Origin of the sequence: Azonexus sp. R2A61, assembly GCF_021401135.1 — a bacterium.
Lineage (GTDB): Bacteria > Pseudomonadota > Gammaproteobacteria > Burkholderiales > Rhodocyclaceae > Azonexus.
Map to the genome: position 1 here is coordinate 561,451 of NZ_JACBFO010000001.1, position 56,061 is coordinate 617,511.

The following is a 56,061-nucleotide window of genomic DNA, read 5'->3' on the forward strand; positions in this document are numbered from 1 at the left end:
GGATTCGAGCGGGTCGACCGCAGCGACGCGGCATTTCCCGCCGGGCTGTGCGCGCTGCTGCTGACCGACGATCCGCAACGCAACCTGGAAGTACTCGACGCCTGCGTGATCCTGCCCGAAGCCCTCAAGGCGCTGGGCGACGGCGTTGCCCGCCGGGTCGCCGGGCCGGACGTCGCACCGGCGCTGATGCAGGCTTACGGCGTGGCGCGTGCTCCGGCCGTCGTCTTCCTGCGCGACGGCGCCTTCCAGGGGGTCTTGCCCGGCATCCGCGACTGGGCCGAATACCGTACCGAAGTCGAACGCCTGCTTGCCGGGCCGGCCCAACCCCGGCCGATCGCCATTCCGGTGGTCGCCGCCAGCACCCCAGGAGCCTGTGCATGAACTACGCTTCGCTGCCCCCCTTCCCGATCCCCGTCGTCGCCATGGGCCCCGGCTCGCAAGGCGAGGAAGCGCCGGATTACCTGCCGATGCCGCAGGGCATGCAGACCTTTGCTGCGCCGCGCCTGCCGGACGATGCCACGCCGGAAAGCCTGGCCGCTGCCGCCGACCTGCTGGCGGCCTTCGTCGATGCCGCCGAAAACGCCGGCCTGCGCGGCGATGCCGGCCTCGACCTGGCGCCCCTGGCGCCGGCCGTGCGCGACGTGCTCAACCAGTCGCTGGGTTTCGGCGAAGTCAGCGCATTCACGGTTGCGCCGGCCCACTGGCGCGTGCAGGAAACCGCCTTCGCCGGCATCTGGCGCGTGCTGCAGCTGGCCGACGACGGCGCGATGATCTCCGACCGGCTGTGCACCGGCGAGATTCCGGCGGTGCTGCCCGAGGCCATGCGGCAGACCGCCAGCGCGACGCTGCCGGCGCCCGATTACCCGGCCGCTTGCATGAACGCCCAGGCGCTGGTCGAGGAAATCCGCCTGCAGGCGACGGCCTGGCAGCCCGGCCAGCCGGCGCACGTGATCAACCTCAGCCTGCTGCCGGTCAGCGACCCCGACCTCGACACGCTGTATGGCTGGCTCGGCCATCGCGAGGTGTCGATCCTGTCGCGCGGTTACGGCAATTGCCGGATCACCAGCACACGCCTGCGCAATGTCTGGTGGGTCCAGTACTTCAACAGCATGGATGCGCTGATCCTCAATTCCATCGAGGTGGTCGGCATGCCCGACGTGGCGCTGGCGGCCGACGAGGATTTCGCCGATTCGATCGAGCGTCTGCGCGAATATGTCGCGCTGCTCGGCGAACCGGCATGACCGGCGAAGCGCGTTTCGAGGGCGCCGGCCGCGGCGCGGCCGCCGACGAAGCGCTGGAATGCGGCATCTGCTGGTGGGTTTACGATCCGGCCGAGGGCGACGACGTGCGCGGCATTCCGCCCGGCGTGCCGTTTGCCGCACTGCCCGACGACTGGTGCTGTCCGGGCTGCGATGCGCCAAAGCACAAGTTCATGCGGATGGGCGCGTGAAAATCTGGCACGACGACCCGTCGACCGCGCTGCAAGATGTCTTTGCCGACATCGCGGCGACCCGCATGGCCGATCTGCCGATCGCCAACCGGGCGCTGTCGGTCGAGGCCATCGGCTTCCGCCGCTACAGCGACCTGCACTGGATCGGCGCGCTGGTCACGCCGTGGGCGATCAATCTGCTGCGCTTGCCGGGGGCGACTGCCGGCTGGCCGTTGGCGAGCGGCGGGGCGGGCGTGGACTGGCGCTTTCCGTCCGGCGACTACAGTTTCCTGGTCGCCGAGGAAGCCCGGCTCGGCGTCTATCACCTGTGCTCGCTGTTTTCGCCGGTGCCCGAGTTCGACACACACGAAGCGGCGCGTCTGACCGCCCTGGCGGCAGTCGAGGGGTTGCTCGCGGCGCCGGTCGACGCCCCGTCGCCGCCGGCGACCCGCAGTCGACGCGCCTTCCTCGGGCTGCGCGGATGATCGGCCCGGGCCAACTGACCGTGCGTGCCGGCTGGCTTGCCGGCGCACTGCAGGAAATCAGCGTCCATCTCGAACGGCCGCCGGCCGCCCGCCTGTTCATCGGCCAGACGCCCGGCGTGGTGGTCAAGACGGTGCCTTACCTGTACGCGCTGTGCGGCGAGGCGCAACGCGCCGTCGCCGCTCGCGCGCTGGCCGTTGCTGCCGGTGAGCCGGCACGGGCGGCGGATGATCGCCCGCTGTGGATCGAATGCCTGCACGAACATCTCTGGCGCTTGCTGCTCGACTGGCCGGCGGCGATCGGCGAAGCTCCGGAGCGCGAGGTGTTCGCCGCCTGGCGCAATCAGCGGCACGGCGACCGCCTGATCCAGGAAACGCGTTACCTGATCGACAACGTCCTGCAGCCGATGAGCGAAAAATGCCTGGCCGCGCTGGTCGACCGCGACACGCCGGCCGCCGCCGTGCCGCGCCTCGATCCGGCCGGCTGGCTGGCGGCCTGGCGAACCGGCGTGCTGCCGACGCCGGTTCGCCCCCTGTCCCTGGCCGCGGCCTACCGGGCGCGCCTGGCCGAGGTGGCGACGGCCTTCGCGGCGCTGCTCGCCGAGCATCCCTATCCGCTGGCGGCGGCCGGTGGCGATGGCTGGGGCGTGGCCCAGGCCCCGACGGCGCGCGGCGTGCTGACCCACGGTGTCCGGCTGGTGGACGGCCGGGTCGCCGACTATCGCGTCTGGGCGCCGACCGACGCTTACTTTGCCGACGCTGCTGCGCTATCCTCGCTGCTGGCCGACGTCGCCTGCCCGACCCGGGACATGGCCGCGTACCGGCTGACGCAGGCGGTGCTGGCGCTCGATCCCTGCGTTCCTCACGTCGTGGAGTTGCAGGATGCATGAAATGTCGCTCGCCGAAGGCGTCATCCAGCTGGTCGAGGAGACGGCGCGGCGCGAAGGCGCCCGCCGGGTCAAGCTGGTGGTGCTCGAAATCGGCCGGCTGTCGGCGGTCGAGCCGGAAGCGATGCGCTTCTGCTTCGATGCGGTGACACGCGGCGGCATCGCCGACGGCGCCGCGCTGGACATCGTCGAAGTCGAAGGCAGCGGCTGGTGCCTGCCCTGCGGCCAGACGGTGGCGATCGCCGAACGCTATGGCAGCTGCCCGCGCTGCGGCAGCCATCAGGTGCAGCCGACCGGCGGTACCGAGATGCGGGTCAGGGAAATCGAAATCGAATAAAGGAGACGGGACATGTGTACGGTTTGCGGTTGCGGTGCCGGGGAAACCCGGATCGAGGGGGAGGCGCACGAACACACCCACGTGCATGAGGACGGCACGGTGCATGCGCACCACCACGCCCACGGCCACGGCCACGACCATGCCCACGGCCACGACGGCGCCGCGCTGGCCGGCGCGCACGCCCACCCGCACACGCATGCCGACGGCAGCGTGCACGCCCACGAACACGTCCACCATGGCGAGCACGCGCACGGCCACGACGAGACGACGCACCACCACCACGGCGAGCACGAGCACCATCATTACCACGACCATGCCGCCGGCGATCTCGATTTCGGCGCCGGTCCGGCCCGGGCCCATGTGCCGGGCATGAGCCAGGCACGCATGGTGCAGATCGAGCAGGACATCCTGAGCAAGAACGACGGCTATGCCGCGCAGAACCGCAGCTGGTTCGACGAACGCGGCATCTTCGCGCTGAACCTGGTGTCCAGTCCCGGTTCGGGCAAGACGACGCTGCTGGTGAAGACCATCGAGCGGCTCAAGGCGCAGTTTGCGATCAGCGTCGTCGAAGGCGACCAGGAAACCGCCAACGACGCCGAACGCATCCGCGCCACCGGCGTGCCGGCGCTGCAGATCAATACCGGCAAGGGCTGTCACCTCGACGCGCACATGGTCGGCCACGCGATGCAACGCTTGCATCCGGCCGACGGTTCGCTGTTTCTGATCGAGAACGTCGGCAACCTCGTCTGCCCGGCAGCCTTCGATCTCGGCGAACACCACAAGGTGGCGATCCTGTCGGTCACCGAGGGCGAGGACAAGCCGCTCAAGTACCCGGACATGTTTGCCGCCGCCGACGTGCTGCTGCTCAACAAGTGCGATCTGCTGCCCTACCTCGATTTCGACGCCGACCTGGCCGAAGCCAATGCCCGGCGGGTCAATCCCGACCTGACCGTGTTCCGCGTCTCGGCGACCAGCGGCGACGGCCTCAGCGCCTGGCTGGACTGGATCGCCGGCGGACTGGCGGCGCAGGGCAGCAAGCGGGCCGACAGCGTCGATGCGTTGAAGGCGCGCATCGCGGCACTGGAGCAACAACTGGCCGGTCGCTGAACGGCGATGCACGGTGTCCGGCTCCGCGTGCGCGGCCTGGTGCAGGGGGTCGGCTTTCGTCCCTACGTCTGGCGGCTGGCCGGCGAGCTCGGGCTGGCCGGCTGGGTGCGCAACGACGGCGGCGGCGTGACGATTGCGGTCGACGGCCCCAACACGCCGGAATTCCTCCGTCGCCTGCCGCTGGAAAAGCCGCCGCTGGCGCGCATCGACAGCATCGAGCGGCAGCCTTGTGCGGTCGACGCGGCATCGTTCGACATTCTCGACAGCGTCGACGGCGACATCGCCACGACCATCGGCCCGGATGCCGCGATCTGCCCGGACTGCATCGCCGAACTCTGCGATCCGGCCGACCGCCGCTGGCGCCATCCCTTCATCACCTGTACCCATTGCGGGCCGCGCTTCACGGTCAGCGCCGGCATTCCCTACGACCGGGCGCGCACCAGCCTGGCCGCTTTCCCGCTGTGTCCGGACTGCGCCGGCGAATACGCCAGCCCGGCCGACCGCCGCTTCCACGCCGAAACCACCTGTTGCCCGGCCTGCGGGCCGACGTTGCGCCTGCTCGACGAAAATGGCCGCGAACTTGCGGTCGACCGCGGCCAGCGGCAAAAAATCGCCGGCGATGGCACCGACCCGATCGCCGCAACCCTGGCCCTGCTGCAGGCCGGCCGCATCGTCGCGATCAAGGGGCTGGGCGGTTTTCACCTCGCCTGCGATGCGCGCAACGCCGCGGCCGTCGCCCGCCTGCGCCAGCGCAAGCAGCGCGAAGCCAAGCCGTTCGCGGTGATGGGCCTGAACGCGGCTTCCTTCGCCGGGCTGGCGCAGCTCGGTGCCGCCGAGCAGGCCTTGCTCGACACGCCGGCGGCGCCGATCGTGCTGTGCCGCAAGGGCGACACGGAACTGCCGGGTGTCGCGCCCGGTCTGGCCTGGCTTGGCACGATGCGGCCGGCGACGCCGCTGCACCTGCTGCTCTGGCACGAAGCGGCCGGCCGGCCGGTCGGCACCGCCTGGCTGGCCGACGCGCAACCGCTGCTACTGGTGATGACCAGCGCCAACCCGCACGGCGAACCGCTGGTCGCCGACGACGCCGACGCCCGGCAACGCCTGTCCGGCATCGCCGATGCCTTCCTGACGCACGACCGCGCCATCGTCGTGCGCTGCGACGATTCGGTGCTGCGTCCCGGCGGGCGGTCGACAGCCTGGCCGGCCGGCGAAGCGGGTGCTGTCGTCCGGCAGCCCGATCCGGCCGGCGAAGCTGCGGTCGACCCGGCTCAGCGCCGAAAAATGGGCAATCAAACCGCCGCACCGGCCGCCGCCGCCGCGGCTGCGGTCGACGCCGCGGATGGGCCATGTTTCATTCGCCGCGCGCGCGGCTACGTGCCGCTGCCGATCCCGCTCGCCAAAGGCGGGCCGACGGTGCTGGCGCTGGGCGGCTACCTGAAGAACACGGTCTGCGTGCTGCGCGGCCGCGAGGCTTTCCTGTCGCAGCACGTCGGCGGGCTGGACAACGCCGCGGCGATCCGTTTCCAGGAAGAAACGGTGGCCCACCTGCTGGCCATTCTCGACGTCCGCCCCGACCTGATCGCGCATGACCGGCACCCGGATTTTCCCTCGACGCAACTGGCGCTGCGGCTGGCCGCCGAGTGGCAGGTGCCGGCGCTGGCGGTCGGTCATCATCATGCGCATCTGGCAGCGATCTGCGCCGAACATGCGCTCAAAACGCCGCTGATCGGGCTGGCGCTCGACGGCGTCGGACTGGGTGACGACGACGGCGCCTGGGGCGGCGAACTGCTGCGTCTGGACGGCGCCGCTTGTGTCCGCCTCGGCCATCTGCAGGAACTGCCGTTGCCCGGCGGCGACCGTGCGGCGCGCGAGCCGTGGCGGATGGCGATCGCGGCGCTGCACGCGGCCGGCGAGGGACACCGCATCGGCGGCTGGCTGGCGCGGACCTGGCCGGCGCGCGAGGCCGGGCCGCTGCTCACCCTGCTCGCCCGTCGCCTGCGCTGCCCGCCGACCTCCAGTCTCGGTCGCTGGTTCGATGCGGCGGCCGGCGTGCTCGGCGTCTGCGACGTCGCCGCTTACGAAGGCGATGCGGCGATGCGGCTGGAAAGCCTGGCGCTGGCGCACGGCCCGGTCGCGCCGCTGGCCGGCGGCTGGCGGCTGAGCGGCGACGGCACGCAACTCGAACTGACACCGCTGATCGCCGCGCTGCTCGACGTCGACGATGCGGCGGCCGGCGCCGCGCTGTTCCATGCAACGCTCGCCGACGGGCTGGCAAAATGGCTGAAACTTGCGGTCGACCGCAGCGACGTGCGCGAAATCGCCGTCGCTGGCGGTTGTGCGATGAATGCGGTACTGATGGCCGCGCTGCGCGACGCGCTGGCCGGTGCCGGCCTGACGTTGCGCGAGGCGCGGCAGGCGCCGCCCAACGACGGCGGTCTGGCGCTCGGCCAGGCCTGGGTGGCGCGACGATATTTCAAGGAGACGAAGCATGTGTCTGGCAATTCCGGCGCAGGTGGTTGAACTGCGCGAAGGCGACAACGCGGTGGTCGATCTGGCCGGCGTGCGCAAGGAGATTTCGCTGTCGCTGGTCGAGGACGTGGCGGTCGGCGACTACGTGATCGTTCATGTCGGCTACGCGCTGAACAAGATCGATCCCGACGAGGCCGAGAAGACGCTGAAGCTGTTTGCCGACATTGGCGAACTGCGCGGGCAACTGCCGGACGACGGCGATCCGACCCGGCACTGACATGAAATACATCAGCGAATTCCGCGACGGCGAACTGGCGCAGAAGATTGCCGCCGGTATCCGGGGCGAAGCCGATCCGGCCCGCCGCTACCATTTCATGGAGTTTTGCGGCGGCCACACGCATGCCATCTCGCGTTACGGCATCGTCGACCTGCTGCCGGACAACGTGCGCATGATCCACGGTCCGGGCTGCCCGGTCTGCGTGCTGCCGATCGGCCGCGTCGATCAGGCGATCCGGCTGGCGCTGGACGCCGGCGTCACGCTCTGCACCTACGGCGACTGCCTGCGCGTGCCGGCCTCCGACGGCTTGTCGCTGCTCAAGGCCAAGGCGCGCGGCGGCGACGTGCGCATGGTCTATTCGTGCATGGACGCGGTGACGCTGGCGCAGAAACACCCCGAGCGGCAGGTTGTCTTCTTTGCCATCGGCTTCGAGACGACGACACCGCCGACGGCGGTGGCGATCCGCCAGGCCGCCGCGCTCGGCCTGAAGAACTTCTCGGTCCTGTGCTGCCACGTGCTGACCCCGGCGGCGATCGTCGGCATCCTCGAATCGCCGGAAGCCCGCGCCGGCCAGATCGTGCTCGACGGCATGGTCGGCCCGGCCCACGTATCGACGATCATCGGCAGCCAGCCCTACGCCTTCGTGCCCGAACGCTATGGCAAACCGGTGGTGATCGCCGGCTTCGAACCGCTCGACGTGCTGCAGGCGATCCGTCTGCTGATCCGCCAGGTCAACGACGGCCGGGCCGAGATCGAAAACGAATTCACCCGCGCCGTGACGCCGGCCGGCAACCGCAAGGCGCAGGCGCTGGTCGCCGAGGTCTTCGAACTGCGTCCCGAGTTCGAGTGGCGCGGTCTCGGCAGCCTGCCCGCCTCGGCGCTGCGCATTCGCGACACGTTCGCCGAATTTGACGCCGAAAAACGCTTTCCCGCCGACTATGCCTCGGTGCCCGACCACAAGGCCTGCGAATGCGGCGCCATCCTGCGCGGCGTGAAGCGGCCGCAGGAGTGCAAGATTTTCGGCACGGTATGCACGCCGGAAAATCCGGTGGGGTCGTGCATGGTCAGTTCGGAAGGGGCGTGCGCGGCGCATTACACGTACGGGCGCTATCGCGATGTCTGACCTGCCGTTTTCCGCGTCGACCGGCAACCCCGCCCGCGCCGCCGGTGCCGCAATGCCGCCCTCTGCCATCCCCGTTCAAGGCCCCCAGCCGAAATGACCCAAACCCGCAAACCCTACACCCGTCCCCTCGATCTCAAGCACGGCCAGGTCGACATGGCCCACGGTTCCGGCGGCCGCGCGATGGCGCAGCTGATCGACGAACTGTTCGCCCGCCATCTCGGCAACGAGTATCTCGGCCAGGGCGACGACGGCGCGGTGCTGCCGGCGCCGGGCGAGGGGCGGCTGGTGATGGCGACCGATGCCCACGTCGTCTCGCCGCTGTTCTTCCCCGGCGGCGACATCGGTTGCCTGTCGGTGCATGGCACGATCAACGATGTGGCGGTGATGGGGGCGAAGCCGCTGTATCTGGCGGCGGCGTTCATCCTCGAGGAAGGCCTGCCGCTGGCCGATCTGGCGCGGGTGGTGCAGAGCATGGCCGCCGCCGCTGCCGCTGCCGGCGTGCCGGTGGTGACCGGCGATACCAAGGTGGTCGAACGCGGCAAGGGCGACGGCATCTTCATCGCCACCACCGGCGTCGGCGTCGTGCCGCCCGGGCGCGAGCTGTCGGGCCGGCGGGCGCGGCCGGGCGATGTCGTGCTGGTCTCGGGGACGCTGGGCGATCACGGCATGGCGATCATGGCCGAGCGCGAGAGTCTGGGTTTCGAAGGGGCCGACGGTCAGTCGCCGATCCTCTCCGACAGCGCGGCGCTGCACGGGCTGATCGAGGCGATGCTGGCGAGCGGCGCGGCTATCCGCGTGCTGCGCGATCCGACGCGCGGCGGCCTGGCCACGACGCTGAACGAGATCGCGCGCCAGTCCGGCGTCGGCATCCTGCTGCAGGAAAAATCGTTGCCGGTGAAGCCGGCAGTTCACGCGGCCTGCGAACTGCTCGGGCTCGATCCGCTGTATGTGGCGAACGAGGGGAAACTGGTGGCGATCTGCGCCGAAAATGACGCAGAAAGGCTGTTGACCGCAATGCGCGCCCATCCGCTCGGCGAGGCGGCGGCCATCGTCGGGACGGTGCAGGCCGACGACCACCATTTCGTGCAGATGACCACCGCCTTCGGCGGCCGGCGCATCGTTGACTGGTTGAGCGGCGATCAGTTGCCGCGCATCTGCTGACGCGGCGATGTCCTGTTGCTCAGTGGCGTTCGGCGACCAGCAGGCTGCGCACGTCGCCGACTTCGAGCAGCACCAGTTCGCGGGCGTCGTCGAGGTTGTTGGCGTTGATGATGTGGAACAGATCGCGGCTGCCGTCCGGGTAGCGCACGGCGGCGACGTACTCGGGACGATGCTTGCGGGCGCGTTGCGCGGCGCGCGGCTGACGTTCGGCTACGGACATGGAATGGCCCCCCACTCGTTTTGTGCAATGCATCATAGACATCCGCAAGCGATTGAAAAATATAGCGAAAGTCATAGATTGTATTTTTCCGTCGAGGCTTCCCGGCAAAAGGCTTCGTGTCACTGGCTTCATGATCGGGGCATGACGGCAAAAAACCCGGATGACATGTGCGGTTTATTCAATGGGCACGCGCTTTTGCCGAGGCGGCGAACGCTTTTTCCCGAGCCGGGCCGCGCAGGCTATCATTCCGCCAGCGCGTTTCGCCGCCGCTCTTCGTTCCCCGTTCGCCCCTGACTGGAATCCACCGGAATGACCCCGACCAGCCTGCGCCGTTTGCCTGCCGTCCTCGTCGTCGACGACGAACTGCGTTCGCAGGAAGCGCTGCGCCGGACGCTGGAGGAGGATTTCGAGGTGTTCTGCGCGTCCGGCGCCGACGAAGGCATGGAAATTCTCGACCGCGAGCAGTCGACCGCAGCGATCCGCGTCGTGCTCTGCGACCAGCGCATGCCGGGAACGACCGGCGTCGCTTTCCTGAAGGAAGTGCGCAGCCGCTGGCCGGACATCGTGCGCATCATCCTGTCCGGCTATACCGACGCCGAGGACATCATCGCCGGGGTCAACGAAGCCGGCATCTGGCAGTACCTGCTGAAACCCTGGCAGCCCGAGCAGTTGTTGCTGACGCTGCAGCGTGCCGCCGAGGTGTGGCGGTTGCAGCAGGAGAACCAGCGCCTGTCGCTCGACCTGCGCACCGCCGAGCCGGCCCTGCGGCGCCAGGTCGAGAAAAAGCAGGACAAGGCGCGGCGGCAGTTCGGCATCGATGCCTTCGTCCGCCATGCCGGCAGCCCCCTCGACGGGGTCTGCGAACTGATCGCCCGCGTCGCGCCCTACGACCTGTCGGTGATGGTCACCGGCGAATCGGGCACCGGCAAGGAAATGGTCGCCCGCGCCATCCATTACGAGAGCGCCCGTGCCGACAAGGCCTTCGTTACCGAGAACTGCGGCGCCCTGCCCGACACGCTGCTCGAATCCGAACTGTTCGGCTACAAGCGCGGCGCGTTCACCGGTGCCGTCGAAGATCGCGTCGGGCTGTTCCAGCAGGCCGACGGCGGCACCTTGTTCCTCGATGAAATCGGCGAAACCAGCCCGGCCTTCCAGGTCAAGCTGCTGCGCGTGCTGCAGGAAGGCGAGTTCCGGCCGCTCGGCAGCAACCGCGCGGTGACCGTCGATGTGCGGGTGATCGCGGCGACTAACCGCGACCTGGAAGCCGACGTGCGCAGCGGGCGCTTCCGCGAAGACCTGTATTACCGGCTGGCGACCATCGCGGTGCACGTGCCGCCGCTGCGCGAACGACGCATGGACCTGCCGTTGCTGGCTGAAACCCTGCTCGCCAGCAGTGCGCAGGCCTTGGGCAAGACGGTGTCCGGTTTTGCCACGGAAACCCTGGCCGCGTTGGCGACCTACGACTGGCCGGGCAATGTGCGCGAGCTGCAGAATGAAATCCTGCGCATGGTTGCGCTGGGCGAGGGGCCGTTGCTGCTGCCGGCGCTGCTGTCGTCGCGTGTGCTTGGCCGGCCGGCAGTGGCTGAAGCGACGCACTGGTCCGACGACCTGGGCGGCAATCTGAAAACGCGCATGGAAGCGCTCGAACGCGTCGTGCTCGAGGCGGCGATGCGCCGCCATCGCGGCAACAAGTCGCGCGCCGCGCAGGAGCTCGGTTTGTCGCGCGTCGGCCTGCGCGCCAAGCTGCAGCGTCACGGGATGACCGACGAATGAAGGTGCTCTGGCTGCAGAGCGGCGGCTGCGGCGGCTGCACGCAATCCTTGCTGTGCCACGAGCCACGGCCGTTGTTCGACGAATTGCGCGACGCCGGCATCGAGTTCGTCTGGCATCCGGCGCTGTCGCCAGAAAGTGGCGAGGAAGCGCTGGCCGTGCTTGAGGCCTGTGCTGACGGCAGCCGGGCCTTCGACGTGCTGTGCATCGAGGGTGCCATGTTGCGCGGGCCGAACGGCAGCGGTCGTTTCCACCGGCTGGCCGGCCGCCCGCTGACCGAGTGGGTGCGGCAATTGGCGGCCCGCGCCAGCCATGTTTTTGCCATCGGTTCGTGTACCGCCTGGGGCGGTTTTTCGGCGAACACGCCGGGTAATCCACTGGAAGCCTGCGGCCTGCAGTACGACGTCGAGGAACCGGGCGGCTTGCTCGGTGCCGCCTTCCGGGCCGGCGATGGCTTGCCGGTGGTCAATCTGGCCGGTTGCCCGACGCATCCCGGGTGGATCGTCGATACCCTGGAAAAACTGGCCTGCGACGGGTTGACCGCAGCCGACCTCGACGAATTCGGTCGGCCGCTGCTCTACGCCGAGCAACTGGTGCATCACGGCTGCCCGCGCAACGAGTTCTACGAATTCAAGGCCAGCGCCGAAAAGCATTCCGACCTCGGCTGCCTGATGGAAAACCTTGGCTGCAAGGGCACCCAGGCGCATGCCGACTGCAATACACGACCGTGGAATGGTGCCGGCTCCTGCCTGAAGGGCGGCTACGCCTGCATCGCCTGCACCGAGCCGGGCTTCGAAGCGCCCGGCCACGCCTTCCAGGAAACCCCCAAACTGGCCGGCATCCCGATCGGCCTGCCGACCGACATGCCGAAGGCCTGGTTCGTCGCCCTGGCCGCGCTGTCCAAGTCGGCGACGCCGAAACGGGTGCGCGACAACGCGGTCGAGGACCATACGGTGATCCGGCCGTCGGTGCGCAAGGGCGGCAAATGACGCGCATCGTGCTCGGACCGTTCAATCGTGTCGAAGGCGATCTCGAGGTCCAGCTCGAGGTGGCTGCCGGCCTGGTGCAGTCGGCGCAGGTTAACTCGCCGCTGTTCCGTGGGTTCGAACCGTTGCTGATCGGCCGCGATCCGGCCGATGCGCTGGTCATCGTGCCGCGTATCTGCGGCATCTGCTCGGTCGCCCAGTCGGCCGCCGCCGCCGCTGCGCTGGCCGATCTGGCCGGCGTGACGCCGCCGCCGAACGGCCGGCTGGCGCTGCATCTGACACAGGCGACCGAGAATCTGGCCGACCACCTGACCCATTTCTATCTGTTCTTCCTGCCCGATTTTTGCCGTCCGGCCTATGTCGACCGCAGCTGGCACGCCGATGTTGTCGCGCGCTTCGCCGCCCAGCGCGGCAGTTCGGTCGGTCCCTGGCTGCAGGCGCGGGCGCGTTTCTTCCACCTCGCCGGATTCCTGGCCGGCCGCTGGCCGCACACGCTGGCCATCCAGCCCGGCGGCAGCACCAAGGCGACGACAGCCGCCGAGCGTATCCGGCTGCTGGCGCTGCTGCGCGAATTCCGCAGCTTTCTGGAAAACCGGGTGTTCGCCGATCGCCTGGAGCATTTCGCCGCGCTGGCCGATGCCGACACCTTGTCGGCCTGGGCCGCCGGCAATCCGGGCGATCTGGCGCTGTTCCTCCGGCTGGCCGGCGATCTGGGCCTGGAACGGATCGGTGCCGGGGCCGAGCGCTTCCTGTCTTTCGGTGCCTACGGCCTGTTTCCGGCCGGGAGCTGCGGCGGCGATCTTGCGGTCGACCCGCTGGATACGGGAAAAATCGTCGAGGATGTCAGCCATGCATGGCTGGCCGGCGAGGTGCCGCTGGCGCCGGCGGTGGGCGAAACGCTTGTCGCCGCCGACAAGCCGGCGGCCTATACCTGGTGCAAGGCGCCGCGCTATGGTGGCGCGGTGGCGGAAACCGGGGCGCTGGCCCGGCAGTTGATCGACGGTCAGCCGCTATTGCACGATCTGGTCGGACGGCACGGGGCCAGCGTCACTGCGCGCATCGTCGCCCGTCTGCTCGAAGTCGCCCGGCTGCTGCCGGTAATGGAAAGCTGGGCGCAGGCGCTGCGTCCCGGCGAACCCTTCTGCCTGCCGGCCCCGCTGCCGGACACCGGCACTGCGGTTGGCCTGGTCGAAGCGGCGCGCGGCAGCCTGGGCCACTGGCTGAGCGTCAGGCGCGGACGCATCGAGCGCTACCAGATCATCGCCCCGACCACCTGGAATTTTTCGCCGCGCGACGCCACCGGCCGCCCCGGTGCCCTGGAGCAGGCGCTGGTCGGCCTGCCGGCCGGCGAAGGCGCGCTGCCGACCGTGCAGCATGTCGTGCGTTCCTTCGATCCGTGCATGGTGTGCACGGTGCATTGATCTATCCCGTTTCAGTCGCTGGCTTCCGGCGGATTCAGCCATTGCCGTAGCTTGTCGAGCAGCAGGTCGGGGTTGACCGGTTTGGCGATGAAGTCGTTCATGCCGGCGGCCAGACACTGGGCGCGGTCCTCGGCGAAGGCGTTGGCGGTCATCGCGATGATCGGCATGGCGCCGCGTTCGCCCAGGGCGCGGATTGCGCGCGTGGCATCGAGGCCGTTGAGGCGCGGCATCTGCATGTCCATCAGGATGAGCGCGTAATTTTGCCGTTCGACGGCGTCGACCGCAGCCTGGCCGTCAACCGCGACGTCGATCCGCAGGCCGCTGTCGTCGAGCAGTTGCAGGGTGATTTCGCGGTTGACCGGCTCGTCCTCGACCAACAGGATGCTGCGTTGCCCGAATCCGCCGGTGTTGTCGATGGCGGCGGGGGGGTGAGGGAGGGGCGAGGTTTTTGCCAGCGGCAGGCGTACCGTCATCCAGAACCGGCTGCCCCGGCCGGGCAGGCTTTCGGCGCCGGTCGTGCCGCCCATCATTTCGGCCAGTTTGCGGGTGATCGCCAAGCCCAGGCCGGTGCCGCCGTAACGGCGGGTTGCCGAGTTGTCGGCCTGTTCGAAGGCCTGGAACAGCCGGGGAAGATCCTGTGCCGCGATGCCGATGCCGGTGTCGCTGACGGTGAAGCGCAAGTCGAGGCAATCGTCCTGGCGGTCGACGATGGTCGCTTCGATGGTGATGCTGCCCTGGTCGGTGAACTTGACCGCATTGCCGGCGTAATTCAGCAGCGCTTGCTGGAGCCGGACCGGGTCGCCGAGCAGCTGGGGCAAGTCGTCTGGCAGGTGGCAGCGCAGTTCGAGGCCCTTCTCGGCGATCTTGCCGTGCAGGATCGATTCGATGTTGCCGAACAGTTGCCGGATGTCGAGCAGCGTCGAATCGAGCGTGAATTTGCCGGCTTCGATCTTGGACAGGTCGAGAATGGTGTTGATGATGTCGAGCAGGTGATGGCTGGCGGTTTCCAGTTTGCCGAGGCGTTCGCCCTGCTGTGCGGTCAGTCCGCTGCGGCGCAGGATGTAGGCCATGCCGGTGATGGCGTTGAGCGGTGTGCGGATTTCGTGCGACATGTTGGCCAGGAAGGCGCTTTTGGCGACGTTGGCGGTTTCGGCCGCTTCCTTGGCCTGGCGCAGGTCGGCGGTGCGTTGCTCGACCAGTTCCTCGAGATGTTGGCGGTGTCGCTGGAGTTCGACGGCCGCCGCCTTTTCCCGGCTGATGTCGTAGCAGAATCCGATGTAGCCGATGAAGCGGCCCTCGCTGTCGTAGCGTGGCGTGCCATCGTCGCGAATCCAGCGATATTCGCCGCTGGCGTGGCGCAGTCGGTATTCCATCGAAAACGGCTGCTGTCGTTCGAAATGCTCGACATAGCTGGCGATGCAGCGGCTGAAATCGTCGGGATGCACGCCTTCGGTCCAGCCGTTGCCCAGTTCCTGTTCGACGGGGCGGCCGGTGAATTTGAGCCATTGCACGTTGAAGTAGTTGCAGCCCTTGTCCAGACCGGAGGTCCAGATCAGCGCCGAGCCGTTGTCGGCGAGGGTCCGGAAATGCTGCTCGCTTTCGCGCAGTGCGGCTTCGGCCAGCTTGCGGTCGTGAATGTCGGCGATGACGCCGACCAGGCCGAGCAGCGTGCCGTCCGGTGCAACCAGCCGGCGGCCGGTCAGGCGCCCCCAGAACTGGCGGTGATCGCCGCGCCAGTAAAGGCGTTCGAGGTCCACCTGATCGACCTGGCTGGAAAGCAGGGCGAGCATGTTGGTATGGCCGGTTTCACGCTCGTCGGGCGCGATCAGCGAGACGTAGGGGGCGCCGGTGAGTGCCTCGCGGGTCGTGCCGAACATGTCGGCCATGCGCTGGTTGGCGCGGGTGATGCGCCCGACCGGATCGACCAGGAAGATGGCGACGCTGGAGGCCTGGTAGATCTGCTCGAGCAAGGCCTCGTTGGCCTGCAGTCGCTCGTTGTCGGCCAGGTGGCGTTGCCAGAACCGGTTCACTAGCCAGCCGGCGAACAGCGTGACGGCAAGGAAGGCGGCGAGCAGTGCGCTGGTCTTGTAAACCTCGTTCCACCAGGCGGCGAAATAATCCTCCGGCGACATACCCACCTTGATGATGGCCGGCATGTTGCGTATCCGTTTATAGGCATAGCGGCGGGCATGACCATCGGCGACGGCATCGGTGGTGAACACGCCTTCCATTTCGTTTTCGGCGAACGCCGCTGCGAATTCCGGTGAGACCTGCTGCTTGCCGCTGCTGCCTAGCTCGCCGGCGACGGTGGGATAGCGCGTGATCAGTCGCGATTCGAGATCGCGCATGACGGCGCTGCCGTGCGGTCCGAGCTGCAGCGTCGACATCAGCTTGTAGAAGCCTTCGGTCGGTATCGCGGCGATCACGACGCCGCCGAAGCTGCCGTCGGGGAGATGCCAGGCGCGGGCGAAAGGAATCATCGGGCGACCGCTGATGCGTCCGATGATCGGCGGACTGATGGCGAGTTGCGGCGTGCCGGCAGCACGCAGCTGGACGAAGTAGCTGCGGTCGGCGTAGCTGATCGGATGGTCGGGATCGAGACCTACGCCCCAGCGGACGATGCCGTCGCGGTCGGTGACCCGGAATGCCTCGACCGTCGGGATGCGGTCGGCCTGAAGCGCCAGGATGCCGTTCAGTTCGTCGTCGTTCCAGCGGTGATGACGGCTCTCCCGTTCCAGGTAATCGGCGATGGTGAGCAGGCCGAGATCGATGTGACGCACCGATTCGGCAATGTTGCTTTCCAGCAGCGTTGCCAGATTGGTCGTGTTGTCGTGGATCGCGCGGTCGATGTGGAGGCGGCTGTCGATCAGGTTCTGGGTGCCCAGGCCGATGACCAGCGCGTTGACCAGTGCGATGCCGAGCGTCAGCCAGCGGCCCAGGCGGGAACGGCGGCTTCCGCTGCTCGGTGGGTGCGCCGGCGGGCTGGCGGGATCGGTGCTCAGAAGTCTCTCTCCGACGGTCGTTTTTGCGTCAGATTACACCGCTCGGCGCGGGGCGACCAGCCGTGCCGCCCCGCCGCTTCAGAAACCGATCTTGCGACTGCGTCCGCTGCGGGCCTGGTCGAAGTCGCTGCCTTCCAGCCAGTTGCGTCCCGCCAGCTTGGCGGAGCCGAAGGCCGACAGCAGCCGCTTGCGCATGTCGCGCGGCGGCAGCGAGGCCAGGCGTTCGAGTACGCTGTCGTCCGGCTCGTCCGGAAAACCCCAGTCGTGTTCGCCGACCATCTCGCGGTACAGCGCGCCGGCGATGCTCAGCGAAGCCGCGAGATCGGGGCGCGGCACTTCGTAGACATTCATCCGGTTGAGGATCGGTTCGGGAATGCCGCGTTCGTCGTTGGCCGTCGTCACCCACAGGATGTGCGAGGCATCGATGTCGATGTCGACGAACTCGTCCTTGAAGGCCTTGGCCGTGTCGTGTTCGAGCAGGCCGTAGAGGGCGCCCATCGGGTCGTAGCGCGAATCGCCGCCGGCCTTGTCGATTTCGTCGAGCACCACGATGGGGTTGGCGAAGTCGCCATGCACCAAAGTGTGCGCCACCTTGCCGGGCTTGGCGTTGTTCCATTGCGACGAGGAGCCGGACAATACCCAGCCTGCGGTCAACGCGCTCATCGACACGAATTCGTGGCCGGTGCCGAGCTGGCGGGCCAGTTCGCGGGCGAAGTGGGTCTTGCCGATGCCCGGTTCGCCGAGCAGCAGGATGGGCGTGAACTGCAACGGCTCGCTGCCGGCGACGGCCAGCGCGAGTTGCTTGCGGATATCGTCGATCACGTCGGCGAAGTTGGGGCAGCGGTCGTAGAGGTCGTCGACCTGATCGGCGCCGCTCGGCCGGACCAGGAAGCGGCCGCCGCCGCGTTGTCGCATCTTTTCGTAAAGCGCGGCGAGCGCCTCGTTGCGGTTGCCCGAGGCTTCCTCGAGCGCGCGCTCGATGGCGGCGACGTCGTAGATGGTGCGCTCTTCGGCGACCGTGAGTCGGATGTCGGTGCTTGCCATGATGACTTCCTCCTGACGCTGTTGACTGCCTTAACGGTTCGGAAGCGGCCGGGGTTGAATCCGGTGCCCCCTGATCGATAGCTAGCATTTCCCGTTCCAGCCGGATTGGGAAATAATGCCGCCATCCCCGTCGACCGCAGGAACGCCATGGAACGCTTCACCATTTCGCTGGACGAGTCGCTGGCTCGCCAGTTCGACGAACTGATCGCCGCCCGCGGCTACGTCAACCGCTCGGAAGCCGTGCGCGACCTGATCCGCGGTGCCATCGAGCAGGACCGCCAGCGCGCCGCGCCGACCGGCCAGTGCGTGGCCAATCTCTCTTATGTGTACAACCATCACGAGCGGGAACTGTCGGAACGTCTGACCGGCCTGCAGCACGACCGCCACGACCTGACGGTGGCGGCGATGCACACCCACCTCGACCACGACCATTGTCTGGAAACCGTCATTCTGAAAGGGTCGACCGCAGAAGTCCGACAATTTGCCGATGCGCTGGTCGCCGAGCGCGGCGTGCGCCACGGCCAGCTCAACCTGATCGCGCTGGAGGCCGAATACCACCATGCGCACGACGAGCACGGCAGCGATCATGTCCACTACCGCCCCACCCGCTGACCGGCCCGACGATCCGCTGCTGGCGGCGACCGGGGAGCAGGCCTGGATCGAGGTGATCCAGAAGATGGACGAGGTCTACAACGATCTCCTCCAGTACGAAGTGGCGCTGGAAGAAAAGAACGCGGCGCTCGAGGAGTCGCACCAGTTCATCGAGAGCGTGCTGGCTTCGATGTCGGACATCCTGATCGTCTGCGACCGCAACGGCGGCATCGAGGAGGTCAATCCCTCGCTCTGCCATTTCGCCGGCAAGAGCGCCGAACAGTTGGCGCACACGCCGGTGTTCGAGTTGTTCGCCGACGATCTCGAGCGGGCCAGGGCCCGCGACATCTTCAGCCGCTACGGACGTGAGGGCGTACACGACTGCGAGTTCTTTTTGCGCGCCGGCGACGGGTCGACCGTGCCGGTGTCGATGAACTGCACGCCGCGTGTCTCGCAGACCGGCAAACTGATGGGCATGGTGGTCACCGGCCGCCCGGTCGGCGAACTGCGCAAGGCCTATCAGGCGCTGCGCCAGGCGCACGACGACCTGAAACGGACGCAGGGGCAATTGCTGCATGCCGAGAAAATGGTCTCGCTGGGCCGCCTGGTCGCCGGTGTCGCGCATGAATTGAACAATCCGATCAGCTTCGTGCTGGGCAACGTGCTGTCGCTGAAGCGTTATTCGGGCCGTCTGGAAAACTATCTGGCGGCGGTGCACGACAGTGCCGCCGCCAGCGAGCCGGCGCTGGCCGGCTTGCGCGACACCTTGCGCATCGATCGCATCCTGGCCGACATGCCGCAATTGATCGACGGCATGATCGAAGGTGCCGAACGCACGCGCGACATCGTCGACGCCCTGAAGCGCTTTTCGGCGGTAGACAAGATGACGCCCGAGCGCGTCAATCTGAACGAGGTGGTCGAGCGTTCGGTGCGCTGGGTGGTGCAGAGCGCCGGCGGAAGATTTGCGGTCGACATCGATTTGCCGCCCGATCTGCATTGCGCGGGCTCGTCCGGCCAGTTGCAGCAGGTGGTGATGAACCTTGTGCAGAACGCCTGCGATGCAACCGCCGGCCAGCGCGATGCGCGTCTGGCGATTGCCGGCCGCCACGCCGACGGCCAGATCATCCTGCAGTTCACCGATAACGGTCCGGGGATTGCCGAGCCGCACCTCGGGCGGCTGTTCGAGCCTTTCTTCACCACCAAGCCGGTCGGCCAGGGCACCGGCCTCGGTCTGTCGATCAGCTACGGCATCGTCGAGCGACACGGCGGTCGGCTGGAGGCGGCCAATCGGCCCGCTGGTGGAGCGGAATTCATCCTTTCACTGCCGGTGGAAAGTCGCTGACCAATTGGCCGGTGGCAAACGCCGGGCAACGCAATACGAACAATGACTTATTGCGCTGGCACGTTCTTTGTATGAAGATGAATATAAATTTCATACAGAGGGGTGCCGTTGATGGAAGCCTTGCCCGGCGACTGGCTGTCGCTGCTGATCCTGACCTTCGTGCTCGGCATGAAGCACGGCTTCGATGCCGATCATCTCGCCACCATCGACGGCCTGACCCGTTACAACGCCCGGCAGCGTCCGACGCTGGCGCGCTGGTGCGGTACCTTTTTCTCGCTCGGGCATGGCGCCGTGGTGATGGCCATCGCGCTCGGCGTTTCGGCGCTGGCCGGTCAGTGGGCGGTGCCGGAATGGTTCGGTGTGCTCGGCTCGGTGATCTCGATCGCCTTCCTGGTCGCCCTCGGTAGTCTCAACCTGGCCGCGGTGCTCCGTGCCGGACCGGATGAAATGGTCCAGCCGGTGGGGATCAAGGGCCGCCTGCTCGGGAAATTGCGCCATGTCTCGCATCCGGCGCTGGTGGCGCTGGTCGGCGCGCTGTTCGCGCTGTCCTTCGATACCCTGTCGCAGGCCGCCTTCTTTGCGCTGACCGCGACGCAGTTCGGCGGCTGGCAGCACGCCCTGCTGCTCGCCACGCTGTTCATGGCCGGCATGCTGCTGACCGACGGGATCAACGGCTTGTGGATTGCCCGCCTGATCGCCCGGGCCGACCAAGTGGCGCTGATCGCGTCGCGCGTCATGGGGCTGGTCGTTTCCGGCGTCAGCCTGCTGGTCGCTGCTTTCGGTGCCGCCAAGCTGTTGTCGCCGGCGGTCGATGCCTGGAGCGAGGGCAAGGAACTGATGTTCGGGGCGGCGTTGGTGGCGATCATCGCGCTGAGCTTTTTCGCAGCGGTCCGGCTCACTCGCCGGCCGGTCATGGCTTGATTCTCAGGGAGGAGTGGCCGGTTCGCCGGCCTTTTTTTGACGATGATGGTAAGAAAAAATCTGATTGCTTCATATCTGGCCTTCGCATCCGGTGCGGTGCTGGCACAAGGGATGACCGAATTGTCGACGGTCGAGGTCCGCTCGCGCATCGAAAATCTCGAGGGCATCGCCAGTGCCGGCAGCGAAGGCGTGGTATCCGGCCTGCGTTTGTCCACGGTGCCGGTGTTGCGGCCCGGCGAGGCGCTGGAAATGGTGCCCGGGCTGATCGTCACGCAGCATGCCGGTGACGGCAAGGCCAATCAGTACTTCCTGCGCGGCTTCAATCTCGATCACGGGACCGATTTCGCGACCTCGATCGGCGGCGTGCCGGTGAACATGCCGACGCATGCGCACGGTCAGGGCTACACCGATCTTAATTTCCTGATTCCCGAACTGGTCGACCGCATCGCTTATCGCAAGGGGCCCTACTTTGCGGAAGAAGGCGATTTCTCGTCGGCGGGTGCGGCGCATATCGACTACGTACGGCGGCTCGATGCCGGGCTGGCTCAGGTCACGCTTGGCCGCAACGGCTACGCCCGCTCGCTGCTGGCCGGATCGCCCCAGCTGGCCGAGGGCAATCTGCTCTATGCGCTGGAACTTTTCCACAACGACGGGCCGTGGCAGGTCGACGAGCATTATCGCAAGCTCAACGGTATCCTGCGTTACAGCCGCGGATCGCGCGATGACGGCTGGTCGGTGACCGGCATGGCTTATCGCGGGCGCTGGGTATCGACCGACCAGATTCCGCAACGGGCGGTCGATCGCGGCCAGATCGACCGTTTCGGCTCGCTGGACGACAGTGCCGGGGGGCGGACGCATCGCTACAGTCTGTCCGGCGAATGGGCCCGGCGCGGAGAGGATGCGCAGACCCGCGCGACCTTCTGGGGACTGGCTTCGGGCCTGGATCTGTGGTCCAACTTCAGTTACTGCACCAATGGCTGCCCGCCGGGCGACCAGTTCAAGCAGGCCGAGCGGCGCAAGGCCGGGGGCTTCTCGGTATCGCACGAGCTGTTCGGTCGCCTGGGGGGCTTCGAGGTGATCAACGCGATCGGCCTGCAGGGGCGTATCGATCGGCTGAGCCCGGTCGGCCTGTACCAGACCGAGGCGCGCGAAACCCTGGCGACGGTCCGCGAGGATCACGTCACACAACGCAGTCTTGGCTTGTGGTTGCAAAACGAGACCAAGTGGACGAGCTGGTTCCGCTCGATCCAGGGGCTGCGGGCCGATGCCTACGATTTCACGGTCGACAGCGATAATCCGGCAAATTCCGGCAAGGCCGACGACGCGATCGTGACGCCGAAGCTGTCGCTGATTTTCGGGCCCTGGCGGAAGACCGAGCTGTATCTGAACTACGGTCACGGGTTCCATTCCAACGATGCGCGCGGTTCGACCATCACCGTCGATCCCGCCACCGGCACCCCGTTCGACGCCAACGGCAATCCGGTGCGCCGCGTGCAACCGCTGGTGCGCACGCGTGGCAGCGAGCTGGGCCTGCGCTCGGAAATCCTGCCCGGCTGGCAGTCGACCGTAGCCCTGTGGCAACTCGAGGCGGCCTCGGAGCTGCTGTTCGTCGGCGATGCCGGGACGACCGAAGCATCGCGCCCGTCGCGTCGCTACGGCGTGGAATGGACCAATCTCTATACCTTGTCCGACTGGTTGGCGGTCGATGCCGATTTTTCCTGGTCGCATGCCCGTTTCCGCGATTCGGCGCCGGAAGGCGATCATATCCCGGGGGCTGTGACGACCACCGCCAACGTTGGTCTGACGCTGGATCGCCTCGGTCCGTGGTTCGGTTCCGTGCGCTGGCGCTACTTCGGGCCGCGACCGTTGGTCGAGGACAATTCGGTACGCTCCCGGGCCTCGTCGCTGACCAATCTGCGCGTCGGCTATCGCCTGTCGCCGCGGCTGATGCTGGCGCTTGATGTCTACAACCTGTTCGACAGCAAGGCCAACGACATCGAGTACTGGTACGAATCGCAACTGGCCGGCGAAGGGGCGCCGGTCGCCGATCGGCATCTGCATCCGACTGAACCGCGTAGCGGCAGACTGACCCTGCAATACCGTTTCTGAGGTGCCGGGAGGCGGGGCGGCAAGGCTGTTCCGCCCCTTCGGATTCCACGTAGTTCGGCTTATAATTCATAATTACAAACCATTCCCCGCCGACTTGGTTTAATCTGCGGGGTTTCCCCAATTGCGTAAGCCGAGGAGATTCCGTGGAAAAGGATTTGCGCGAAGCCGCACTCGAATATCATCGCCTGCCCACGCCGGGCAAGATTTCCGTCCGCCCGACCAAGGGCCTGACCAACCAGCGCGACCTGGCGCTGGCCTACTCGCCGGGCGTCGCCGCCGCCTGTGACGCCATCGTCGAGGACGAAGCGACCGCCGCGCTGTACACCTCGCGCGCCAACCTGGTCGGTGTCGTCACCAACGGCACCGCCGTGCTCGGCCTCGGCAACATCGGCCCGCTCGCCGCCAAGCCGGTCATGGAAGGCAAGGGCTGCCTGTTCAAGAAGTTCGCCGGTATCGACGTCTTCGACATCGAACTCGCCGAGAACGATCCGGACAAGCTGATCGACATGATCGCCGCGCTCGAGCCGACGCTCGGCGGCATCAACCTGGAAGACATCAAGGCGCCGGAGTGCTTCTACATCGAGCAGAAGCTGAAGGAACGGATGAACATTCCGGTCTTCCACGATGACCAGCACGGCACCGCGATCATTTCCGCCGCCGCCATGCTCAATGGCCTGAAGGTCGTTGGCAAGAAGATCGAAGCGATCAAGGTGGTCGTTTCCGGCGCCGGTGCCGCTGCCATCTCCTGCGTGAACCTGTGGTGCGATCTTGGCGTCAAGCGCGAGAACATCACCATTTGCGACTCCAAGGGCGTCATCTACGTTGGCCGTCCGGGCGGCATGGACGAAACCAAGGCCCGCTACGCCCAGGAAACCGACAAGCGCACGCTGGCCGACGCGATGATCGGCGCCGACATTTTCCTCGGCCTGTCGGCCGCCGGCGTGGTCAGCCAGGACATGGTCAAGAGCATGGCCGAGAAGCCGATGGTCTTCGCGCTGGCCAACCCGACCCCGGAAATCATGCCGGAACTGGTCAAGGAAGTCCGTCCGGAAGCGATCATCGCCACTGGCCGTTCCGACTACGTGAACCAGGTCAACAACGTCCTCTGTTTCCCCTTCATCTTCCGCGGCGCGCTCGACGTCGGCGCCACGCGCATCACCGAAGAGATGAAGATGGCTTCGGTGCGTGCCATTGCCGAACTGGCCGAAGCCGAAGTGACCGATGAAGTGGCGATGGCCTATCCCGGCCACGACCTGACCTTCGGTCCGGAATACCTGATTCCCAAGCCCTTCGACCCGCGCCTGATCGTCAAGATCGCGCCGGCCGTCGCCCAGGCCGCCATCGACTCCGGCGTCGCCACCCGCCCGATCACCGACTGGGATGCCTACCGCGCCAAGCTGTCGGAATTCGTCTATCACACCGGCGTCGGCATGCGCGCGATTTTCCAGGCCGCCCGTCAGGCTCAGGGCAAGCGCATCATCTACGCCGAAGGCGAAGAAGAGCGCGTGTTGCGTGCCGTTCAGGTCGTGATCGAGGAGAAGTTTGCCCGCCCCATCCTGATCGGCCGCCCGGAGGTGATCAATCATCGTCTGGAAAAGGCCAACCTGCGCATCAAGCCGGGCGTCGATTTCGATGTCGTCAATCCGGAGTCGGACGAGCGCTACCGCGAGTGCTGGACGGCCTATCACAAGCTGATGGTGCGCCGTGGCGTGACGCCGGCCATCGCCAAGGAAGCCATGCGCCGTAAGCCGACGGTGATCGGCGCGATGCTGCTCAAGCTCGGCTACGCCGACGGCCTGATCTGCGGTGTTACCGGCCAGTACAGCCACCATCTGGGCGTGGTCAGTCAGGTCATCGGCAAGCGTGCCGGGGTCAACACCCTGGCGGCGATGAATTACCTGATGCTGCCGGGGCGTTCGCTGTTCCTGTGCGACACCCATGTGAACGAAAATCCGAATGCCGAGGAAATTGCCGAGATGACCTTGATGGCCGCCGAGCAGGTGCGCCGTTTCGGCAGCCATCCGAAGGTTGCTCTGCTCTCCCATTCGAACTTCGGTTCTTCCTCGTCCGAATCGGCGCGCAAGATGAGCATTGCAGCCGGTCTGGTCTCGGCGATGTCGGCCGGCGAACTGGAGGTCGATGGCGAAATGCACGGTGACTCGGCGCTGAACGAGGAAGTCCGCCTGGAAGCCAATCCGGATTCCCCGCTGAAGGGCGAGGCCAATCTGCTGATCATGCCGAACATCGATGCCGCGAACATCTCCTACAACCTGTTGAAGATGACCAGCGGCGAAGGGGTGACCATCGGCCCGATCCTGCTCGGCGCGGCGCGTCCGGTGCATGTGCTGACCTCGACGGCGACCGTTCGCCGTCTGGTCAACATGACGGCGCTGGCTGTCGTCGAATCGATGGAGCGCTGAATACGCTGTCGCACATCGGGTGCGATATCGATATGAAAAGCCCCGCTTCGGCGGGGCTTTTTGTCAGGGGGTGTCGAGCACCTTCTGCAGATCCGCGAGAATAGGTTCGATCAGGGCTTTTTCCGGTAGTTGTGCGCGTAGCTGACCCTTGGGGTCGACCAGATAGGCGCCCGCGCTGTGGTCGATGACATAACCCATGCTGCCTTCTATCGGCTGCTTGGCGTAAATGACGCCGAATTGCGCTGCAAGATCGGCAATCTGGGCGTTATCTCCGGTCAGTCCGATGAAGTTCGGGTTGAACCACTTGGCGTAGGTGTCGGCCTTGTCCGGCGTGTCGCGTTCCGGATCGACGCTGATGAAGATCACCTGTACGCGCTCGGCATCGCGATCCCGAAGATTGCGGTACAGGCTGGCATATTTACGCAGCGTGGTCGGGCAGATGTCCGGACAGCTGGTGTAGCCGAAGAAAACGATCAGGGCCTTGCCCCTGAAATCGGCCAGATCCACCGTCTTGCCGCCGCTGCCGTGCAGCTTGCCGGCCGGGAAAACGTTCTTCGCGCCGAGGTCGGGGTTTTGCAGCGACGATGTCTGGTTGCCGCAGGCGATCAGCAACAGGGCGGCGCTCACGCCGAGCAGGGTGCGACGCTTCATGATGCCAGCCTCGCCAGCAGTTTGCCGTGGATGCCGCCGAAGCCGCCGTTGCTCATGACCAGGATGTGATCGCCGGGGCGGGCGGTGGCAGCGATGTCTTCGACCAGTTGATCGAGATCGTCGGCGACACGGGCGCGTTCGCCCATCGGGGCCAGCGCTTCGCGGGCATCCCAGCCGAGGTTGCCGGCGTAGCAGAAGCTCAGGTTGGCGTCGCGCAGGCTTTCCGGCAGCTGGTTCTTCATCGTTCCCAGTTTCATCGTGTTGGAGCGCGGTTCGAGTACGGCGAGGATGCGGGCATCGCCGATCTTGCGACGCAGCCCGGCAATGGTCGTGGCAATGGCCGTCGGATGATGGGCGAAGTCGTCGTAGACGGTAATGTCGCGCACCGTTCCGCGGACCTCCATGCGTCGCTTGACGTTGATGAAACGGCCAAGCGCTTCCAGCCCCTTGTCGAACGGCACGCCAACGTGACGTGCGGCGAGCAGCGCAGCGCAGGCGTTGGCCCGGTTGTGCTCGCCGGTCAGCGCCCACTGGACACGACCGATCTCGCCGTTTTTGTCCTTCAGCACGAGTTGACCGCAGGCATCGTCGCCTTCGGTCCGGTAGCCGCCGGCATCGGCGAAGCGCTCGACCGGTGTCCAGCAACCTCGCTGCAGTACGCGTTCCAGGCTGGCTTCGCCGGCATTGGAAACGATCAGGCCGGAGGCAGGCAATGTGCGGACAAGATGGTGAAACTGCGTTTCGATAGCGGCAAGATCAGCGAAGATGTCTGCGTGATCGAATTCAAGGTTGTTCAGGACTACGGTCCTGGGGCGGTAGTGGATGAACTTGGAGCGCTTGTCGCAGAAAGCCGTGTCGTATTCGTCGGCCTCGATGACGAAGAAAGGTGTGCCGCCGAGCCGGGCCGAAACGCCGAAATTGAGCGGTACGCCGCCGATCAGGAAACCGGGCGACATGCCGGCATCCTCGAGAATCCAGGCCAGCATCGCGCTGGTGGTCGTCTTGCCGTGGGTACCGGCCACGCCGAGCACCCAGCGCCCCTGAAGCACATGCTCGGCCAGCCATTGCGGGCCGGACACGTATGGCAGACCGCGGTCGAGGATGGCTTCCAGCAGGGGGTTGCTGCGCGAAATGGCATTGCCGACCACGTGGATGTCCGGGTTCAGCGCCAGTTGTCCGATATCGAAACCTTCGATCAATTCGATGCCGGCAGCACGCAACTGGTCGCTCATCGGCGGATAGACATTGGCGTCGCAGCCGGTGACCCGGTGGCCGGCCGCGACCGCCAACTGGGCGATGCCGCCCATGAAGGTGCCGCAAATGCCGAGAATGTGAATGTGCATGGCGCGTACTGTGGTTAGAATGGGGGCGATTCTACCCCGAGCGAGACGACATGCCCCGCCAAGACCGGCAGCGAACGAGTTCCGGAACCCGCGCTGCCATAGCCGCTGCCGCCGCCAGGTTGATGGCCGAGGACGGCATCACCGATTTTCATCATGCCAAGCGCAAGGCGGCCCGCCAGCTGGGCTTGCCGGAACATACGGCCTTTCCGGACAATGCCGAGGTCGAGGCCGAATTACGTGCCTATCGCAGCCTGTATCAGGCCGAGGACCATGAAGCCGTGCTGCATGCGCTGCGTCAGTCTGCGCTCGATCTGCTCGATCTGCTGGCAGCCTTCAATCCTTATCTGACGGGATCGGTACTCGATGGAACCGCCGGCGAGCATTCGACAATCGATATCCTGTTGTTCGCCGACAGCGCCAAGGAGGTCGAAATCTTCCTGCTCAACCGCGGGGTCGATGTTGCCCATGCGACGCCGCGCAACGACAAGGTCGAGGCGGTGCTGCGCATCGAGACGGATACGGTCGACGCTGAATTGATCGTGCTTTCCCCGGCCATGGAGCGGGTGGTCATGAAGCATCGCGATGGTCGCCCGCGAGAGCGCGTCAAGACACCCGAGCTGCGCCTGTTACTGAAGGAATAGACTGGACAAAATGCGGCGATTTGCGGCAAACTTGCCGCCATGACGAAGCGAAAAACTGCTTCCAAGCCGTCGGAAAAAGCCCGTGTCCTAGTTGTTCATGGGCCAAATCTGAATCTGCTTGGCACGCGCGAGCCGGAACATTACGGGCGGACGACCCTGGCTGACATCAACCTGACGCTGGCGCGTCTGGCGGAAGCTGCCGGTGTCGAACTGGAAGCCTTTCAGAGCAATCACGAAGGGGCGCTGATCGAGCGCATCCACGCGGCCCGCGAGCAAGGCGTGCGCGCCATCATCATCAATCCGGCGGCTTACACGCACACCAGCGTTGCCTTGCGCGACGCGCTGGCGGCAGTGGCCATTCCGTTCGTTGAAGTGCATCTGTCCAACGTGCACGCCCGCGAGCCGTTCCGCCATCATTCCTATTTTTCCGACCTGGCCATCGGCGTCATCTGCGGCCTGGGTCACGAGGGCTATCGCCTGGCCCTGGAATACCTGCTCAATAAACTCAACGTGGAATGAAAAAGCGGCTTTTTGCCGCGAATGCGATTCCATCTGCAGAAAATCATCTAAGGAGTCATCATGGATCTGCGCAAGCTGAAGAAACTCATCGACCTCGTTCAGGAGTCCGGTATTTCGGAACTGGAAGTCACCGAAGGCGAAGAGAAGGTCCGTATCGCCAAGCATTCCGGTGTCGTTGCGGCACCTATTCAGCAATATGCCATGCCGGCTGCCATGCCGATGCCGGTGGCTGGTGCCTCCGCTGCGCCGTCGTCGGTCAATCTGGACGATGAGGACGATCTGCCGGAAGGCACCGTTCTCAAGTCGCCGATGGTCGGCACCTTCTACCGTTCGCCGTCGCCCGGCGCCGATGCGTTCGTGCAGGTCGGCAGCGTCGTCAAGAAGGGCGATACGCTGTGCATCATTGAAGCGATGAAGCTGCTCAACGAGATCGAAGCCGAGGTCGATGGCACGGTCAAGGCCATCCTGCTCGACAATGGCGAGCCGGTCGAATTCGGTGAACCGCTGTTCGTGATCGGCTGAGGCCGGACCCATGTTCGAGAAGATACTGATCGCCAACCGCGGCGAAATTGCCCTCCGCATCCAGCGCGCCTGCCGCGAGCTGGGTGTCAAGACCGTGGTCGTGCACTCCGAGGCCGACCGTGAAGCCAAATACGTCAAGCTGGCCGACGAGTCGGTATGCATCGGGCCGGCGGCGTCGGCGCAGAGCTACCTGAACGTGCCGGCGATCATCTCGGCGGCTGAGGTGACCGATGCCCAGGCCATTCACCCCGGCTACGGCTTCCTGTCGGAAAATGCCGATTTTGCCGAGCGCGTCGAATCCTCGGGGTTCGTCTTCATCGGCCCGCGTGCCGAAACCATTCGCCTGATGGGCGACAAGGTGTCTGCCAAGGATGCGATGAAGGCGGCCGGCGTGCCCTGCGTGCCGGGTTCCGACGGCGCCTTGCCGGATGATTCGAAGGAAATCGTCAAGATCGCCCGCAGCATCGGTTACCCGGTGATCATCAAGGCGGCTGGTGGCGGCGGCGGTCGCGGCATGCGCGTCGTGCATACCGAGGCGGCGCTGGTCAATGCGGTGGCGATGACCCGCCAGGAAGCCGGCCAGTTCTTCGGCAATCCTGCGGTCTACATGGAAAAATTCCTGGAAAACCCGCGCCACGTTGAAATCCAGGTGCTGGCCGACCAGCATGGCAACGCGATTTACCTTGGCGAGCGCGATTGCTCGATGCAGCGCCGCCACCAGAAGGTCATCGAGGAAGCGCCGGCACCGCACATTCCGGCCCGTCTGATCAGCCGGATCGGCGAGCGCTGTGCCGATGCCTGTCGCAAGATCGGCTATCGCGGCGCCGGAACCTTCGAGTTCCTGTTCGAGAACGGCGAGTTCTACTTCATCGAGATGAACACGCGCGTTCAGGTCGAGCATCCGGTGACCGAAATGATTACCGGGGTCGACATCGTCCAGGAGCAGATTCGCGTCGCCTTCGGCGAGAAGCTGCGCTACAAGCAGAAGGAAATCGCCTTCCGCGGTCATGCGATCGAATGCCGCATCAATGCCGAAGATCCCTTCACGTTCGTGCCATCTCCCGGCAAGATCGAGTTCTATCATCCGCCGGGCGGCCCCGGTATCCGCGTCGATTCGCACATCTACCAGGGCTATCGCGTACCGCCGCATTACGACTCGATGGTCGCCAAGGTGATTTCCTACGGCGATACCCGCGAGCAGGCGATTCGCCGCATGCGCATCGCGCTGTCCGAGATGAGCGTTCAGGGCATCAAAACCAACATTCCGCTGCACCAGGAGCTGATGCAGGACGCCCGGTTCATCGAAGGCGGCACCAGCATTCACTATCTCGAGCACAAGCTGGCCGAGAAAAACGAGGTCAAGCAGTAAGCATGGCCTGGCAGAACGTCAGTTTCCTGACCGATGCGGCCAGCGCCGAACCGGTCTGCGACGCCCTGATCGAAGTGGGGGCACTGTCGGCTTGCATCGAGGATGCCGACGCCGGCACCCCTGACGAACAACCGCAGTTCGGCGAACCGGGTTCGCTGACCGCGCCGGGCTGGACGCACTCGCGCGTCGTTGCGCTGTTCGAGCCGGAGGCCGATGTGGCAGCGCTGCTGACGCAGGCGATCACCCAGGCCGGTCTGGAAAATGTGCCGGATTTTGCGGTCGACCGCATCGAAGAGCAGAACTGGGTGCAACTGACCCAGTCCCAGTTCGATCCGATCCGCGTTTCGGCGCGCTTGTGGATCGTGCCTTCGTGGCACGAATCCCCCGATCCGCAGGCGATCAACTTGATCCTCGATCCGGGCATGGCCTTCGGCACCGGTTCGCATCCGACCACGCGACTGTGTCTGGAATGGCTGGAGCGGACGATCGGCGCGGGCGATCGCGTACTCGACTACGGTTGCGGCTCCGGCATCCTGGCGATTGCTGCCGCCCGCCTGGGTGCAGCGCATGTTGCCGGCGTGGACATCGATCCGCAGGCGGTCGATGCGGCGCGCGCCAATGCCGAGCGCAACGGCGTCGAGGCTGTCTTTGCCGACTCGACGGTGCCGGTTGCCGGTGAGTATGATGTCGTCGTGGCCAACATCCTCTCCAATCCGCTGCGCGTCCTGGCGCCCGCCATCTGCGGACATGTCCGTCCGCAGGGCGGCAGGCTGGCCTTGTCCGGCATCCTGCGTGAGCAGGCGGACGAGATCATTGCCATCTACGCACCGTGGATTGCGCTGCAGGTGGCCGATGTCAGGGAAGACTGGGTATGCCTGTCCGGGGTCCGCTGCTGATGCGAACCCGCTGCCCGGCGTGTGACACGGTTTTCCGTGTCACCTCCGAGCAATTGCGCTTGAAGGCCGGGCGGGTGCGCTGCGGGCATTGTCAGCACGTGTTCAATGCCTTCGATCATCTGCTGCCTTACGATCAAGCCGCCGATCCCGCACCGGCAGAAATGCCGGAAGCCATGGTGGCCCAGCCGCTTCCCGAGCCGGTTCTGCCAGGGAATCAGACAATCCTGTCGCCCGAGCCCGAGCCCGAGCCCGAGCCCGAGCCAGAGCCAGAGCCAGAGCCAGAGCCAGAGCCAGCGGCGCCGGCAGATGAAACGCCCGAGCAGACCACCGAGGCGGCGCGCCGCGCCGGCCTGATTGCCGCTCGCGACCTGACTGAAACGCCTTCCTACGACCGTTGGTCGGCGGGAGCCCTGTCGGCCGGCAGCCTCGGCGGATTCGAGATCGAGACGCGGCGACCGGTGTGGCCCTTCGTCCTTGTCGCGTTGCTATTGCTGCTCGCGTTGATTAGCCAGTTGGCGTATCACTACCGCAGTGCCGTGGTGCTGCGTTGGCCGACCAGCGAGGCGGTCTATCAGGCGCTGGGGGTAAACATTCCGCTGATGCGCGATGTCGGCAAGGTGTCGATCGAAAGCTCGGACCTGCAAGCGGATAGCACCCGCGACCTGTTCGTGCTCAATGCCACGCTGAAAAATCGGGCCGATCATGCGCAGGCCTGGCCGGCGCTCGAACTGACACTGACCGATGTCAACGATCGGGTGGTTTCACGGCGCATCATCCCGGCCGCCGAATACCTGCCTGCCGGGACGCCGGCCGATGTTTTCCCCGCGGCGGCCGAGATCGGCATCCGGTTGTGGGTCGAGGCCCGCGAACTCGGGGCAACCGGCTACCGTCTCTACATTTTCTACCCCTGAGTTTCGTTCATGACCACTCTGATCTGCGGTTCGCTGGCTTTCGACAACATCATGGTCTTTCCGGACCGCTTCAAGAATCACATCCTGCCCGAGCAGATCCACATCCTTAACGTCGCTTTCCTGGTGCCGGAAATGCGTCGCGAGTTCGGCGGTTGTGCCGGCAACATTGCCTACAACCTGATGCTGCTCGGCGGCGATGCGACGATCATGGCCACCGTCGGCGACGATGCGCAGCCCTACCTCGATCGCCTCGACACGCTCGGTCTGACGCGCGCGCATGTGCGCCAGGTCCCGGGCAGCTTCACCGCCCAGGCCTTCATCACCACCGACCTCGACGACAACCAGATCACGGCATTTCACCCGGGGGCGATGAGTTTTTCGCATCTGAACCAGGTTGACCGCGCCAATGCGAAGCTGGGCATCGTTGCGCCCGACGGCCGCGAAGGCATGCTGCAACATGCCCGTGATTTCGCGGCGGCCGGTGTGCCCTTCATCTTCGATCCGGGCCAGGGGCTGCCGATGTTCAGCGGCGACGACCTGCTCGATTTCCTGAACCTGGCCGATTACGCCTGCTTCAACGACTATGAAGCGAAGCTGGCCTGCGACCGGACCGGGCGCAGCCTCGAACAACTGGCCGGGCTGGTCAAGGCATTGATCGTCACGCGCGGCGGCGAAGGCTCGGAGATTCACGCCGACGGTACGGTTCACCGGATTCCCTGCGTACCGGCCGAGGCGATCGTCGATCCGACCGGTTGCGGCGACGCTTACCGTGCCGGGCTGCTGTACGGCATCGCCAACGGCTGGGACTGGCCGCGCACCGGCCGACTGGCCGCGGTGATGGGGGCGATCAAGATTGCGCATCGCGGCGGCCAGAACCACCGGCCGGGTCGCGAGGAAATCGCTGCGCGCTATGCTGCCGCTTTCGGCGAGCAGCCGTGGTGATCTGAAACCTCGGCGTCATCTTCGGGCAACGCGGATGTAACAACCCTCCGCCAGACTCGTTCTCCATGAACAAGGAGAACGACATGGAAGATCTGCACAAGGCCGCCGGACGCGGCCGTCCCGAAAAGAAGAGCCTGGCGGTCGGTCTGGCCCGCAATTCGAGCGAGATTCTCGACGCACAGCGCCTGCGCTATCGCGTCTTTGCCGGTGAAATGGGCGCCAACCTGCCCAGTCGCACGCCGGGCGTCGATCACGACATCTACGATCCGTACTGCCAGCACCTCGTCGTCCGCGACACCAAGAGCGGCGAGGTGGTCGGCACCTATCGCATCCTGTCGCCGGAAAATGCCCGTCAGATCGGTTATTACTCGGAAAACGAATTCGATCTGACCCGCCTGCAGTATCTGCGCTCCCGACTGGTCGAGATCGGGCGCTCCTGCGTGCATCCGGATTATCGAACCGGGGCGACGATCACGCTGCTGTGGTCCGGCCTGGCCCAGTACATGGTGGAAAACGGCTACGACTACCTGATGGGCTGCGCGTCGATCAGCATGGCCGACGGTGGACATGCCGCGGCCAGCCTGTATCATCGGCTCGCTGCCGAGCATCTGGGGCCGCCGGAATACCGCGTTTTCCCGCGTTGTCCGCTGCCGCTGGCTGCCCTGCAGCAGGATCGTCCGGCCGAAGTGCCGCCGTTGATCAAGGGCTATCTGCGTGCCGGTGCCTGGATCTGCGGTGAACCGGCCTGGGATCCCGATTTCAATACCGCCGACCTGCCCATCCTGATGCCGATGGCCAAGGTTGCCGGCCGTTACGCAAAGCATTACCTGGGGCAGGCAGACTGATCGAAACCAACCGCATCACCCGTTACTGGCGTATTTTCCGGCTGGGATTGCTGATCCTGGCCGGTACGCTGGTTGCCCTGACGCTGTTTCGCATCTGCGGCGACCGTCGCCGCCTGTTGCTCAAGCAGAGCTGGTCGGCTGCCCTGCTCGATGCGCTGGGTATCGAACTGGAAGCCGATCTGACGCACGTTGAGCCGGGGGTGCTGCTCGTTGCCAACCACGTTTCCTGGGTCGATATCTTCGTGATCAACGCCGCCTTGCCGGCGGCTTTCGTGTCCAAGGAAGAAGTCCGGCGCTGGCCGGTGATCGGCTGGCTGGCGGGGAAGAACGATACCATCTTCCTGCGCCGCGGCAGTCGCGGCCATGCCCGACTGATCAACGAACAGGTTGCGGCGATCCTGGCCGCCGGCAAGCACGTCGCAGTTTTTCCGGAAGGCACGACAACCGATGGCCGTGCCCTGCTGCACTTCCATGCGGCCCTGCTGCAACCGGCGCTGGCCGCCGGTCGGCCGGTGCTGCCGGCGGCCATTTCCTACTGGGAACTGAACGGCGAACGGAGTCTGGCGCCGCGCTACGACGGCGATATTTCGCTCGGCACCTGTACCGCGGCGATACTCCGGCGGCCGCGGATCATTGCCCGCCTGGTCACGACCCCGCTGCGCGGGACGGACGGCGCGGACCGCAAGCAGGTTGCCGCCGAGGCACGAGAGGCGATTGCGCTGGCTGCCGGGCTGCCAGCGACGGCAGCGTACGGCATATCGCCGGCCGCGCCGCCGGTTGCAGTGTTACAGGCGGGCGGGCATGCGGCCGGCCAGTTCGCGTTGCTCGCGGGTGGCGGCGCCGAGCAGCGCGAAACCTGACGGCGTCGCGTCGGCCGTCTCAAACAATGCCCGTACGCCTTCGCCGTCGAGGCTTTCCTGCCATTGGCCGGCTCCGCCCGGTGGCGGACAGACAACGCCCGGGCACGATGGCAGCTTGATGGCGACCGGCATTGCCGGAAAACTGACCGGTGTTTCCTTGCCGCACAGCGTTTGCGCCAGCGCCCGGGCACCGTGCATGATCGGCAGGATGTAAGGCAGCACCAGACCGGCGATTTCGGCGCAGTCGCCGAGCGCGTAGATATCCGGGTTTGAGGTCTGAAGCAGGCGATCGGTCAGGATGCCGCGACCGGTTTGCAGGCCGGCGGCGCTGGCCAGTGTCAGATTTGGACGCAGGCCGACTGCCGAAAGCACCAGGCCGGCGTGATAGCTGCGGCCAAGCGCATCGTGCAGACGATAGCCGCCTTCCTCGTGTTCGATGCCGATGATCCGGCAGCCCAGGTGACAGGCGACGCCCGTCGCTTCCAGTCGACGGCGCAGGAAGGCTGCGGCTTCCGTCGGCAGCAGGCCGGTCAGCAGCTGGTTTTCGATGTCGAACAGCTGAACCTCGAGTCCGGCGCTGCGCAGGTCGTTGGCGAATTCGCAACCGACCAGCCCGCCACCGATCAGCGCGACCGAGCGTTTGCCGGCAAGACGGGTGCGGAACAGCGCATAGTCATCGAGCGTATTGACCGACAGGATTTCGTCGGCAGCCTTGCCGGCCAGCGGCAGGCGGATCGGCCTGGCTCCGACGGCGAGGACCAGCTGGCCATAATCGAGCGGTCCCGCACTGGTGTCGATGACATGCGCCTGGGCGTCCAGGTGGTGGGCTTCGACGTGCGGCCGGATGTCGATACCCAGTTGTTCACGTAGCTTGTCGACCGGTGTGACGACCAGTTGCGACGGGGTCTTGTTCAGGGCGAATGCGTTTGACAGGTTGGGTTTCGAATAAAAGTGTCCGTCGTCGGCCGTCAGCAGCACAATCTCGCGCTGCTTGTCGAGTTTGCGGATTTCCCGGGCCAGCGTGACGCCGGCTTGGCCGCTGCCGATGATCACCAATCGTTCATGCATGTCTCTCTCCTCGGGCGACGGGGCCGCGGGCTGCGGCCCCGTCGTTCAGGCGCCCTCGAATTCCTCGTAGGCGCGTACCGCTTCCGCGGCGTACATCAGCGTCGGGCCTCCGCCCATGTAGACGCAGATGGCCAGGGTTTCCATCAGCTGTTCGCGAGTCACGCCCAGCTTGATCAGTGCCTTGACGTGAAAGCCGATGCAGGCATCGCAACGCGATGCGACGCCGATCGCCAGTGCGGTCAACTCCTTGTTCAGGGCAGAAATGCTGCCCTCGGCGAGGGCGCCCTGCGACATCTGGCCGAAGCCCTTCATGGTCTCCGGGATGGCGCTGCGCAGCTTGCCCAGCGCCTTCGAGACGTCGCCGGTAATGACGGCAAACGATTTGCTCATCTCAGGCCTCGTCGACCCTGGCAATGCTCATCGGCACCGGATTGCGCATGCTGTTGGCGACCGGTGAGAAGTAGTTGGCGTGCTGGACGATGTCGTCGAGTTCGGCCTTGCTGGCATCGCCTTCGACGATGACCCTGACGCGGATTTCCTTGAAGCCCATGTCTTCCGGCTTGCGCTCGGCACCGCCGGCACCCCAGGCGCCGGTGTTGCCGATGTCGGCTTCGAGGAAGATTTCCAGACGGCTTAGCTTGACTTCGCGGTAGGTTGCGACGGCGGTGATGCCGACGCCCAGGCAGCCACCGAGTGCCGACAGGACGATTTCGCCCGGCGCCGGGGCGGTGTTCTCGCCGAACAGGTGCAGCGGCTCGTCGACGACGACCGGGTTGTGGATGCCGACGTAGCTCCAGGAGCGGAACTGCCCCTGCATGACGGTGTGCACCTTGTTGGTGCCGCGGCGTTCCGGGTTTTCGCGGCCGCCGGCGGCGAACTTCAGCAGGCCTTCGCGATCGATCGGACGCAGGTAGGTTTTGACGGTTTCAGCAGACATGATGGACTCCATGGGGTTGGGTTGAATCGGAATTCAGGCGTGAGCAGCCCCCGGCTCGCCGCGGCGAACCAAAAAACGGCTCGGTGGTTTGGGAAGGCCCCGTCCCGGCCGGACAGGGCTTAGGGACTCAGTAGGTCTTGTACGGCAGGAACTTGCCGGACATGGTGATGCTGACGCGGTCGCCCATGGGGTTCGGCTCGCGTTGCAGATCCATCTTGAAGTCGATGGCAGACATGATGCCGTCGCCGAATTCCTCGTGGATCAGTTCCTTGAAGGTGGTGCCATAGACGCTGATCAGCTCGTAGAAGCGGTAGATCAGCGGATCGGTCGGCACGGCGGTCGGCAGCGAGCCCTTGTAGGGCACGACCTGCAGCAGCTTGACGGCCTCTTCCGGCAGATCGAAGGTGCTGCCGAGGATCGCTGCCTGTTCCGGGCTGAAGGTCATTTGACCGAGGCAGCCGGCGGTGACCCATTCCTTGGACAGGCCGATCTTGCCGGCCACGTCGGCCCACTTGATGCCCTTGTTCACCTTGGCGGCGATGATCAGTTCGGTAACGTCGTTGCGGTTCATGGTGTTTTCTCCTGAGGGGGGGTTAGTGATTGACGACCTGTTTCAATTGCGGGGCTTGTCGAAAGCTTGCGCCTGCCGGCGCCTCCTCCTCGAGCAGGCCGGGACGGACGACCGGCGGATGCTTCGGGTCATGCAGCACCGTCGTGTCGCTGCCGGCGTAGTTCTTGGAACGATTCACCAGGAAATCGACCAGATGGTTGCGGATGCGGTAGAACTGCGGGTCGTGGTGCATGTCGGCCCGCGTCCGGTCGCGCGGCATGGTGATCTCGACGATCTCGGCGATCTTGGCCAGCGGCCCGTTGCTCATCAGGATCACCTTGTCGGCGAGCAGGATCGCCTCGTCGACGTCGTGGGTGATCATGAACACCGTCTGGTGCGTGGCCTGGACGATCTTCAGCAACTCGTCCTGGATGGTGCCGCGGGTCAGCGCGTCGAGTGCGCCGAACGGTTCGTCGAGCAGCAGCATCTTCGGTTCGATGGCGAAGGCGCGGGCGATGCCGACGCGTTGCTTCATGCCGCCCGATAGTTCGGCGGGCTTCTTGTCGATGGCGTGGCCGAGGCCGACCATCTCCAGGTAGCGGGTGCTGTGCTCGGCGATCTTCGCCTTGCTCCAGTCCGGCCAGCGCGACTTGACGGCGAAGGCGACATTGGCGAGCACGCTCATCCACGGCATCAGCGCATGGTTCTGGAAGACGACGCCGCGATCCAGGCTGGGGCCGGAGACCTCCCGGCCGTCCATGATCACGCCGCCGGCGGTGGCGTCCTCGAGTCCGGCGAGGACGTTGAGGATGGTCGTCTTGCCGCAGCCGGAGTGGCCGATGATGCAGACGAATTCGCCCTTGTCGATGCCGAAGTGGATGTCCTGGAAGACCGGCGGATGGGCGCCCGGGTAGGCTTTCTTGAGCCCCTCGATGCTGAGGAAATGGGTGGTCATGGCGATTACTCCCGGTAGGTGACGAGCTTCTGGAGCACGCCGAAGCACTGGTCGAGGATCATGCCGACCAGGCCGATCATGGCGACAGCGAAGATGACGTTGGGCAGGGCTAGGTTGTTCCACTCGTTCCACACGAAGTAGCCGATGCCCGTGCCACCGACCAGCATTTCGGCGGCGACGATGACCAGCCAGGCGATGCCCATCGAGATGCGCATGCCGGTCAGGATGGTCGGCGCGGCGGCCGGCAGGATGACCTGGAAGGCCTTGCGCAGCGGGCCGACTTCCAGCGTCCGGGCAACGTTGATCCAGTCCTTGCGGACCGAGGCGACACCGAAGGCAGTGTTGATCAACATCGGCCACAGCGAGCAGATGAAGATCACGAAAATGCCCGATATGTCGGAGTCCTTCAGGCTGTACAGCGCCAGGGGCATCCAGGCCAGCGGTGAAATCGGTTTGAGGATCTGGATGAACGGATTGAAGGCCTGGAACAGCAGTGGCGACATGCCGATCGCGAAGCCGAGCGGCAGTGCGACCGCAACGGCAAGCAGGAAGCCGATGCCGACGCGGATCAGCGAGTGGCCGAGCTGAATGCCGATGCCCTTGTCGTTCGGGCCGTTGTCATAGAACGGGTCCGACAGGTAGGTGACGAACGCTTCGCCGACTTTGGCCGGAGGCGGGAAACCGCTGGCCTTGTCGACCCCCTTTCCCATCAGCGCGGCGTATTCCGCGTCGGCACCATGGTCGGTTGCTTCTACCGGCCGCGTGGCCACCGACCAGGTGCCGATGAACAGGAGGAAGAGCAGCAAGGAGATGAGTCCCGCCCTGAGTGCAAGTCTGCTGGACATGATTCGCTCCTCAGGCTTTCCGGATGGCGAAGCTGTTGGCGTAGGCTTCGGCCTTGGCCGGATCGAATTCCTTGCCCATCACCTTGACCTTGCGCAGGTTCTCCTTGGGCGGGTTCATGCCCAGTTCGCTCATGTACTTGCGTGCATCGGTGAGCAGGTAGACCTTTTCCGCGATGTCCTTGTAGCGAACGTCGCCCTTCACGTAACCCCAGCGCTTCATCTGGGTCAGGATCCAGTAAGCCATCGAATACCAGGGGAAAGGATCGTAGTCGACACGTTCCGGCACATTGACCACATTGCCCAGGCCGTCGGCGAATTTTCCGGTCAACACCTGGTCGAGCACTGCTTTCGGCTGATTCAGGTAGTTGGCCGGCGCCAGTACTTCGGCCATGATCGAGCGGTTTTTCGGATCGCGGGCCATCGCCGCCGATTTCAGGATGGCACGGTAGAGTGCCGCGAACGTGTTGGGGTTCTGCTTGATGAAGTCGGTCGGGATGGAGAACGAACAGCAGGGGTGGCCATCCCAGATGTCGCGCGACAGGATGTGGATGAAGCCCAGTTCGTCGTATACCGCGCGCTGGTTGACCGGGTCGGGTCCGAGGAAGCCGTCGATGTTGCCGGCACGCAGGTTGGCGACCATTTCGGGCGGGGCGACGACGCGCAACTGGACGTCGGTGTCCGGATTGATGCCGTGTTCGGCCAGGTAGTAGCGCAACAGCAGGTTGTGAATCGAGAACTCGAACGGGATGGCGAATTTGAAGCCCTTCCAGTTCTTCGGGTCGCGGTTGTTCTTGTGTTTGTTGGCCAGGATGATCGCCTGACCGTTGACGTTCTGGATCGTCATCACGTTGGTCGGCATCGCGTTGGAACCGACACCCATCGAGATGGCCAGCGGCATCGGTGCCAACATCTGGGCCGCGTCGTATTCACGATTCATCGTCTTGTCACGGATCAGCGCCCAGCCGGCAGTTTTCATCATCGTCACGTTGAGCCCCTCTTTTTTGTAGAAGCCGAGAGGGTCGGCCATGATCAACGGGCTGGCGCAGGTGATCGGGATGAAGCCGACTTTCAGGTCCTTCTTTTCCAGGCTGCCCTTTTCCTGGGCCATTGCTTCCAGGGCACCGAAGGGGATCAACGAGGAAATGGCTGCCCATGCGGTCGACACACCGACCGTGCGCAAAAAGTGGCGGCGTTCCTCGTCCTTGGGGAAGAGTGCGCGCATCACGGTGGACTGGATCACCCGCTGGTTGAGCGCTTCGGTTTCCGCCAGATCGTGTTCCGCCTGACTGGCGTGCCGGCCGCAATTGCAGGCCGACAGTTCGGTGTTGGGGTCGAAGGGGTTGTTGAGGGACATGGTTCGCTCCTTGGTTTTGATTGATCCGTTGTTGCTATGCAGCAATTGTTCCCGGCCGGGACCGCCCTTGTTTTGTGCCTTCGTCGTCGATATTGCCGACGGAGAGAGCACTCAGGTGGTGCATCTGTTGGCCGGGGCTCACCATTTCAGAACGCCAGGGGCTCGAAATCGGCCTTGGTCACCCCGCACTCGGGGCAGTACCAGTCGTCGGGAATGTCGGCGAAGGCGGTGCCGGGGGCGAGCCCGCTGTCCGGGTCGCCGATCGCTTCGTCGTACACCCAGTTGCACACCTTGCAGAGCCATTGCGTGGTCTGGACGGTTTCGCTCATCGTCTTCTCCTCGCTCACATGCCGCTGCATTCGTGGCCGCCTTCGATACGCGCGATCTCGCGGCGCAGGTGTTTGGTGGCCGGGGTGACGATGGCGATGAAGTAGGCTTCGCGCAGGCGGCGTTGCGCCGGATTGCGTACCAGGTAGCCCTTGGCGCCCTGATGCAGCATGGCGGCGTTGGCGGCGCGCAGTGACAGTTCGCCGCCGGCCAGACGCAGCTTCAGGATATCCAGTGTCCGCTCGCTGCCGGGGCCTTCGGAAAGTTCGTCAGCGATGTCGTAGACCGCGACACGGGCGCCGCGCAGTGCGCTTTCGATGTCCTCGACCTGGTCGTCGAGGTACTGATTGACGTGCGCCAGCGTCTTGTTCGACTGCTGCATCAGCTTGCAGCAGGCCTCGATCAGGCCCAGTCCCATGCCCATCTGGGCGTGGATCATGCCCGGCTTGATGCGCTTGACGTAGGCCTCGGATTCACTCGGGTGGGCCAGTACCATGTCGTCCGGGATGAAGGTTTCCTTGAAATGGCAGGCCAAGGTGCGGGTGCCGTCGAGCCCGATGAAGTGGGCGCAATCGACCAGCTTGAAACCAGGCTGTGCGCAATCGACCAGCACGAAGACCAGCTTGCCGTCCTCGCCGGCGACCGGACAGCCCGTGGCGAAGACGTGATCGGCACCGAGATTCGAGACCCACGGCAGCACGCCATTGATCACGTAGCCGTCTTCGACGCGGCGGGCGGCGAGGCGGAAGTCCTCGATTGTGTCGCAAGACTTGACGGTGTTCGACAAGCCGGTGCCGGCCAGTTGTTCGCCGCTGGCGATGCGCGGCAGGTAGTGCTTCTTCGCCCATTCGTTGCCGGACATCTGGATGTAACGGGCACAGGCCGTCTGGCACCAGACCAGGAAAGCGCTGGACAGGCATTCGCGGGCAACTTCCTCCATGACCTGGACGACATGCTTCATGCCCAGGCCGTTGCCGCCGAAGGCGCTATCGACGGCACCACGGAAGCCACCGGCCTGGCCGAGGGCACGCAGGAAAGTCTCCGGATATTCGGCCTTCAGATCGACGTCCAGCACCTTGGGCGTCAGGTGAGTGGCCATCGCGGCACGGACGGCGCCCAAGTCATCTTCGGCGCAAGGGGCGGGCAGGGTGAAGCCGCGGTGCTCGGCGGCGGCGAGGGTGGCAGTGCTCATGGGCGAACTCCTGATCTGGTAGGCATGCCCGGGAAAGTGGGCGGGTTGCCTAGGTAATGGCAAGGCGCATGCCAGTCAGAAATTCGTTGTTAAATCATTCGGTTAGTTGTTGGGCCCGGAAATCATGAATCAACATTTTGTGAACAATTTGTTTACATTCTGTTCTTTCGCGGGACCGCGATGTCGAGCACCTGAATGCGGTAGTTCAACTGCCGCAGGGTCAGGTTGAGCGCCTTGGCGGTACGCGATTTGTTGCCACCATGGGCGACCAGGGCGGCAGCAATCTGAGCGCGTTCGCCGTTGCCGACCGGTTGGTAGGTTCGCACGGCATCGCCGGTGGCGTCGGCGATGCCGTGCTGTACCGGGACTGGCGAGGCAAGCGCCTCGATGGCTTGGCCCTGGGCTTCGGTAACCAGCACGAAGTCTGCCGTGGCCTCGTCGATCTCGTCGCCGCGGGCCAGCAGCACGATGCGTTCGCAGACGTTGTAGAGCTGCCGGATGTTGCCAGGCCAGGGGTAGGAAACCAGGCTGGAGAGTGCGCCCGGGGCGATCAGCACATTGCGCTGGTGGCGCTGGTTCAGTTGCGACACGAAATGGCGGACCAGCAGCTTGATGTCGCCGCTGCGTTCGCGCAGTGCCGGTAGGCGGATCGGGATGACGTTGAGCCGGTAATAGAGGTCGAGTCGGAAACGGCCGGCGCGGACCAGCGCCATCATGTCCTGATGGGTGGCGGCGACGATGCGCACGTCGACCGGGATTTCCTTGCGCCCGCCGAGGCGCTCGATGACTTTTTCCTGCAGCACGCGCAACAGCTTGACCTGAACCGGCAGTGGCAGGTCGCCGATTTCGTCGAGGAACAGCGTGCCGCCATCGGCCTGCTCGAAGCGGCCGATGCGCTGCTGCCCGGCACTGGTGAAAGCGCCTTTCTCGTGGCCGAACAATTCAGCCTCGAACAAGGTTTCCGGGATCGCCGCGCAATTGACCTTGACGAAGGGCCGGTCGCGGCGCGGGCTCTGCAAATGCAGCGCTCGGGCGAACAATTCCTTGCCGGTGCCCGATTCGCCGAGCAGCATCACCGTTGCGTCGCTGCCGGCAACCTGCTCGAGCTGGCCGAGCGCCTCCATCAGCTGTGGTGCTTCGCCAACGATGCCGAAGTTGCCCGGTGCCTGGCGCTTCTTCTCCAGTTCGGCGCGCAAGGTGCGGTTTTCTTCCTTGAGCAGCGCGGTGCGTGCTTCGATCAACTGGTTCAGGTGAATGACCTGTCCGATCAACTCGGCGATCGTGCGCAGGATCTGTAAATCGGCGCCGAGCGAGCGTTGCCGCTGGCGCAGCCGGTGCACGCCGAGTACACCGATGATCCGTGCCTCGATCAGGATCGGCAGGGCGATGAAGGAAACCGTGCCGGTCGGCAGCGTTGACCGCGGCACGGCCCGCGCCAGGTAAGCTGGTTCGTGGTCGATGTCCTGAACGATCAGTGTTTCGCCACTGTGCATCACGCGACCGGTGATGCCTTCGCCGGGCTCGTAGCGCCCGCGTTCGATCTCGGCCTGGGTCAGCCCGTAGGCGTGGCGTATCGCGAGATCACCGGCGGCTGGATCGGGTAGCACGACGCGGCCTCGGTTCAAGCCGATCAGTTCGGACAGCAGATGCAGCATCTCGCGAATCGAACTGGCTGGATCGTGGCCGCGACCGAGTAGTCGGATGCTTTCACGGATCAGTAATTGTTCCTGATCGGCGAGGTTTTCCTCGCTGTAGTTTCGTTCTGTATTTTTCACTGCAGGGGCCGGGGCGGAGGAGTTTCCCGGAATCCAAGCAGTAAATGTGCCGAAATGGGGTTTAGCGGATCAGCGGTTGCCGTTCGTCGGGGGCGCTGTCGACCTGGAACAGTCGACGGTCTTCCAGGCGCAGTGCACTCAGCTGGCCGCCCCACAGGCAGCCCGAATCGAGTGCCAGCAGATTCGGCGTGAGTTTCAGGCCGAGTGCCGACCAGTGGCCGACGACCAGTACGCTGTCGGCGCTGCGCCGTTGTGGTGCGTCGAACCAGGGCAGGTAGCCGGCCGGTGCATTGGCCGTTTCGCCCTTGGTCTTGAACTCCATGACGCCTTCCGCGGTGCAGAAGCGCATCCGGGTCATCGCATTGACGATCACGCGCAGGCGGGCCCAGCCGGTCAGATCATCGGACCAGGCGGCCGGTTCGCTGCCCCACAGTTGCTGCATGAATTCGGCGAACCGGGTGCCCTGCAGGGCGTCTTCCACTTCGCGCGCCAGTTCGCGGGCGCGGGCGGCAGTCCATTGCGGCAGCAGGCCGGCATGCACCATGCAGTACTCGCCTTCGACATGGCACAGCGGCTGCCGACGCAGCCAGCCGAGCAGTTCGTCGCGGTCGGGGGCGTCGAGAATGGCCTGCAGCGTGTCGTCCCTGGCCCGGAAGCGGGCGCCGCCCTCGGCGACCATCAGCAGGTAGAGGTCGTGATTGCCGAGTACGGTCAACGCGGCATCGCCGAGGGATTTGATCAGCCGCAGCGTTGCCAGCGATTGCGGCCCGCGATTGACCAGATCGCCGACCAGCCACAGCCGATCCTGCGCCGGATCGAAGGCGCAGGCGTCGAGCAGGCGACACAGCGAATCATGGCAGCCCTGGATGTCGCCGACGGCAAAAGTGGCCATTTATTGCGGTCGACCGTGGAAAACCGGGAAAAACGAGCGACGGGTCGGCTGGTAACGATACCGCATCACTCTACCGTCACCGATTTTGCAAGATTACGCGGCTTGTAGCTACGGCCGGCCGCTGATGCGGCCTTAACCTGGACAAGCCAGGTTAGCCTGCGCTGCAAACCGCGTGTCGGTGGATATTGATGCCTCATCACTCCACCGTCACCGATTTTGCAAGATTGCGCGGCTTGTCCACATCCGTGCCCTTGACCAGGGCGGCGTGGTAGGAGAGCAGTTGCAGCGGCACGACGTGCAGGATAGGCGACAGCTGGCCGTAGTGTTCCGGCAGGCGCAGCATGTGCACGCCTTCGCTGTGCGGGATTTCCGAGTCGGCGTCGGCGAAGACGTAGAGTTCGCCGCCGCGGGCGCGAACTTCCTGCAGGTTGGATTTGAGCTTTTCCAGCAGCTCGTCGTGCGGGGCGACGGCGATCACCGGCATGTCGGCATCGACCAGGGCCAGCGGGCCGTGCTTGAGTTCGCCGGCCGGGTAGGCTTCGGCGTGGATGTAGGAGATTTCCTTGAGCTTCAGCGCGCCTTCGAGGGCGATCGGGTAGTGCCGGCCGCGGCCGAGGAACAGCGCGTGCTGCTTGTCGGCGAAGCGGCGGGCCCAGCCTTCGATCTCGCTTTCCAGCGCCAGCACCTTGTTGACCGCAACCGGCAGGTGGCGCAGCTGGTCGATGAAGGTCGCTTCCTGCGTTTCGTCGAGGCGGCCCCTGAGTTTGGCGACGACCAGCGTCAGCACGAACAGCGCGGCGAGCTGGGTGGTGAAGGCCTTGGTCGAGGCGACGCCGATTTCGGGGCCGGCGCGGGTGATGAAACGCAGCGCCGATTCGCGGACGATGGCCGATTCCGGGACGTTGCAGATGGCCAGCGTTTTGCTCTGGCCGAGGCTCCTGGCGTGGCGCAGCGCGGCCAGCGTGTCGGCCGTTTCGCCGGACTGCGAGATGGCGACGACCAGTTGCCGCGGATTCGGCACCGAGGTCCGGTAGCGATACTCGCTGGCGATCTCGACCGTGCACGGCACGCCGGCGATGCTTTCCAGCCAGTAGCGGGCGGTCATCCCGGAATGGCTGCTGGTGCCGCAGGCGAGGATCAGGATATGGTCGATATCGGCGAGCAACGCGCCGGCATCGGCGCCGAAAATGCCGGGCTGGATGCTTTTTGCGCCACTGACGATTTCCAGCGTGTTGGCCAGCGCTTCCGGCTGCTCGAAGATTTCCTTCTGCATGTAGTGCCGGTAGTGGCCGAGTTCGACGGCGGCGGCCGACAGTTCGGAGACATGCACCGGTCGTTCGACCGGCGTGCCGTCCAGCCGGGCGATGCGCACCGTGCTTGCGGTCAACTCGGCGATGTCGCCATTTTCCAGATAGACCATGTTGCGCGTCACCTGCAGCAGCGCCGAGGCGTCGGAGGCGGCGTAGTTGCCGGTTTCCGAAATGCCGAGCAGCAGCGGCGAGCCTTCGCGGGCGACGATGACGGTTTCCGGCCGGCGCTGGTCGATGACGGCGATCGCATAGGCGCCGACCAGTTGCCGGCAGGCGAGGCGGACGGCGGTAAACAGGTCGTTTTCGCTGTGCAGCAGGCGTTCGATCAGGTGGGCGATGGTTTCGGTGTCGGTATCCGAGGTGAACACGTAGCCTTGCGCGCTCAGTTCAGCGCGCAGGCTTTCGTAGTTCTCGATGATGCCGTTATGGACGACGGCGATGCTGCCCGAGACGTGCGGGTGCGCGTTGCGCTCGCTGGGCACGCCGTGCGTTGCCCAGCGGGTGTGGGCGATGCCGGTGCTCGAGATCGTGCCGGCCGACTCGGTTTCCAGCTCGGCGACACGGCCGACCGAGCGGATGCGTTCGATCGTTGCTGCGCCGATCACCGCCAGCCCGGCCGAGTCGTAGCCGCGGTATTCGAGCTTCTTCAGTCCTTCGACGAGGACCGGAACGATGTTGTTGCCGGCTGCTGCCGCGACGATGCCGCACATGGTGATTTCCTCAGCGCTGGTAGTAGTCGCGATACCACGCGACGAAACGGGAAACGCCCTCGCCGATCGGCGTTGCCGGCTTGAAGCCGACCCAGGCGTCGAGCAGGGCGGTGTCGGCGTAAGTGGCCGGCACATCGCCGTCCTGCATCGGCAGGTAGATCTTTTCGGCAACCCGGCCGATGGCGCTTTCCAGCGCGCCGATGAAATCCATCAGCGGTACCGGATCGCTGTTGCCGATGTTGAAGACGCGGTACGGCACATTGCTGCTCGCCGGGTCGGCGGAAATCGGGTCGTAGCCGGCGTCGACCGCAGCCGGCTTGTCCACGACGCGGATCACGCCCTCGACGATGTCGTCGATGTAGGTGAAGTCGCGTTTCATGTCGCCGTGGTTGAACACCTTGATCGGCTCGCCGCGCAGGATGGCGCCGGCAAACAGGAAGGGCGCCATGTCCGGCCGGCCCCACGGACCATAGACCGTGAAGAAGCGCAGGCCGGTGGTCGGCAGGCCGTACAGGTGGCTGTAGGTGTGCGCCATCAGCTCGTTGGCCTTCTTGGTCGCCGCGTACAGGCTGACCGGGTGATCGACGCTGTCGTGCTCGGAGAACGGCATCTTGCGGTTGCCGCCATAGACGCTCGAACTCGACGCATAGACCAGGTGCTGCACGGCATTGTGCCGGCAGCCTTCGAGGATGTTCACGAAGCCGAGCAGGTTGCTGTCGGCGTAGGCGTGCGGATTCTGGATCGAATAGCGGACGCCGGCCTGGGCGGCCAGATGGACGACGCGGTCGAACTTTTCGGTGGCGAACAGTTCGGCAACACCCTGACGGTCGGCGATGTCGAACTTGACGAAGCGAAAGCCGGGACGGCCGTTCAGCCGGGCCAGCCGGGCGTCCTTGAGCGCCACTTCGTAGTAGTCGTTGAGGTTGTCGATGCCGACCACCTCGTCGCCGCGCTCGAGCAGGCGCAAGGCGGTTTCGCAGCCAATAAATCCGGCAGCGCCGGTGACGAGGATTTTCATGCGGTCAACATTGGGCAAAGGTTGGATTTTACCGCGCGGGGCGGTCGGCCAGCTGTTTCTCCAGCATCTTGGCGTATTTCATGAAGCTGTTGAAACAGCCGATGGCAATATGCACCAGCCCGGGCAGGCCGTCGCGAAAGCCCTGGCGAACGAGGTAGAACTTGATGAAACGGATCAGCGGGCTGAAAAACAGGCGGCCGAAGCTGGCCCGCTTGCCGGCGGCCAGTGCCATCTCGGCGGCCAGCGAGGTGTAGCGGTTCTGCTTGGTCAGATAGATGGCCAGCGTTTCGGCCGAATCGTGCAGCAGGTCGCCGGCCAGCGTGCCGACCGGGCCGTCGGCGACGACCTTTTCGTGCACCGCGTCGGCCGACCAGCGGGCGCGGCGGCGGTCGAACAGGCGCAGCGACCAGTCCGGGTAGCCTTCGCCGTGCTTCAGGTAGCGGCCGAGGAAACGGTTGCAGCGGGCAAAGCGGAAGGCGGCGGTCGACGGCGCCTGCAGCGCGTTTTCGATGCCGGTGCGCAGTTCTGGCGAGACGCGCTCGTCGGCATCCAGGCACAGCACCCAGTCGTGTTTCGCCGCCTCGACGGCGAACTGCTTCTGCGGCCCGAAACCCAGCCACTCCTGCTGGACGACCCGCGCGCCGCGTGCTTCGGCCAATTCGACGGTGCCGTCGGTGCTGCCCGAATCGACGACGACGATATCATCGGCAAAGGCCGCGCTGTCCAGGCAGGCGGCCAACTGGGCAGCGGCGTTCAGCGTGATGATGGCGACGGAAAGCGGCTGGCGCTGGGTGGGCATTTATAATCGCGGTTTTGCAAAGCCGACATTCTATCCGCCGATGCGCATCCTGCTCGTGAAAACCTCCTCGCTCGGCGACGTCATCCACAACCTGCCGGTGGTCGGCGACATCCGCCGGCATTTCCCCGGGGTCACGGTCGACTGGTGCGTCGAGGAGAATTTCGCGGCGATCCCGGCCTTGCACCCGGACGTGTTGCGCATCGTGCCGGTGGCCATCCGGCGCTGGCGGAAAAACCTGTTGAACGGCGATACCTGGCGGCAGATCGCCGAATTTCGCCGCAATTTGCGCGAAAATCCCTACGATCTGGTCATCGACACTCAGGGCCTGCTGAAAAGCGCGCTGTTCGCCCGTCAGGCCTGCGGCCCGAAGGCCGGCTATGCCGCCGATTCGGCGCGCGAACCGCTGGCGGCGCGCTTTTACGACCGGACGTTCAGTGTCGATCGCCATTTGCATGCGGTTGTCCGCAACCGCCAGCTGGCCGCGCTGGCGCTCGGCTACGAACTGTCCGGCGAGCCGGACTACGGCATCGCCGCGCCGGATGAAGCCTTGCCGTGGTTGCCGGAAAAGCCTTATGTCGTGCTGTTGACCGCAACCAGTCGCGACGACAAGTTGTGGCCGGAGGCGCGCTGGACGGCGCTCGGCCGGCAACTGGCCGAACGCGGCATCGCCGCCGTGCTGCCCGGCGGCAGTCCCGTCGAGCGCGAGCGCGCGGCACGTCTGGCGGCGAGCATGCCCGGTGCCGTCGCGGCGCCGCCGTTGGGCATTCCGGCGCTGGCCACGGTGCTGGCCGGCAGCCGGGCGACGGTCGGCGTCGATACCGGGCTGACCCATCTGGCGGTCGCGCTGGCGGTGCCGACGGTGGCCTTGTACACGGCGACCGACCCGGGGCTGACCGGCGTGCTCGGCAGCGGCTTCTGGCGCAATCTCGGCGGCAAGGCCCAGGTGCCGACGGTGCAGTCGGTCTTCGATGAACTGCAGGCGGTGTTGTGATGGCGCGCATCGCCTATTCGCTGCTGCTCTATCTGCTGACGCCGCTGATCTGGCTGCGCTTGTTGTGGCGCGGGCGAAAGCAGCCGGAATATCTGCGGAATGTCGGCGAACGTTACGGCTTCTACGGTCAACGGGCGGATTCGGGGGAAAACCGGCCGATTCTCTGGGTGCACGCCGTATCGGTGGGCGAAACCCGTGCCGCCCAGCCGTTGATCGAGGCCCTGCTGGCTCGCTGGCCGGAGCATCGCCTGCTGCTCACCGGCATGACGCCGACCGGCCGCGCCGCCGGGCGCGAGGTCTATGCCGAAGCCTGCGGCGAGCGCTTGATCCAGGCCTATCTGCCCTACGACTATCCTGCTGCGGTCGACCGCTTCCTGCGGCATTTTTCCCCGGCGTTCGGCGTGCTGATGGAAACCGAGATCTGGCCCAACCTGCTGGCGGCGGCACAACGACGCGGTGTGCCGGTGATGTTGGTCAATGCGCGCCTGTCGGCGCGTTCGGCGCGCGGCTACGGCAAGGTCGGTGCACTGGTCCGGCCGGCTTTCGCCGCGCTGGCCGGGACGGCCGCGCAGACGGCCGAGGATGCGCAGCGTCTCGGCGCGCTGGGGGCGGTTGCGGTCGACGTCTGCGGCAACCTGAAATTCGATGTCGTGCCGCCGGCCGACAAGCTGGCGCTCGGCCGCGACTGGCGGCAGGCCGTCGGCAATCGCCCGGTGTGGCTGGCGGCCAGCACCCGCGAGGGCGAGGAGCCGCTGATCCTGGCCGCCTGGCGCAAACTGGCGGTGCCGGGGGCGCTGCTGGTGCTGGTCCCGCGCCATCCCCAGCGCTTCGCCGAGGTGGCCGCATTGCTGCAGCGCGAAGGCGTGCCCTTCCGGCGCCGCAGCGAGGGCTTGCCGGAAGCCGGCGATGCTGTCTGGCTGGGCGACAGCATGGGCGAGCTGGTGGCTTACTACGCGCTGGCCGATCTCGCCTTCATCGGCGGCAGCTTGCTGCCGCTCGGCGGGCAGAACCTGATCGAGGCGGCGGCTTGTGGCTGTCCGGTGGTGATCGGGCCGCATACTTTCAATTTCCAGCGGGCGACCGAGGATGCGATCGCGGCCGGTGCGGCGCGGCGGGTGGGTGATGTCGATGCGCTGGCGCTTGCGGTCGACTGTCTGCTCGGGCAGAAAAGCACGGGAAGCGAGGCGAGCGGAGAAACGGAATTGGCTGCGATGCGCGCGGCCAGTCAGGCTTTTGCCGCAGCCCACCGCGGTGCGGTGGGGCGGACGCTGGCGCTTATTGCGCGGACGACGGGTCGAGCAGCGCGTTGACCTGTTGCAGCGCGGTCTCGTCGAGCGCGCCGACAGCCGCCTTCAGCCGCAACTGGGCCATCAGGGTGTCGAAAGTCGCCTTGGCCAGGTCGCGGCGGGCCGTATACACCTGGTTTTCGGCGTTCAGCACGTCGATGTTGATGCGCACGCCGACTTCATAACCCAGCTTGTTCGATTCGAGGGCCGACAGCGACGAGGCCTGGGCCGCGCGCAATGCCTTGATCTGGGCCAGGCCGTTGGCCACGCCGAGGTAGTACTGGCGGGCGGCCAGCGCGGCATTGCGCCGACTGGCTTCGAGGCCGGACTGGGCGGCGTTGCGGTTGGCGGCGGCTTCGCGTTGTTTCGACAGCACGGCGCCGCCCTGGAATAGCGGAATGTTCAATTGCAGGCCGATGTTGCTGAAATCGGTGTCGAACTGGCTGCCGTTGATGCTGTTGTAGGTCTTGTTGTAGCCGTGGTTGGCCACCAGGTCGAGGGTCGGGTAGTGGCCGGCCCGTTGGCGCGAGACTTCCCGTTCGGCGATGTCGGCAGCGGCTTGTTGAGCCTGCACGGCCAGGCTGTCGCTTTCGGCAGCGGCAACCCAGCGGTTCATGTCGGCCGGTTCGGGCGGCAGGATCTCCGCATCCTTGCGGGTCGGTGCCAGTGGGCCGGTTTCCTTGCCGATCAGCGCCTGCAGCGTGCGCTGGCGCAGTTCCAGTTCGCTGTCGGCGGCAATTTCCTGGGCCGATGCGAGGTCGTAACGGGCCTGTGCCTCGTGCGTGTCGGTGATCGTGGCGGTGCCGACCTCGAAACTCTTCTTCGCCAATTCCAGCTGCTGGGCGATGGCTGCCTTGTTGGCCCGCAGCGCGGCCAGGTTTTCGCTGGCGTAGAGCACGTCGAAATAGGCCTGCGAGACACGCAGGATCAGATCCTGGCTGGCCTGGGCGAAGTTGGCTTCGGCTTGTGCCACCTGCAGCTTTGCCTGATCGTAGGCCACCACGTTCTGCCAGCGGAAGACCGGTTGCGACAGTGTCAGCTGCCAGCCGTTGGCGTTGTAGTTGGGTTTCATCAAGGTCGGACCGTTGTGGGTCGAGAGTTGGTTCTCGTTCCACGAGGTATTGCCCGACAGCGACAGGCTGGGCAGCAGTCCGGACAGCCCCTGTGGCGCCTTTTCCCGGCCGGCATCCAGCGTCGCCCGGGCGGCCGCGAAGTTCGGGTCGTTGTCCTGCGCCTCGCGGTAGACCTGCATCAGGTCTGCTGCGTGGAGCTGGGCAGCGAACAAGGAAAGGAACAAGCAGCCGGACAGACGTTTCATGGTGACCTCAATAACGGCGCATGCCGGGATCGACCTCGCAGGCCCAGGCTTCGACGCCGCCGGCCAGGTTATGCACCGAGGCGAAGCCCTGGCGCTCGAGGAAGAAAGCAACCTGCATGCTGCGTCCGCCGTGGTGGCAGATGACCACTACGTCGCGGTCGGCCGGCAGTTCGCCGGCGCGAAGCGGAATGGTGTGCATCGGAATGTGCTCGGCACCCTCGATGCGGCAGAGTTCGACTTCCCAGGGTTCGCGGACGTCGACCAGAACCGGCCGGGGACGGCTTTCGTCGGCCAGCCATTCGGCCAGTTGCACCGGTCCGAGCTGTTTCATCAGAAGACGAATTCGGCCTTGGCCGGCACGTTGAGCGCGGGAACCACGGTTTCGAACAGGTTGATCGTGTTGTAGACGCCTTCGCCGACGCAAGTGATCAACTGGGCTTCCATGACCGGGGCGCTGCCGACGACGGCTACCAGACGTCCGCCGACGCGCAGTTGCTTGAGCAGCGCCTGCGGGACGGCGGGGACGGCGCCCGACAGCACGATGACATCGTAGGGCGCACGGGCGGCCCAGCCCTGGAGACCGTCGGCCTGTTCGACATTGACGTTGGCGATGCCGGCGCGCTGCAGGGTGTCGCGTGCGCTGGCGGCCAGTTCGGCGTCGGTTTCCAGCGTCACGACGTGTTCGACGCGGGCAGCCAGCAGCGCGGCCATGTAGCCGCTGCCGGTGCCGACTTCCAGCGCGCGATCGCTCTTGCGCAGGTTCAGTTCCTGCAACAGGCGGGCTTCGACGCGCGGTGCCAGCATGCTCTGGCCGCTGCCGAGCGGGATTTCCATGTCGGCGAAGGCCAGGTTGCGGTAGGCGGCCGGCACGAAGTCCTCGCGTTTGACGACGAAAAGCAGGTCGAGCACTTGCGGATCCAGGACATCCCAGGGACGGATCTGCTGCTCGATCATGTTGAAACGGGCTTGTTCGAAATTCATGGGGGTCTCCGCAAGCAAAATATTAGCACAAGCTAATATATCTGTTCGAATAAAGCCGGATTATACCTCGAAGGAATGCGCCGGCATGCCGGCGCGGCGCTCAGCGGCTTTCCTTGATCAGGCGGTCGCGCAGGGGTTGAACCGGTCGAGCGTTGTTGCGATAGAGGCGACTGAAGATGCGGATCTGCTCATCGGAAATGCCGACCGGGGTTTTCATGACCAGCCACAGCACACCTTCGGTGCACGGCGGGGTGGTCAGCGAACCCATGTAGGTGTAGTAAGTCCGTTGTTCCGGTAGCAGGTCGGCCGGATTGACGACTGCGCTGGGCGGCTCGACCGTCAGGTTCTTTTCCAGGGGCAGGTTGTTCCACAGCGTCTGGATCAGTGGATGCTCGACGCCCTGTTGCAGGAGTACGGCGACGACTGCGAGCTGGCCGTCGTCGGCCTTGTGTACCAGGTGGGCGACCATGTCAAAGCGCTGGCCGTTGATCTTTTCCTCGGACGGCCGGTGGAAGTGGAACTGGACCAGTTCATAGGTCTTGCCGGTCAGTGTGATCCGGCTCTCGCCGACATTGACCTGGACCGTATGGCCGTTGTCGACGATGCGGAAGCGTGACGGGCGATAGTCGAACTTGATCGGTTCGAGATCGACCCGGATGCCGTCACGGATGTCGATCGGCGATTGCCGCTCGCCCTTGGCGCAGAGGGTGTTCTTCGGGTCGATCCTGGCCCAGTTCTCCGGTCCGCCGACGCCTTCGTAATCCCAGTGCAGGTGGGCGTGCTGCAGGGCGGCTTCCTCGCTGTGGGCAATTTCCAGCATGTAGCCGCCTTCCGCGGCGGCAGGGCGTTTCGTCGGCATCGGCCGGGGTTTGGCCGGTGGTGCCGCGCTGCGGGTCACCAGCGTGGCACTGGGCGTGACTGGCTTTTCGGGTTTGACGGCCGGTTCGGGCTCGCGCTTCTGGGCCGCCTGCGCAGCTTCAGCGGCGGCCTTCAGGTTCGGCCGGATCGATGGCACGGCCTCGTTACCCGCGTTTTCCGAGGTCTTGATCGCGCTGGCCTTGTTCTTGTCCTTGGTTTTGTCGAGCAGGGCTGCGTTGGCTTCCTGCAACTGGGCGCTTGCCTTGTTGGCCTTTTCGGCCAGTTCGTTGAGGTTTTCCTTGGGCGGCCGGCAGACTTCGCGCAGTACCTTGTCGTCCAGCGTGCCGCTGCGTACCGGCAGGTCGGCGCCGTTCAACTCTTCTTCGCGGACGACTTCGTTTTCGTTTTTCTTGTAGATGCGCTTGATCGTCTTGGCGTTGCGCGTACCGCAGTCGTAGCGGGTGATTGCCTCGATGACGCGATAGCCGTCGCCGGTCCGGGCATCGATCAGTTCCTTGTCGAGCACGACGCGGCCCTGGGCCTGGACGGTGTTGCCCTCGCGCTTGATCGTCGTGCGGTCGAGTTCGATCCGTTTGCCAGGTTCGGCGCTGATGGTCTGCCAGGTCGGTGCGGCGAGCAGGGTGGCAGGGAGGACGGCGAGCAATGCGGCGAATGGTAGCGGGCGCATGACGATTCTTTCTTATTAATCGATGGCTTGTCGGATATATTTCGACCGATTTCTAGCTATCTTGAGCAATTCTTTACATTCCTTGCATTTTGCCTGTGTTTCCAGTAACTTGCAGCCACTCGTTAGGGGTGCCGACCGGTGGGAGAGCCGGTGGCTGAGAGATACCCTTCGAACCTGATCGGGTCATGCCGGCGTAGGGAAACGAAATTTGGAACCAGATCGCTCCTTGCACGTCTCAATCCCGCCTTCTGCCTGGAGCCTGCACCATGAACGCCAAAGAACAATTCATCGCCGCCAACGCCCATGTGGACGAAGCGGCGGTCCAGCCATTGCCCAACTCCCGCAAGATTTACGTTGAGGGTTCGCGCCCGGACCTGCGAGTGCCGATGCGTGAGATCAGCCAGGCCGACACGCCGACCGGCTTCGGCGGCGAGAAGAATCCGCCGATCTTCGTCTACGACTGTTCCGGCCCGTATTCCGACCCGGCGGCCAAGATCGACATCCGCTCCGGCCTGCCGGCGCTGCGCGCCAGGTGGATCGAAGAGCGCGGCGACACCGAGGAGCTGCCCGACCTGACGTCCGAATACGGCCGTCAGCGCGCCGCTGACGCCAAGCTCGACGAACTGCGGTTCCCCGGCCTGCATCGCAAGCCGCGCCGGGCCAAGGCCGGCGCCAACGTCAGCCAGATGCACTACGCCCGTAAAGGCATCATCACGCCGGAAATGGAATACGTGGCGATCCGCGAAAACCTCAATCGCGCCGCTTACATCGAATCCTTACGGTCGACCGGCCCGCAGGGCGAAAAAATGGCCAAGCTGCTGACCCGCCAGCATCCCGGCCAGAGCTTTGGCGCTTCGATTCCGGCCGAAATCACGCCGGAGTTCGTGCGCAGCGAGGTCGCCCGCGGCCGCGCCATCATCCCGAACAACATCAACCACCCGGAAAGTGAGCCGATGATCATCGGCCGCAACTTCCTGACCAAGATCAACGCCAACATCGGCAACTCGGCGCTCGGCTCCTCCATTCAGGAAGAAGTCGAGAAGATGACCTGGTCGATCCGCTGGGGTGGCGACACGGTGATGGACCTGTCCACCGGCAAGAACATCCACGAAACGCGCGAGTGGATCATCCGCAACTCGCCGGTGCCGATCGGCACGGTGCCGATCTACCAGGCGCTGGAAAAGGTGAACGGCAAGGCCGAGGACCTGACCTGGGAAATCTTCCGCGACACGCTGATCGAACAGGCCGAACAAGGCGTCGATTACTTCACCATCCACGCCGGCGTGCTGCTGCGCTACATCCCGATGACCGCCAGCCGGATGACCGGCATCGTCAGCCGCGGCGGCTCGATCATGGCCAAGTGGTGCCTGGCGCATCACAAGGAAAGCTTCCTGTACACGCACTTCGAGGAAATCTGCGAGATCATGAAGGCCTACGACGTCGCCTTCAGCCTCGGCGATGGCCTGCGTCCCGGCTCGATCTACGACGCCAACGACGAAGCGCAACTGGGCGAATTGAAGACGCTCGGCGAACTCACCGAAATCGCCTGGAAGCACGACGTGCAGACCATCATCGAAGGGCCGGGCCATGTGCCCATGCACCTGATCAAG

General features: G+C 65.4%; 54 protein-coding genes and 1 riboswitch (2 of these 55 cut by a window edge). Of the genes, 31 read left to right on the forward strand and 23 right to left on the reverse strand.

Translation table 11 applies throughout. From position 1 onward, the window contains the following. The 11 genes from L0962_RS02810 to hypE form a co-directional block, all read left to right on the forward strand. Positions 1-381: the 3' portion of a hypothetical protein gene (locus L0962_RS02810; protein ID WP_234083912.1), read on the forward strand. 78 nt of this gene lie to the left of the window's left edge; 381 of the gene's 459 nt are visible here — the last part of the coding sequence; its start codon lies off the left edge, out of view; the stop codon is at positions 379-381. Further along, complete coding sequence (locus L0962_RS02815) at positions 378-1,241, forward strand: hydrogenase expression/formation protein (RefSeq protein ID WP_234083913.1); 864 nt, start codon at positions 378-380, stop codon at positions 1,239-1,241. The genes L0962_RS02810 and L0962_RS02815 overlap by 4 nt, the downstream gene beginning before the upstream one ends. Beyond that, positions 1,238-1,450 carry a rubredoxin gene (locus tag L0962_RS02820; RefSeq protein WP_234083915.1) on the forward strand — a complete coding sequence of 71 codons (213 nt, stop codon included), beginning with the start codon at positions 1,238-1,240 and terminating at the stop codon, positions 1,448-1,450. The genes L0962_RS02815 and L0962_RS02820 overlap by 4 nt, the downstream gene beginning before the upstream one ends. Then, on the forward strand, positions 1,447-1,914 hold the full coding sequence (gene hybE / locus L0962_RS02825; RefSeq protein ID WP_234083917.1) for a [NiFe]-hydrogenase assembly chaperone HybE: 468 nt from the start codon (positions 1,447-1,449) through the stop codon (positions 1,912-1,914). Before L0962_RS02820 ends, hybE begins: the two co-directional genes overlap by 4 nt. After that, positions 1,911-2,801: a hypothetical protein gene (locus L0962_RS02830; protein WP_234083919.1), complete on the forward strand. Its 891-nt coding sequence runs from the start codon at positions 1,911-1,913 to the stop codon at positions 2,799-2,801. The genes hybE and L0962_RS02830 overlap by 4 nt, the downstream gene beginning before the upstream one ends. Then, entirely contained in the window at positions 2,794-3,135 is a 342-nt protein-coding gene (gene hypA, locus L0962_RS02835; protein ID WP_234083921.1) for a hydrogenase maturation nickel metallochaperone HypA, read from the forward strand. Before L0962_RS02830 ends, hypA begins: the two co-directional genes overlap by 8 nt. A 12-nt stretch (positions 3,136-3,147) precedes the next feature. Further along, positions 3,148-4,242 (forward strand): hydrogenase nickel incorporation protein HypB, encoded by a 1,095-nt coding sequence (gene hypB / locus L0962_RS02840; protein WP_234083923.1) that lies wholly within the window; start codon positions 3,148-3,150, stop codon positions 4,240-4,242. Between the two features lie 6 nt (positions 4,243-4,248). Next, complete coding sequence (locus L0962_RS02845; protein ID WP_234083925.1) at positions 4,249-6,762, forward strand: carbamoyltransferase HypF; 2,514 nt, start codon at positions 4,249-4,251, stop codon at positions 6,760-6,762. Beyond that, on the forward strand, positions 6,731-6,988 hold the full coding sequence (locus L0962_RS02850; RefSeq protein WP_234083927.1) for a HypC/HybG/HupF family hydrogenase formation chaperone: 258 nt from the start codon (positions 6,731-6,733) through the stop codon (positions 6,986-6,988). The genes L0962_RS02845 and L0962_RS02850 overlap by 32 nt, the downstream gene beginning before the upstream one ends. Position 6,989: 1 nt before the next feature. Continuing rightward, on the forward strand, positions 6,990-8,111 hold the full coding sequence (gene hypD / locus L0962_RS02855; protein ID WP_234083929.1) for a hydrogenase formation protein HypD: 1,122 nt from the start codon (positions 6,990-6,992) through the stop codon (positions 8,109-8,111). Positions 8,112-8,204: 93 nt separating this feature from the next. Continuing rightward, positions 8,205-9,272 carry a hydrogenase expression/formation protein HypE gene (gene hypE / locus L0962_RS02860; protein WP_234083931.1) on the forward strand — a complete coding sequence of 356 codons (1,068 nt, stop codon included), beginning with the start codon at positions 8,205-8,207 and terminating at the stop codon, positions 9,270-9,272. Positions 9,273-9,291: 19 nt separating this feature from the next. Here the strand turns inward: hypE and L0962_RS02865 are convergent, their stop codons facing one another. Beyond that, on the reverse strand, positions 9,292-9,492 hold the full coding sequence (locus L0962_RS02865) for a hypothetical protein (RefSeq protein WP_234083932.1): 201 nt from the start codon (positions 9,490-9,492) through the stop codon (positions 9,292-9,294). A 309-nt stretch (positions 9,493-9,801) separates the two neighbouring features. On the opposite strand from L0962_RS02865, the gene L0962_RS02870 reads away from it, so the two are divergent. Genes L0962_RS02870 through L0962_RS02880 form a run of 3 tightly spaced genes read left to right on the forward strand, consistent with a single transcriptional unit; the run spans position 9,802 to position 13,669 of the window. After that, the gene (locus L0962_RS02870; protein ID WP_234083934.1) at positions 9,802-11,265 is read left to right on the forward strand and encodes a sigma-54 dependent transcriptional regulator; all 1,464 of its coding nucleotides are present in this window, start codon (positions 9,802-9,804) and stop codon (positions 11,263-11,265) included. Then, positions 11,262-12,251, forward strand: a complete 990-nt coding sequence (locus L0962_RS02875; protein ID WP_234083936.1) for a HupU protein — start codon at positions 11,262-11,264, stop codon at positions 12,249-12,251. Before L0962_RS02870 ends, L0962_RS02875 begins: the two co-directional genes overlap by 4 nt. Further along, positions 12,248-13,669 (forward strand): nickel-dependent hydrogenase large subunit, encoded by a 1,422-nt coding sequence (locus L0962_RS02880; RefSeq protein ID WP_234083938.1) that lies wholly within the window; start codon positions 12,248-12,250, stop codon positions 13,667-13,669. Before L0962_RS02875 ends, L0962_RS02880 begins: the two co-directional genes overlap by 4 nt. Before the next feature lie 11 nt (positions 13,670-13,680). Here L0962_RS02880 and L0962_RS02885 read toward each other — a convergent pair whose 3' ends face one another. Beyond that, positions 13,681-16,449, reverse strand: coding sequence for a PAS domain S-box protein (locus tag L0962_RS02885; RefSeq protein WP_234083939.1), 2,769 nt, complete (start codon positions 16,447-16,449; stop codon positions 13,681-13,683). 300 nt (positions 16,450-16,749) lie between these two features. Next, a complete protein-coding gene (locus L0962_RS02890) occupies positions 16,750-17,715 on the reverse strand; it encodes an AAA family ATPase (RefSeq protein ID WP_234083941.1) in 966 nt (321 codons plus the stop codon). Positions 17,716-17,862: 147 nt separating this feature from the next. Here L0962_RS02890 and nikR point away from each other — a divergent pair, with 147 nt between their 5' ends. The 5 genes from nikR to L0962_RS02915 all read left to right on the forward strand — a co-directional run bounded on the left by nikR (position 17,863) and on the right by L0962_RS02915 (position 25,098). Then, a complete protein-coding gene (nikR, locus tag L0962_RS02895; RefSeq protein WP_234083942.1) occupies positions 17,863-18,327 on the forward strand; it encodes a nickel-responsive transcriptional regulator NikR in 465 nt (154 codons plus the stop codon). Further along, positions 18,302-19,648 carry an ATP-binding protein gene (locus L0962_RS02900; RefSeq protein WP_234083944.1) on the forward strand — a complete coding sequence of 449 codons (1,347 nt, stop codon included), beginning with the start codon at positions 18,302-18,304 and terminating at the stop codon, positions 19,646-19,648. The genes nikR and L0962_RS02900 overlap by 26 nt, the downstream gene beginning before the upstream one ends. Before the next feature lie 111 nt (positions 19,649-19,759). After that, positions 19,760-20,569 carry a nickel transporter gene (locus tag L0962_RS02905; protein WP_234083946.1) on the forward strand — a complete coding sequence of 270 codons (810 nt, stop codon included), beginning with the start codon at positions 19,760-19,762 and terminating at the stop codon, positions 20,567-20,569. A 111-nt stretch (positions 20,570-20,680) separates the two neighbouring features. Continuing rightward, positions 20,681-22,678, forward strand: coding sequence for a TonB-dependent receptor (locus L0962_RS02910; RefSeq protein WP_234083952.1), 1,998 nt, complete (start codon positions 20,681-20,683; stop codon positions 22,676-22,678). Between the two features lie 143 nt (positions 22,679-22,821). Then, a complete protein-coding gene (locus L0962_RS02915) occupies positions 22,822-25,098 on the forward strand; it encodes an NADP-dependent malic enzyme (protein WP_234083954.1) in 2,277 nt (758 codons plus the stop codon). 63 nt (positions 25,099-25,161) lie between these two features. Here L0962_RS02915 and L0962_RS02920 read toward each other — a convergent pair whose 3' ends face one another. Then, the gene (locus L0962_RS02920) at positions 25,162-25,749 is read right to left on the reverse strand and encodes an SCO family protein (protein ID WP_234083956.1); all 588 of its coding nucleotides are present in this window, start codon (positions 25,747-25,749) and stop codon (positions 25,162-25,164) included. Beyond that, positions 25,746-27,092: a UDP-N-acetylmuramate:L-alanyl-gamma-D-glutamyl-meso-diaminopimelate ligase gene (mpl, locus tag L0962_RS02925; protein ID WP_234083958.1), complete on the reverse strand. Its 1,347-nt coding sequence runs from the start codon at positions 27,090-27,092 to the stop codon at positions 25,746-25,748. Before mpl ends, L0962_RS02920 begins: the two co-directional genes overlap by 4 nt. A 50-nt stretch (positions 27,093-27,142) precedes the next feature. Between mpl and L0962_RS02930 the strand changes: the two genes are divergently transcribed. From L0962_RS02930 to L0962_RS02970, 9 genes are all read left to right on the forward strand, one after another. Continuing rightward, entirely contained in the window at positions 27,143-27,733 is a 591-nt protein-coding gene (locus tag L0962_RS02930) for a hypothetical protein (RefSeq protein ID WP_234083960.1), read from the forward strand. A gap of 39 nt (positions 27,734-27,772) precedes the next feature. Continuing rightward, positions 27,773-28,252, forward strand: a complete 480-nt coding sequence (gene aroQ, locus L0962_RS02935; protein ID WP_234083962.1) for a type II 3-dehydroquinate dehydratase — start codon at positions 27,773-27,775, stop codon at positions 28,250-28,252. A 60-nt stretch (positions 28,253-28,312) separates the two neighbouring features. Next, on the forward strand, positions 28,313-28,774 hold the full coding sequence (gene accB / locus L0962_RS02940; protein ID WP_234083963.1) for an acetyl-CoA carboxylase biotin carboxyl carrier protein: 462 nt from the start codon (positions 28,313-28,315) through the stop codon (positions 28,772-28,774). Positions 28,775-28,784: 10 nt separating this feature from the next. After that, on the forward strand, positions 28,785-30,143 hold the full coding sequence (gene accC, locus L0962_RS02945) for an acetyl-CoA carboxylase biotin carboxylase subunit (RefSeq protein ID WP_234083965.1): 1,359 nt from the start codon (positions 28,785-28,787) through the stop codon (positions 30,141-30,143). A gap of 2 nt (positions 30,144-30,145) precedes the next feature. Further along, positions 30,146-31,039, forward strand: a complete 894-nt coding sequence (gene prmA, locus L0962_RS02950; protein ID WP_234083967.1) for a 50S ribosomal protein L11 methyltransferase — start codon at positions 30,146-30,148, stop codon at positions 31,037-31,039. Beyond that, entirely contained in the window at positions 31,039-31,950 is a 912-nt protein-coding gene (locus L0962_RS02955) for a DUF3426 domain-containing protein (RefSeq protein WP_234083968.1), read from the forward strand. Before prmA ends, L0962_RS02955 begins: the two co-directional genes overlap by 1 nt. Before the next feature lie 9 nt (positions 31,951-31,959). Then, positions 31,960-32,892 (forward strand): carbohydrate kinase family protein, encoded by a 933-nt coding sequence (locus L0962_RS02960; RefSeq protein ID WP_234083970.1) that lies wholly within the window; start codon positions 31,960-31,962, stop codon positions 32,890-32,892. A gap of 83 nt (positions 32,893-32,975) precedes the next feature. Beyond that, positions 32,976-33,737, forward strand: coding sequence for a GNAT family N-acetyltransferase (locus L0962_RS02965; RefSeq protein ID WP_234083972.1), 762 nt, complete (start codon positions 32,976-32,978; stop codon positions 33,735-33,737). A 47-nt stretch (positions 33,738-33,784) separates the two neighbouring features. After that, entirely contained in the window at positions 33,785-34,597 is an 813-nt protein-coding gene (locus L0962_RS02970) for a 1-acyl-sn-glycerol-3-phosphate acyltransferase (RefSeq protein WP_234083973.1), read from the forward strand. On the opposite strand, the gene L0962_RS02975 is transcribed toward L0962_RS02970, so the two are convergent. The 14 genes from L0962_RS02975 to L0962_RS03040 all read right to left on the reverse strand — a co-directional run bounded on the left by L0962_RS02975 (position 34,523) and on the right by L0962_RS03040 (position 48,329). Beyond that, positions 34,523-35,665, reverse strand: a complete 1,143-nt coding sequence (locus tag L0962_RS02975) for an NAD(P)/FAD-dependent oxidoreductase (protein WP_234083975.1) — start codon at positions 35,663-35,665, stop codon at positions 34,523-34,525. The two genes, L0962_RS02970 and L0962_RS02975, sit on opposite strands and share 75 nt — an antisense overlap. A 45-nt stretch (positions 35,666-35,710) precedes the next feature. Then, positions 35,711-36,055 carry a carboxymuconolactone decarboxylase family protein gene (locus L0962_RS02980; protein ID WP_234083976.1) on the reverse strand — a complete coding sequence of 115 codons (345 nt, stop codon included), beginning with the start codon at positions 36,053-36,055 and terminating at the stop codon, positions 35,711-35,713. Position 36,056: 1 nt separating this feature from the next. Beyond that, positions 36,057-36,602, reverse strand: a complete 546-nt coding sequence (locus L0962_RS02985; RefSeq protein WP_234083978.1) for an OsmC family protein — start codon at positions 36,600-36,602, stop codon at positions 36,057-36,059. Positions 36,603-36,729: 127 nt separating this feature from the next. Then, positions 36,730-37,173, reverse strand: coding sequence for a cyanase (gene cynS, locus L0962_RS02990; protein WP_234083980.1), 444 nt, complete (start codon positions 37,171-37,173; stop codon positions 36,730-36,732). 22 nt (positions 37,174-37,195) lie between these two features. Then, on the reverse strand, positions 37,196-38,107 hold the full coding sequence (locus L0962_RS02995) for an ABC transporter ATP-binding protein (protein WP_234083982.1): 912 nt from the start codon (positions 38,105-38,107) through the stop codon (positions 37,196-37,198). Between the two features lie 5 nt (positions 38,108-38,112). After that, complete coding sequence (gene ntrB / locus L0962_RS03000; RefSeq protein WP_234083984.1) at positions 38,113-38,952, reverse strand: nitrate ABC transporter permease; 840 nt, start codon at positions 38,950-38,952, stop codon at positions 38,113-38,115. Between the two features lie 10 nt (positions 38,953-38,962). Further along, on the reverse strand, positions 38,963-40,306 hold the full coding sequence (locus L0962_RS03005; protein WP_234083985.1) for a CmpA/NrtA family ABC transporter substrate-binding protein: 1,344 nt from the start codon (positions 40,304-40,306) through the stop codon (positions 38,963-38,965). A 146-nt stretch (positions 40,307-40,452) separates the two neighbouring features. Further along, positions 40,453-40,635, reverse strand: coding sequence for a rubredoxin (locus tag L0962_RS03010; RefSeq protein ID WP_234083987.1), 183 nt, complete (start codon positions 40,633-40,635; stop codon positions 40,453-40,455). Positions 40,636-40,649: 14 nt separating this feature from the next. After that, positions 40,650-41,825: an acyl-CoA dehydrogenase family protein gene (locus tag L0962_RS03015; protein ID WP_234083989.1), complete on the reverse strand. Its 1,176-nt coding sequence runs from the start codon at positions 41,823-41,825 to the stop codon at positions 40,650-40,652. A 152-nt stretch (positions 41,826-41,977) separates the two neighbouring features. Next, positions 41,978-43,600, reverse strand: a complete 1,623-nt coding sequence (locus L0962_RS03020) for a sigma 54-interacting transcriptional regulator (RefSeq protein ID WP_234083991.1) — start codon at positions 43,598-43,600, stop codon at positions 41,978-41,980. A gap of 61 nt (positions 43,601-43,661) precedes the next feature. After that, on the reverse strand, positions 43,662-44,492 hold the full coding sequence (locus L0962_RS03025; RefSeq protein ID WP_234083993.1) for a symmetrical bis(5'-nucleosyl)-tetraphosphatase: 831 nt from the start codon (positions 44,490-44,492) through the stop codon (positions 43,662-43,664). A gap of 196 nt (positions 44,493-44,688) precedes the next feature. After that, entirely contained in the window at positions 44,689-46,512 is a 1,824-nt protein-coding gene (gene glmS, locus L0962_RS03030; protein ID WP_234083995.1) for a glutamine--fructose-6-phosphate transaminase (isomerizing), read from the reverse strand. Positions 46,513-46,522: 10 nt separating this feature from the next. Then, on the reverse strand, positions 46,523-47,530 hold the full coding sequence (locus L0962_RS03035; protein ID WP_234083997.1) for an NAD-dependent epimerase: 1,008 nt from the start codon (positions 47,528-47,530) through the stop codon (positions 46,523-46,525). Between the two features lie 28 nt (positions 47,531-47,558). Then, entirely contained in the window at positions 47,559-48,329 is a 771-nt protein-coding gene (locus L0962_RS03040; protein WP_234083999.1) for a glycosyltransferase family 2 protein, read from the reverse strand. Positions 48,330-48,369: 40 nt separating this feature from the next. On the opposite strand from L0962_RS03040, the gene waaC reads away from it, so the two are divergent. Together waaC and waaA are read left to right on the forward strand one after the other, a co-directional pair. Continuing rightward, entirely contained in the window at positions 48,370-49,320 is a 951-nt protein-coding gene (gene waaC, locus L0962_RS03045) for a lipopolysaccharide heptosyltransferase I (protein ID WP_234084001.1), read from the forward strand. Further along, positions 49,317-50,630, forward strand: a complete 1,314-nt coding sequence (waaA, locus tag L0962_RS03050; protein WP_234084003.1) for a lipid IV(A) 3-deoxy-D-manno-octulosonic acid transferase — start codon at positions 49,317-49,319, stop codon at positions 50,628-50,630. Before waaC ends, waaA begins: the two co-directional genes overlap by 4 nt. Here waaA and L0962_RS03055 read toward each other — a convergent pair. The 4 genes from L0962_RS03055 to L0962_RS03070 all read right to left on the reverse strand — a co-directional run bounded on the left by L0962_RS03055 (position 50,596) and on the right by L0962_RS03070 (position 54,451). Then, entirely contained in the window at positions 50,596-51,924 is a 1,329-nt protein-coding gene (locus L0962_RS03055; RefSeq protein WP_234084006.1) for a TolC family outer membrane protein, read from the reverse strand. The two genes, waaA and L0962_RS03055, sit on opposite strands and share 35 nt — an antisense overlap. Before the next feature lie 7 nt (positions 51,925-51,931). After that, the gene (locus L0962_RS03060; RefSeq protein ID WP_234084009.1) at positions 51,932-52,255 is read right to left on the reverse strand and encodes a rhodanese-like domain-containing protein; all 324 of its coding nucleotides are present in this window, start codon (positions 52,253-52,255) and stop codon (positions 51,932-51,934) included. Continuing rightward, a complete protein-coding gene (locus tag L0962_RS03065; RefSeq protein WP_234084012.1) occupies positions 52,255-52,905 on the reverse strand; it encodes a protein-L-isoaspartate O-methyltransferase in 651 nt (216 codons plus the stop codon). The genes L0962_RS03060 and L0962_RS03065 overlap by 1 nt, the downstream gene beginning before the upstream one ends. Positions 52,906-53,005: 100 nt before the next feature. Further along, positions 53,006-54,451 carry a carbonic anhydrase gene (locus tag L0962_RS03070; RefSeq protein ID WP_234084014.1) on the reverse strand — a complete coding sequence of 482 codons (1,446 nt, stop codon included), beginning with the start codon at positions 54,449-54,451 and terminating at the stop codon, positions 53,006-53,008. A gap of 114 nt (positions 54,452-54,565) precedes the next feature. Then, positions 54,566-54,668: riboswitch (TPP riboswitch) on the forward strand. A 49-nt stretch (positions 54,669-54,717) separates the two neighbouring features. On the opposite strand from L0962_RS03070, the gene thiC reads away from it, so the two are divergent. Continuing rightward, positions 54,718-56,061, forward strand: partial view of a phosphomethylpyrimidine synthase ThiC gene (gene thiC / locus L0962_RS03075; protein ID WP_234084016.1) — the 5' portion only. The gene runs 573 nt beyond the window's last position; only the first 1,344 of its 1,917 coding nucleotides appear in the window; it begins with the start codon at positions 54,718-54,720; its stop codon lies off the right edge, out of view.

What these genes read in the sequence shown, in the direction of transcription:
- L0962_RS02815 (WP_234083913.1), top strand. Translation starts at nt 378, where the DNA reads ATGAACTACGCTTCGCTGCCCCCCTTCCCGATCCCCGTCGTCGCCATG.
- L0962_RS02820 (WP_234083915.1), top strand. Translation starts at nt 1,238, where the DNA reads ATGACCGGCGAAGCGCGTTTCGAGGGCGCCGGCCGCGGCGCGGCCGCC.
- L0962_RS02830 (WP_234083919.1), top strand. Translation starts at nt 1,911, where the DNA reads ATGATCGGCCCGGGCCAACTGACCGTGCGTGCCGGCTGGCTTGCCGGC.
- hypA (WP_234083921.1), top strand. Translation starts at nt 2,794, where the DNA reads ATGCATGAAATGTCGCTCGCCGAAGGCGTCATCCAGCTGGTCGAGGAG.
- hypB (WP_234083923.1), top strand. Translation starts at nt 3,148, where the DNA reads ATGTGTACGGTTTGCGGTTGCGGTGCCGGGGAAACCCGGATCGAGGGG.
- L0962_RS02845 (WP_234083925.1), top strand. Translation starts at nt 4,249, where the DNA reads ATGCACGGTGTCCGGCTCCGCGTGCGCGGCCTGGTGCAGGGGGTCGGC.
- L0962_RS02850 (WP_234083927.1), top strand. Translation starts at nt 6,731, where the DNA reads ATGTGTCTGGCAATTCCGGCGCAGGTGGTTGAACTGCGCGAAGGCGAC.
- hypD (WP_234083929.1), top strand. Translation starts at nt 6,990, where the DNA reads ATGAAATACATCAGCGAATTCCGCGACGGCGAACTGGCGCAGAAGATT.
- hypE (WP_234083931.1), top strand. Translation starts at nt 8,205, where the DNA reads ATGACCCAAACCCGCAAACCCTACACCCGTCCCCTCGATCTCAAGCAC.
- L0962_RS02865 (WP_234083932.1), bottom strand. Translation starts at nt 9,492, where the DNA reads ATGTCCGTAGCCGAACGTCAGCCGCGCGCCGCGCAACGCGCCCGCAAG.
- L0962_RS02870 (WP_234083934.1), top strand. Translation starts at nt 9,802, where the DNA reads ATGACCCCGACCAGCCTGCGCCGTTTGCCTGCCGTCCTCGTCGTCGAC.
- L0962_RS02875 (WP_234083936.1), top strand. Translation starts at nt 11,262, where the DNA reads ATGAAGGTGCTCTGGCTGCAGAGCGGCGGCTGCGGCGGCTGCACGCAA.
- L0962_RS02880 (WP_234083938.1), top strand. Translation starts at nt 12,248, where the DNA reads ATGACGCGCATCGTGCTCGGACCGTTCAATCGTGTCGAAGGCGATCTC.
- L0962_RS02890 (WP_234083941.1), bottom strand. Translation starts at nt 17,715, where the DNA reads ATGGCAAGCACCGACATCCGACTCACGGTCGCCGAAGAGCGCACCATC.
- nikR (WP_234083942.1), top strand. Translation starts at nt 17,863, where the DNA reads ATGGAACGCTTCACCATTTCGCTGGACGAGTCGCTGGCTCGCCAGTTC.
- L0962_RS02900 (WP_234083944.1), top strand. Translation starts at nt 18,302, where the DNA reads ATGTCCACTACCGCCCCACCCGCTGACCGGCCCGACGATCCGCTGCTG.
- L0962_RS02905 (WP_234083946.1), top strand. Translation starts at nt 19,760, where the DNA reads ATGGAAGCCTTGCCCGGCGACTGGCTGTCGCTGCTGATCCTGACCTTC.
- L0962_RS02910 (WP_234083952.1), top strand. Translation starts at nt 20,681, where the DNA reads ATGACCGAATTGTCGACGGTCGAGGTCCGCTCGCGCATCGAAAATCTC.
- L0962_RS02920 (WP_234083956.1), bottom strand. Translation starts at nt 25,749, where the DNA reads ATGAAGCGTCGCACCCTGCTCGGCGTGAGCGCCGCCCTGTTGCTGATC.
- mpl (WP_234083958.1), bottom strand. Translation starts at nt 27,092, where the DNA reads ATGCACATTCACATTCTCGGCATTTGCGGCACCTTCATGGGCGGCATC.
- L0962_RS02930 (WP_234083960.1), top strand. Translation starts at nt 27,143, where the DNA reads ATGCCCCGCCAAGACCGGCAGCGAACGAGTTCCGGAACCCGCGCTGCC.
- aroQ (WP_234083962.1), top strand. Translation starts at nt 27,773, where the DNA reads ATGACGAAGCGAAAAACTGCTTCCAAGCCGTCGGAAAAAGCCCGTGTC.
- accB (WP_234083963.1), top strand. Translation starts at nt 28,313, where the DNA reads ATGGATCTGCGCAAGCTGAAGAAACTCATCGACCTCGTTCAGGAGTCC.
- accC (WP_234083965.1), top strand. Translation starts at nt 28,785, where the DNA reads ATGTTCGAGAAGATACTGATCGCCAACCGCGGCGAAATTGCCCTCCGC.
- prmA (WP_234083967.1), top strand. Translation starts at nt 30,146, where the DNA reads ATGGCCTGGCAGAACGTCAGTTTCCTGACCGATGCGGCCAGCGCCGAA.
- L0962_RS02955 (WP_234083968.1), top strand. Translation starts at nt 31,039, where the DNA reads ATGCGAACCCGCTGCCCGGCGTGTGACACGGTTTTCCGTGTCACCTCC.
- L0962_RS02960 (WP_234083970.1), top strand. Translation starts at nt 31,960, where the DNA reads ATGACCACTCTGATCTGCGGTTCGCTGGCTTTCGACAACATCATGGTC.
- L0962_RS02965 (WP_234083972.1), top strand. Translation starts at nt 32,976, where the DNA reads ATGGAAGATCTGCACAAGGCCGCCGGACGCGGCCGTCCCGAAAAGAAG.
- L0962_RS02975 (WP_234083975.1), bottom strand. Translation starts at nt 35,665, where the DNA reads ATGCATGAACGATTGGTGATCATCGGCAGCGGCCAAGCCGGCGTCACG.
- L0962_RS02980 (WP_234083976.1), bottom strand. Translation starts at nt 36,055, where the DNA reads ATGAGCAAATCGTTTGCCGTCATTACCGGCGACGTCTCGAAGGCGCTG.
- L0962_RS02985 (WP_234083978.1), bottom strand. Translation starts at nt 36,602, where the DNA reads ATGTCTGCTGAAACCGTCAAAACCTACCTGCGTCCGATCGATCGCGAA.
- cynS (WP_234083980.1), bottom strand. Translation starts at nt 37,173, where the DNA reads ATGAACCGCAACGACGTTACCGAACTGATCATCGCCGCCAAGGTGAAC.
- L0962_RS02995 (WP_234083982.1), bottom strand. Translation starts at nt 38,107, where the DNA reads ATGACCACCCATTTCCTCAGCATCGAGGGGCTCAAGAAAGCCTACCCG.
- ntrB (WP_234083984.1), bottom strand. Translation starts at nt 38,952, where the DNA reads ATGTCCAGCAGACTTGCACTCAGGGCGGGACTCATCTCCTTGCTGCTC.
- L0962_RS03005 (WP_234083985.1), bottom strand. Translation starts at nt 40,306, where the DNA reads ATGTCCCTCAACAACCCCTTCGACCCCAACACCGAACTGTCGGCCTGC.
- L0962_RS03010 (WP_234083987.1), bottom strand. Translation starts at nt 40,635, where the DNA reads ATGAGCGAAACCGTCCAGACCACGCAATGGCTCTGCAAGGTGTGCAAC.
- L0962_RS03015 (WP_234083989.1), bottom strand. Translation starts at nt 41,825, where the DNA reads ATGAGCACTGCCACCCTCGCCGCCGCCGAGCACCGCGGCTTCACCCTG.
- L0962_RS03025 (WP_234083993.1), bottom strand. Translation starts at nt 44,492, where the DNA reads ATGGCCACTTTTGCCGTCGGCGACATCCAGGGCTGCCATGATTCGCTG.
- glmS (WP_234083995.1), bottom strand. Translation starts at nt 46,512, where the DNA reads ATGTGCGGCATCGTCGCGGCAGCAGCCGGCAACAACATCGTTCCGGTC.
- L0962_RS03035 (WP_234083997.1), bottom strand. Translation starts at nt 47,530, where the DNA reads ATGAAAATCCTCGTCACCGGCGCTGCCGGATTTATTGGCTGCGAAACC.
- L0962_RS03040 (WP_234083999.1), bottom strand. Translation starts at nt 48,329, where the DNA reads ATGCCCACCCAGCGCCAGCCGCTTTCCGTCGCCATCATCACGCTGAAC.
- waaC (WP_234084001.1), top strand. Translation starts at nt 48,370, where the DNA reads ATGCGCATCCTGCTCGTGAAAACCTCCTCGCTCGGCGACGTCATCCAC.
- L0962_RS03055 (WP_234084006.1), bottom strand. Translation starts at nt 51,924, where the DNA reads ATGAAACGTCTGTCCGGCTGCTTGTTCCTTTCCTTGTTCGCTGCCCAG.
- L0962_RS03060 (WP_234084009.1), bottom strand. Translation starts at nt 52,255, where the DNA reads ATGAAACAGCTCGGACCGGTGCAACTGGCCGAATGGCTGGCCGACGAA.
- L0962_RS03065 (WP_234084012.1), bottom strand. Translation starts at nt 52,905, where the DNA reads ATGAATTTCGAACAAGCCCGTTTCAACATGATCGAGCAGCAGATCCGT.
- L0962_RS03070 (WP_234084014.1), bottom strand. Translation starts at nt 54,451, where the DNA reads ATGCGCCCGCTACCATTCGCCGCATTGCTCGCCGTCCTCCCTGCCACC.